Here is a 57671-nt window from a genome sequence, read left to right as displayed (position 1 = left end):
CAATCTCATCAAGTATAACGGTGACGATCGGTACGTTTTTCGCGACAAGACGGACACCATCGATGCCATCATTCCAAAAGCCGTTTTTGACGGGCGCGAAGTTCAACCCGATCAAATGATAAACATCAACGGCAGCCTCGACAAGAAAGCGTCCCCGCCGGTTGTCCGAATCGATCGCCTCCAAAAATAAACCTTTCGCTATGTCCTGGCGGGTTTGCCCAGTAGATCCAACAAACCTGCCACGGCATACCTGGTAGCCTGTGAAATCACTGTTTCACACTCTCCCTCAAAGTGAACACATTCACAGATGAGCGAGAACCCTGTCACCGCTGAGAACAAAATGGTCGCAGACGCTGGCCATGGGAGTGTGATAGTGGGCAAATCTCACGTCTTCTGTTTTTTGCAGTACACAATCGGCATGCTGCCACTATAAATAATATAATTATTATTAATGGGGTATATATAAAAGAAAGAAGACTGCTGCTCCTTTATAAATATGTCAGTTAAAAATTCACTTAACGCGGAGGAGTGCGTAAGCGTATTGGGTGTGATAGACACTTTGTCGGAATAAAAGTGGTAAGCAAGCAGGGTCCGTTCGAAACTGAAATTATTGCGCAATTTGAAAAAACCGGTTTTGCATCAGCGTGGGTGATTTTACCATCCATCATCCATGTGCCTTTATCCCCATGAATGATCAAACTGTTTTTCGAGGTCAAGACATTGCCCTCTCTCATCGCCGAATATGACGCAGTGCAGGAGAAGTGATCATAATTATAATTTTTGATGAAATGAATAACCATCCATGTCACCAGCGCAGAACAAAGGCAGGTAATAATCAACGGGATTTTAATATTAATGCTCACTTTTACCCCACAAATAAACGGTGCTGCATTCAGTCGGTTGCTTAGTTATTTCTTTATTGCATGACAGAATCGATGTCTTGGAAGAGTATGAAAACGTCGTTAAATAGTTATAAGGTTTATCCTGACAGGTCAGTAACGACAGGTCGAGATTGCTGATGGATGTTTTATTACTCTTCAGAGTGAGAAAAAATAAACATTCAGATTGACCCAGGTAAGATATTTTTTTGTAAGCCGCAAAGTCATCGCTTTTATTAAAGCGATTCGTAGTCACAAACGAAATACCGACAGCAATGGCCACGCCTGCCAATATCACGATGAGGTATGCGCTCAGATCCCGATTTTTTTTGCCAACCGTTTTAACGTCAGGATCAAAGGAGGGGTTGTGCTGTTTTTTCGGTATTAACGCCTCGGATTCCTGAGGTAGCGAGAACGCTCTCTCCTCAACAATTACGTCAAAATTTGGATTAACTCTGAAGCCTTTTCTTGTTTCGGTGAGAATGTAATTTTCACTACTGTTATCTAATTCTCTGAAAGCGCGGCGTAACACTGAAATGCTTTGATAGAGGGTATTAGGTGACGGTGTAAATCCGCTGCCTTCCCATCCGTACTCGAACAGCTCATGTTGCGTGACAAGATCTCTTCTTGAAACTAATAGCTCAAGGCACCGGGAGGCAGGTCCAGTCAACTGCACCGATTGAGGTCTGTTCGTATTGTGCGTCAGCAAATTTCTGTTGGGCCAGAATACAACTCTACCATTCAAAATGTATACTTTTTGAAACACAGAACAAACACCTCCGATATCAAAACGAAACAACCAATTAACAATTATGTTTCTTTTAAAACCTTAGCGACCGCAAAAAACCTTACCTAAGATTATATAAGACATATTAGGAATTTTCACAAAAACATTTAACTTTTTGATTTTAATCGATTTTTATGGCGATCGTTGCGTAATGTTGATCACTTTTGCATTACATGCATTTTTTTCCTTAACGATGAGAACGTTGAGTGAAAAAGATTAAAAAAAATAATCACGACCTTATACTTGTTTCCACACCACGAGATTTTATTTTAAAAAATGTGAGATTCAGAGTTGATTACTAAATATTAATGACACGTCAGAATTGAGCGTTTTAAAAGGGGTTAATTAGAGAGTAATAATGGTCTAACCGGCGATGTGCAGCATAAAAAGCTACTTGCGCGTTTACTTTTGGCGTTTTGTGGTCACATTTCCGTCTGATTGATCGTTGGATTTAAAAATATAGAATCCGTTCCACTGATGAGGTGAGTTAGCAGGAGGCTATTTTCAATGCCGAAGAATTTAAAAAACCTTAACCAAGTCCTCTATGGGTATTGTATCGGGAGTCATCTTGAGTTCAGGATTTCCCCGGCCTTATTAGTAAATACGTTGACGGGCGTCAGTTTTCGCCTGCGCCCCACGATGGCTCGTCTGTTGCAGTATATTCTGAGCCATTCAGGCGACAGAATTATTGAAGATAAAAATATAATGCGAGAGGTATTCGAAAACTTCGGGCTAAAGTGCAGTAAGCAGCGCCTGTGGCAGGCAGTGAACTCGTTAAAAACCACGTTGGCAAAATGTGGTTTTAGCCAGGTGGTTATTTATCGGGTGAACAATAGTGGCTTTGTAGTTTCTGACGTGCATGTAGGAATGCTGATTCTCTATCCCGTCAAAGATATAGGCGTTAATTTACCCTTGCAGGCGTCAAACAGGACGAAGGCATAATTATGTAGCAGATGTTATGCATTAAAAACGATAACGGATTGTAGATAGAAGGATCTTAAACCTCGCCAGAGGTTCGACTTTAAATGAATCGTAATAAATCATTTTCTCATCAGCATTCATGATGCTGAGGCAAATACTCTTTTGCCGAAATCATGACAATCAAAATGTAATCAATTAAGGACAATATTATGAAAAAGTCAGTTGTTAGCTCCTCTATTTTTGCCGTACTTGCTATTGCCTCTCTGTCTGCACAGGCAGCGTCTACCGGCACGATCACCTTTAACGGCGAACTCACCGACACCACTTGCGAAGTGGATATCAACGGTCAGGGTTCTGACGCAACCGTTGTTCTGCCAACGGTTGGGGTAAATGAACTGACGGCGAGCGGCGATACCACTGGTCGAACTACGTTCAACATGAACATCTCTGCCTGTGTCGTCGGCACCGAAGGTGGTCATTCCAAAGTGGCGACCTTCTTCCAGCCGGGTAACACCGTTGATCTGAGCACCGGTCGTCTTAAAAACATTGGCGGCAGCGCAACCAACGTCGATCTGCGCCTGCTCGATGCGTCCAATAGCTATGCCCCAATTAACGTGGGTAATACAGACCAGGTCAACAGCATGGCATACGTGGACATTAAGGCCGACGGCACCGCCTTCCTGCCATATGCAGTTGAATATTACGCTAACGCCCAGACCACCCCGGGCACGGTTACCAGCAGCGTCGTTTACAACCTGCAGTACAAGTAATCCGTTATTCCAGGGGGAGATTCTCCCCCTGTTACCAGGGAGATTTCCATGACACCTTCATCATTTATTCGCACACTTTCCCGTGTCGTCTGTCTGACCGCCGCACTCGCCTTGCCTTGTCAGGCCAGCGTGATTGTGAGCGGCACACGCGTCATTTATGACGCTCCGCAACGAGAAATTTCGGTCAGGCTTACCAACACCGGAACCCTGCCAGTGCTGGTTCAGAGCTGGATAGATGAGGGTGACCCGAATGCAAAACCCGACCGTATCCGCACGCCTTTTACCCTGACACCGCCTATTAACCGTATCAACGCGGGGAAAAGTCAGACCCTCAGAATCAGCTACACCGGTTCGCCTGTGCTGCCAGAAAACAAAGAATCCGTGTACTGGCTGAATGTGCTGGAGGTCCCTGCTGCGACGAAAAATGACAAAGATAACAAGCTGCAAGTCGCTTTCCGGACCCGTATCAAGCTCTTTTTCCGCCCGGCCAGTCTTGCAGACCGCGCTAAAGCGACAGAAGCGGCTGAAAAGCTCAAATGGACCGTCTCGGGGGGGAAGCTGATGGCGTCGAATAGCTCACCCTATTTTATTTCGCTGGTCTCAGTGTCGTTAAAAAATGCCGGAAAGAACGGCTCTGTCGAAGGGGAAATGGTGCCGCCGATGGGCAGCTACACCTTCAGATTGCCGAAAGCTGTACAGGCAGGTCCAGGCTCAACGCTGATTTACGAATACGTGAATGACTGGGGAGCGCTGAAAACCATTGAGTACATCCTGTAACCCGTAATGACACGTCTTACCGTATGAGCCATAAGGAAATAAAATCATGCGTTTTCAGCCTGAATATTCATTGATTGCCATTGCCGTCATGGCGGCTATTTTAATCCCGGGGAGGGTCGCAGGTGCATCGTTATCGTCTGCCGCTGACCATACTGACAACATCACCTTTGACCCTATTTTTCTGAATACCTCCGGAAGCGAACGGATAGACCTATCCCGGTTTGAAAACGGTGATGCCGTCATGCCGGGAACCTGGGCGACGGATATTTATGTTAATGGTGAAGCCGTTACCCATGAAAATATTGTGTTCGCCGAACAGGCGGACAAAAAGGTCCGCCCCTGTATCACGGTGGATCTGATTAAAAAACTCAATCTGAATTTCGATAAGGTCCCTGCCGCTTTTTCTGATGCTCTCAGGGAACAACGCCAGTGCTATAACCTGGAAGAGCTGTTGCCGGACGTCCGCGTGTTGATGGACTCCTCCACCCAGCGCCTGGAAATTGAGATCCCTCAGGCGCTGATGCGCAACACCGCGCGCGGCTACGTCAGCCCGGCGCTGTGGGACACCGGTATTCCGGCGGCGCTGCTGGGCTATAACGCCAGCACCTACACTACCCATTCACGAGGCCAGGACTCTACGTCGTCCTACATTGGCCTGAACGGGGGGATTAATATTGGCGGCTGGTATTTCCGCCATGACGGTAACTACACCCGGCAGCAGGGCACAGGTGGAAATTATCAGTCCATCAATAACTACGTGCAGCGAGATATCTCGCCGATCCTCGGCCGTGTCCTGCTCGGTGAAACCTCTACGGGCGGGCAGCTGTTCGACACTCTGCCCTTCAAGGGCATTGAGCTGGTCAGTGACGATCGGATGCTGCCGCAGTCCCGTCGCGGGTATGCGCCGGATATCCGCGGGATCGCGCGCACTAACGCCAGAGTCACCGTGCGTCAGAACGACCGCATAATCTACGAGACTACCGTGACGCCCGGCGCGTTCGTGATTGACGATCTTTATCCGACGGGCTACGGCGGCAACCTTGATGTGACGGTCACCGAAGCGGACGGCAGCGTGCAGACCTTCCAGGTGCCTTTCGCCTCGGTGACGCAGCTGCTGCGCCCGGGTGCACACCGCTACGATGTGGTGGCCGGGAGGCTGAACGACCCCAGTCTCTCCTTTAATCCGACGCTGTATCAATTGACTTACCAGCGAGGCCTGACCAATAACCTGACCGGCTACACCGGGCTACAGGGCAGCGCTGCGGCCTACTATGCACTGCAGCTGGGTATGGCCGTCAGTACGGAGATTGGCGCATTTTCTGCCGATGTCACGCAGGCCCGTGTGCATCTTAAAACGACCGAAGAGAAGGCTAATAGCGGGCAGAGCTATCAGATTAGCTACAGCAAATACTTACCGCAGACGAACAGTAATCTGACCATCGCGGCGTACCGGTTCTCTACGTCTGGCTATTACGATTATCAGACGGCGATGCGCGCCATCGATGAGGAAAAACGCGAGGGGCTGGCGTCAGGCATTTGGCGGGCAAAAAACCGTCTCAATGTCACCATGAATCAGGGGCTGGGTGCTGGCTGGGGCCAGCTCTACGTTACCGGGTATACCCAGGACTACTGGAACAACAGCCATTCCGATATTCAGTACCAGTTGGGTTACAACAACAATATTGGCCGGATTAACTATAACCTCAGTGCCGGGCGCGTCAGAAACTATAACGGCAGGATGGAAAATAACCTCCTGCTGAATTTCTCTGCCCCGCTCGGCGGGTATGACCAAAAACACGTTCCTATGCTGACGGCAAGCCTCAACAAGAGCAGCAATGGTCGGATGGGGGAACAGATTGGCTTGTCTGGCACCCAGGGCGAAGACAACCAGTATAACTACGGCGTGACCGCAGCCAACTACAACCAGGGCACCGGCAGCAGCATGACCGCGAGCGGTGGATGGCGCACTCCGTACACGCATCTGACGGGCAGCTACGGCACCGGGAAGCACTATCAGAACACCAGCCTTTCCGCCAGCGGCACGGTTATCGCCTGGCAAAACGGCATCGTTGCGACCCCTTACACGGGAGACACGTTCGCGGTGGTGGAAGCCAAAGATGCGAAAGGTGCCAAAGTGAGTGGTTATCCAGGGCTTAAGATTGACGGTTTCGGTCATGCGGCGATCCCGTATCTGAGCCCGTATGAAATCAATGAAATCAGCATCGATCCGAAGGGGCTGTCTCAGGATATTGAGCTTAGCAACACCACTGAAAAAGTCGCACCGCATTGGGGCGCGGTGAGTAAGGTGACGTTTGCGACGCGCAAAGGGTTCCCGCTGCTGATCGCTGCCACCAACGCCAGGGGCGAGGTCCTGCCATTCGGGGCTGACGTGTTTGACGCCTCAGGGGTGAATGTCGGCAACGTCGGACAGATGGGACAGATTTATGCCCTGACAGAGTCGGCGTCCGGGGTACTGACCGTGAAGTGGGGAAGTCAGGCGAGTGAGCAGTGCAAAATAACCTATAGCGTGCGGGAAGAAAAGGACACAGGATTCAGAAAACTTTCTGGAATATGTCGGTGATTGTCTCCCCTGCTATTTGGCTGTCACCTCCACTGGAGAGTTAGGGAATTGCAAAGGAATGAAATATGGAAACAGAGAGCCTCATCAATCACAAAGCACAACCGGGTGTCGTTATTGATATTGTGACGGCGAATCATTATCTGGAAAAAGCGCTGTCTCTTTTAGCCAGTGAGCATACCGGAGCGGTGGTGACCTTTATTGCAAAAGAGGGAGGGAATGTCACCCGCAACAATCAAGCTGCCGTCCGGTTATGCCTGATGGATATCGACTGCATTTGTGCGCAAAGAGGCCGCTGGGATCATCTCTCTGAAAGAATAACGCTGGCGGATTCAGTTACGTTTCTCTCTTTTTCGAAACTGTTTTTATACAGTGTTCCTTATCTTTGTGTATCGGGGCCGCTGGAAAGGATACGAGAGGCATTCGGCTATTTGATTAACAACATAAAGAAAAATACCGCAACCCTGAGTTACGGGAGGCTGGTTTCATCACTGAATGCATTTGAACAGGATGTCTTTCTATTCTTAATGAGTTGCAAGGAAAATCAGGAAATCAGCCTGGCGCTTAGAGTGAGTGATAAATCAGTTTACAGAATCAAGTCGCAGGTGATGAAAAAATTCGAGGCAAAAGATCGCAGAGACCTGCATAAACTATTAAATCTGGGTGAGTTTATGCGATCTCATCGCCCTATTCAGTTGCCTGATGAAACCAGTCATAACCGGTTCGATAACCTTCGCCTGTTATCCGGAGCGGAAGTGGATGATTTATCTGTTCATTAAAATGCACTGCACAAGAATTTATTAATGAGGTTTAAAATGAACTCACAATTCTCTACACGCTCCGCAATGAGATCGTCAGGAAGGGTGTTGAACATATTGCTATTACTGCTATTGGTATTGCCGTTTACAAAGGCAATGGCCGTAGAATGTGGTTTCACGGATGTTTTTACAGAAAACATCTCACTTCCGGTAATAGGCTCAGGGTTATCAACGGTTGGTGAAGATGTGCCTGTCGGGAAGGTGATATACAAGAGTATTCATAAGTACGATATTCGGGCGACGGGTTATTTCTGCACGGTGACTGTCGAAGATCTTCAAGCCGGTGTTACGCCTATCAATATGAATACCTATACCATCATTGAAGCTGCCAGTACGCCATCAGGACCTGCTACAAATTCTGGAGGCATAGATATTTTCCCAACAAATATCCCAGGCGTTGGCGTAAAATTTAATTTTGATCCCCCCTGGTCTGCAACGACTTTTCCAAATGTGGTATGGGAAAGGGAAATGAGCCTGGGTTATGGAACTCTGACCCAAGGTTTAGGTCAATTCGCACATGTTACCGTTGAATTAGTGAAGACTGGACCGATACAGCAAGGGAATCAACAGATACTGGGTTCATCTTTTCCGACATTTAGGATTACATCCGGTTCTAAATCGCCATTTCCTGAACAACATGTGTTTGCTAACGTGAGTTTTTCCGGAGCAACCGTGATGCACACCAAAACCTGTCAGCTTGCGGCGCCAAATATTAATGTCGATCTCGGAAGACATGATGTGAATCAATTCACTGGCCCAGGTGTTGCAACAGATTGGGTGAACTTCGACATTGCACTGAAGGACTGCCCGCCATTCTATGGATATGGTGACTACGCCTTTACCGAAAGAACAGGCGCGATTACAGGTTCAAATAACGATAATGCGGTTACCATCGGATTCAGAAGCGTTAATGGCGTTGTCGAAAGCAATCCTTTGTTGGCGAAAATTGAAAGTGGGCCGAATGCAGCCACCGGCGTAGGCATTGAACTGTCTCAGCAAAATATATCGGGAAGCATACCGCTTGATGGCTCAGGCGGGTTTGATCTCCTGAATTTGCCTAAACAGGATAATGCTTCTTATCTTATTCCGCTGAAAGCGCGTTATGTTCAGACGGATAATACCGTCACCGCAGGGCCAGCAAACGGGGCTGTGGTCTTTACTATCACGTATCAGTAAACGAACGAAACAAAGGGTTTGAATTGACACCTCAAACCCTTCACTCACAACGTCTATTTGCAGAACAACCTAAGAGATACTGTATGCCGCAACGCTTTTTTTATCGCCATATTATCGCCCTCGCACTATTTGTACTGGCGATCGTTCCCGCCCAGGCAAGTATTGTCATCACTGGTACGCGCGTTATCTATCCTGCGGGGGACAAGGAGGTCACCGTTAAGATTGATAACCTGGGTGATAAGCCGGTATTGGTCCAAAGCTGGATTGACCATGGTAATCCTGGCGCCACGCCGGAAACTGCCAAAGCGCCTTTCACCGTTACCCCTCCGGTAAACCGAATCAACGGCGGAAAGGGCCAGATGTTACGCCTGATGTATACGGGTGAACCTCTTCCCGCCAATAAAGAATCCGTATTCTGGCTCAATGTCCTCGAGATCCCATCGGTTGCTAAAGATAAGCAAAATCAGCTTCAGCTGGCGTTTCGCTCACGTATAAAAATATTCTTCCGCCCGAAGGGGCTGGCGGGAGAAGCGAACAAAGCCGGAGAGTCGGTGGTGTGGAAAAAAGTCACAGGGGGGATAGAAGGTTTTAACCCGACACCTTACTTTGTGTCACTGGCTAAAATCACCGAAGACAGCGAGGGTAACAAAAATATTGCGGAAGGCACCATGATCGCCCCGGGCAGCGCGACCTTTATTCCCGTGAAGAAAAACCTCACGACAATTTATCCTGCCTACATAAATGATTATGGCGGAATGACGTCTGTGGCCCAGCATATCAGGCCATGAGATGAGATGTGGAAATTACATGCGGGAAACAGGGGAGTATATTTTCACACACAGGCTGATATTGTTGAATGTGAATGACATTTCACAGCCAGATAAAATTGCGTTAGCAAAGGCGTACTGCAATCATTCTTGCGGTTCAATATTGTTCCCCAACGATTAAGACTCATCAATGTTAATCACGCAGTTGCAGATGTTAGAACCGTTGCCAACGCCCTCTTCTCGCTCATAGCGGTTCAACCCGCTCTTTAACCAGACCGCGTCATACCAGAAGCAAGCCTTGCCAACATCATGATATGCTCCATTCTGGACAGAAGAATTCCCCGTTATTCCCAATGCATTGCGAATCAAAGACCGTAAAAATAAGGTCATCACGCATGGAGAACCTTGTCATGGATTTCACTATCCGTCACGCACACCCTGAAGACTTTGACAGGCTACGCGCTATTGAATTGGCGGCTTTTGAAACCTTGCGTAATGCGGGTGCGGTAACAGACGAGGCGGGCGCATGTAGTCTGGAAGAATTGAGCGATTTCTGGCGTAACGGTCTGCTGCTTACGGCCTGTACGTCTGATTCTGTTCCAGTAGGGTTTGTCGCAGCTAAAGTTGAAGAGACCTGGCTGCACGTTGCTGAAATGGATGTACATCCGGCCTGGCAACGCCACGGTATCGGCAGACGGCTTATGCAGGCTATCCTCAATATTGGTCAGCAGCGTGGTCTGACGGGAGCCACGCTGACAACAGACAAAATGGCCGCTTTTAATGCCCGATTTTACGCCACATTAGGTTTTGAAATTGTAGAAGGTCTCGCACGCCCGCCGCATCTGGTAAGCCGGATTGCTGAAGAACTCGCGACAGGTTTCAACCCGGCGCGGCGTGCAGCGATGTGTATGACTTTCAGCGACGCACACAATCCGCCTCAAATGACCTCAACAACCTCGAACTCCTCTGCGATCAGCTCCATCTCTTCAGAGAAGTCCCCTTCGCGGGCGAAAAAGCGCTGATGTTCTTTCCGCCAGTACTCAAGGCTCAAATCGCCCTCACCCTCTTTTCTGGCAAACTCATCGGTCACATCGCAAAAACGCACCAGGCGCATTGAAATCAATCTGATCACGCACACTGGCGCATTCTGACCATCAAGAACGATGTTATAGCTGCCGATTCGGGGCGCAGTTTCCTCCTGTTGATACGATGAAAAAGAGCCACATGAGGCCGTTTTAATCCCTTTTTTAATCAGGTCAGCAAGCTCGTTCGCCAGCTCCGGGCTGTCACCCATTTGCCAGGCATTTGCTCCCGGATACTTCACCTGCAGTTCATCCAGCGTCGTCATGATTATTTCCCTGTCATTTAGTGAGTTAGCGGCTGCCAGACCGGACGAGCCGAAGCCCTCTTGAGACAATTTTTTGGAACTCTTCGCACTCGGTATGCTCTGGCTGTGTACAGCGTGCGGCATGCTTCAGCCCGCGGCTTAATAGCTGCAATCTGCGAATGGTGTTGTCAATCTTCAGTGATTGCTGATGAAGCTGCTCGCGGTCAATTGCGATCGTCCCTTTCGCACCAAACATCGCTGCAATGTCATCCAGAGAAAATCCTGCTGCCTGTCCCAACGTGATCAGCTGCAGCTTATTAAGCACATTCTCATGATACTGCCTTCTCAGACCGTTGCGACCAACCGGCTTGATCAATCCTCTCTTCTCGTAATAGCGCAGCGCCGAGGGGCTAATGCCCGAAAGGTCGGCGATTTCTCTGATATCCAGTTCTTTCATCGTTGACTTAAACCTGACTTTAACTTGCACACTGTCTGCCAGCTTAGCATTTCATCAGCAAGGAGAAGACTATGGATATGATGTTGGTGTTTAAAACAGTCATAACGGGGATGGGCGCAACAGGGGTGATGGATCTATGGTCCTGCTTTCAGAAACGCACTCTTAAGGTTCCGCCACTGAACTATGCCCTGGTGGGCCGCTGGATTTTGGGTTTGCCGGGCGGGACGTTCTGCCATCACACGATCGTCTCAGCGCCGCCACTACGCGGGGAGCTGTTGACGGGCTGGGTGTTTCACTATCTCACCGGGATACTTTTTGCTGTTGTGCCGCTGACGCTGTACGGAGCAGAATGGTTCACTCACCCCTCCCTCTCGACAGGACTGCTCGCCGGTCTGTTAACGTTATTTGCCCCTTTTCTGATTCTGCAGCCTGCGCTGGGTTTTGGCATTGCTGCGTCACGCACGCCTCGACCGTGGCTGGCGCGGCTGTTCAGTGTGCTCACACATCTGGCTTACGGCGTCGGGCTTTATATCGCGGCCAGCATGATGAGCGTTTAAGGGATGGGCTTATCGTTACGCCTGACCTCCATACGTCAGCCAAAACGTCGTAAGTCGGCATCATTTTTTCCTGTTAGACGCGATGGGCCTGCGGAGTATTATGATAAATCAGGTCTGCTTGCCCCATTCAGGAGGACAAAGAATGTCTGAACATCCCTCAGTAGCGCTTATCGGCCCAGGTGCTATCGGTACCACCATTGCTGCGGCACTGCATGAAGTGGGCCGAACGCCCCTTCTTTGCGGACGCACCCCTCATCCACAGTTAGTATTGCGCCACGATGATGGTGAAATCATCGTACCCGGTCCGGTCATCACCGATCCTTCGCGCGTCAGCCGCCCGGTCGCGCTAGTGTTTGTGGCCGTGAAAACCACCCAGGTCGCTGACAGCGCCGGGTGGCTGGCTGCGCTGTGCGATGAAAACACCGTCGTCTGTGCGTTGCAGAATGGCGTTGAGCAAAAACCGCAGCTCGAACCTTACGTTAACGGTGCCGTGGTCGTCCCGTCGGTGGTCTGGTTCCCGGCTCAGCGCGAGCCGGACGCCTCCGTGTGGCTACGTGCCAAACCGCGCCTGACCCTCCCCGCGATCCCACAGGCAACACGGATCAGCGATGCGCTGAGCGAGACGCGCTGCGCGGTAGAATTGTCAGCGGATTTTGTCTCCATCGCCTGGCGCAAGCTGTTACAGAATGCGGTCGCGGGCCTGATGGTACTGGCGAACCGCCGTGCAGGGATGTTCTCGCGGCAAGATATCATGGAGCTGGCACTGGCGTACCTGCGCGAATGTCTGGCCGTGGCGCGGGCAGAAGGCGCATCGCTCGGCGATAACGTTCCGCACGAGATCGTTGAGGGTTTTCATCGTGCCCCGGCGGATTTAGGCACGTCAATTCTCGCCGACCGTCAGGCCAATCGTCCGCTGGAGTGGGATATTCGCAACGGCGTGATCCAGCGTTATGGCGAAAAGCATGGTATTCCTGTCCCCATCAGCCGCGTTGTGGTTCCGCTGCTGGCGGCGGGAAGTGAGGGGCCGGGTTGACGTTAACGCTCGGGGCGGGCTTTTACTGCCGCCCCACGTCCACTACCACCAGTACCCCAAAACTCCCTTCCGGCACGGAATGCTTCGCCCCCTTTGGCACAAAAAAGAACTCCCCGGCTTTCAGCGTAAAGTGCCGTTCGTCCACCACCAGCGGCAGCTCACCGTCCAGCACCAGCAGCAGTTCGTCGAAATCATCATGCGCCTCGGTTGGAAGTCCCTCCCCGCCCATCTTTAGCACTTTTATATTGGCGTTCCCGACGGTGCCAAGCACGCGCGAACGCCAGACATCCGGCAGGTCTGCCACCACGCTCGCAATTGAGGTTTTCATTGAACACTCTCTGTTTAGTCTGATCGGCGCTACCACCTTTAGCATGCCGCAGGTGAATTACCGTTATAAATTCATCAGGTTAAGGTTGCTGGATTTTAACTAAGCAAAGATAACGGACTAAATTTGAAGAACATTTTCACAAGCGAAGCCATTGAGCCAGCCGCAGAATTCCGGCACGCAGTGACATTCTCAACTAGACTTGGATGTTGTTATTTGCCACCTGTTTGCACATCAACCTGAACTATCCATCTCCTTTCACTCCACCCGAGAGGTTCAATCATGTCATTTGTCACCACCAAAGATAACGTTGAGATCTTCTATAAAGACTGGGGACCAAAAGAGGCGCAGCCTGTCTTCTTCCACCACGGCTGGCCGCTTAGCGCTGACGACTGGGATAACCAGCTGTTGTTCTTTTTGGCGCAAGGCTATCGCGTGCTGGCGTCCGACCGCCGGGGCCACGGGCGTTCAAGCCAGGTCAGCGACGGGCACGATATGGATCACTACGCCGCCGATGTCTCCGCCGTTGTGGAACATCTGGATCTGAAAAATGTGGTGCATATCGGGCACTCGACGGGCGGCGGCCAGGTTGCGCGCTATGTCGCAAAATATGGTCAGCCGCAGGGGCGCGTGGCAAAAGCGGTGTTGATCAGCGCCGTACCGCCGTTAATGGTCAAAACGCCGGAGAACCCAGGCGGCACGCCGATTGAGGTTTTTGACGGGTTCCGCCAGGCGCTGGCCGCCAACCGCGCACAATTTTATCTCGATGTCGCGACAGGCCCGTTCTACGGCTTTAACCGGGAGGGCGCGGAGATCTCACAGGGCACCATCCAGAACTGGTGGCGACAGGGAATGATCGGCAGCGCGAAGGCGCACTACGAAGGTATCAAGGCGTTTTCAGAAACCGACCAGACCGACGATCTGAAGGCTATCACCGTCCCTACCCTGATTTTGCAGGGCGATGACGACCAGGTCGTGCCGTATAAAAATGCGAGCCTGCTTCAGGACGAGCTTCTCAGCAATAGCACCCTCAAGGTCTATCCGGGCCTGCCACATGGGATGCACACCACCCATGCTGACCTGATTAACCAGGATCTTCTGGCGTTTATTCGCAGCTAACCCACCCTCGGTATAGCCGCCCAGGCTATACCGACCCTTTCACCCGCACGCCTTCAATCATCATAAAAATGATGATTATTTGTTGTTATTTCGTTAACTCCGACGGTGTAGAATTGATCCATCGATCGACATAGTCGGAGCTTACATGAATAACAAACGCCGCTCGGTTCCAGGAATCCGGCACTATGATGGTCCCGCCGGGGGATGGGGGGCGCTGAAAGCCACCGCCATCGCCGTTCGCACGCAGATGGACACCCTCGATGCCCCCGCGACCCTGCTTCGCACCAACCAGCCTGACGGATTTGATTGCCCCGGCTGCGCATGGCCCGACAAAGAGCATAAATCCACCTTCCAGTTCTGCGAAAACGGCGCCAAAGCCGTGACCTGGGAAGCCACCAGCAAACGCGTCACCCCGGCATTTTTCGCCGAAAACACAGTGACTTCCCTGCTGGCAAAAAGCGATTTCGAACTTGAAGGCTATGGCCGTCTGACGCACCCGATGGAGTATCACCGGGAGAGCGACACCTTCCGCCCGGTCGAATGGGAACAGGCGTTTGCACGCATTGGCGAAATACTGCGCGAACTCCCGCCGGATGCGGTCGAGTTTTACACCTCCGGACGCGCCTCCAACGAAGCGGCGTTCCTGTTTCAGCTGTTTGCCCGCGAACTGGGCACCAATAATTTTCCTGATTGTTCCAATATGTGCCACGAAGCCACCAGCGTCGGTCTGCCGCGCTCCATTGGGATTGGCAAAGGAACCGTGTCGCTTGACGATTTTGATAACACTGAACTGGTGATTTCAATCGGCCATAACCCCGGCACTAACCACCCGCGAATGATGGGGACGCTGCACGAGCTGGCCCGCCGCAAGGTGCCGATTATCGTGCTCAACCCGATGCGTGAGCGCGCGCTGGAGCGGTTTGCCGATCCGCAAAGCGTGATGGAGATGGCGACCTACAGCTCCACCGATATCGCCTCGACCTATTTCCAGGTGAAAGCGGGCGGTGATGCTGCCGCGCTGAAAGGCATCGCTAAACATCTTCTGGCGTTTGAAAACGCGCTGGATAGCGATTTTATCGCCACACACACCCAGGGCTTCGATGATTTTGCGGCGGATATCCAGGCGACAAGCTGGGCGTCGATTGAGCGCAAATCGGGCCTGTCGCGCCAGGACCTCCACCAGGTCGCAGAGGCCTATGCCAAATCCAACGCCACTATCATCACCTACGGCATGGGCATCACCCAGCACAACAAAGGCACCTCCAACGTGCGTCTGATTGCCGACCTGCTGCTGATGCGCGGCAATATCGGCAAACCCGGCGCGGGGATTTGCCCCCTGCGCGGCCACTCGAACGTTCAAGGAAACCGCACCGTTGGGATTTCGGAAAAACCGACGGCGGCGTTTCTCGGCAAAATTAACGAGGTGTTTGGCTTCACGCCGCCTGCGGCGCACGGCCACGACGCGGTGCAGGCCACCGAAGCAATGATCAACGGCAGCGCCAGGGCGATGATCTGTCTCGGCGGGAATTTTGCCGTCGCCATGCCCGATCACGCGCGCGCCTTCCCGGCGATGCGCAGTCTCGATCTGAGCGTCCACGTCGGCACCAAGCTTAACCGCACACATCTCCTGACGGCGAAACAGACCTGGCTGTTCCCCTGCCTTGGGCGCACGGAGCTGGATATGCAGCAAACGGGCCGCCAGTCCATCACGGTGGAAGATTCGATGTCGATGGTTCATGCCTCGTCCGGCAAGCTCAAACCTGCTTCGCCTGAGCTGCGCTCGGAGCCGTCGATTGTCGCCGGGCTGGCAAAAGCGACGCTGCCTCACACCCGCATCGACTGGACCACCCTGGTGTCGGATTACGATCTGATCCGCGATCTGATCGAAAAAACCATCCCCGGTTTTGACCAGTACAACCAGCGCATTCGTATTCCCGGCGGTTTTCGCATGCCGCTTCCGCCAACCGAACGCGTCTGGCCCACGTCCACGGGCAAAGCGATGTTCTCAGTATTTGAAGGTGTCGATGAGAACCAGCCGGGCGTCGGTGACAACGTGCTGCGGCTGGTAACGCTGCGCAGCCACGACCAGTACAACACCACCATCTACGCGCTCGATGACCGGTATCGCGGCGTGTTTGGCCGCCGCGATATTCTGTTTATGAACGAGGGCGATATGGCGCAGTTGGGTCTGGAGCACGGCGATCGTGTGGACATTTCCACCGCGTTGCAGGGCAGCGTTCAGCAACTGGAAGACATCACCGTGGTCGCTTACAGCATTGCCTCTGGTACGGTCGGTGCTTATTATCCAGAGGCTAACGTACTGGTTCCACTCGATTATCTTGACAAAGACAGCGGAACACCGTCCTATAAATCCGTGCCCGTCCGGGTAACGCTGCGATCAAAAGAGATCCGCGCACTATAAACGAGACCTATTGATGTTGATAAAAACCAAAACGTTGCCAGGGAATGAGGCCAACGCCGAGTTTCGCGCGGGTATTACCGCCTGTCTGCCCACCATTCCGGGCTACTGGAGCATCGGTTTTGCTGCGGGAGCCATCGGCACGCTCTCCGGCTTTACCACCCTGCAAACCGCCCTGCTGGCGAGCGCGCTCTACGCGGGTTCCGCCCAGTTCCTCTTTTATTCCTTGTGGGCCACGGGCGCGGAAATCGCCTCGGTGGTGCTGAGTGTGTTCCTGGTGAATCTGCGCTATCTGCTGATGAGTTCTGCCATGAGCGTGTTCTTTCGCGACTACACCACCCTGCAAAAAGTGGTCAGCGGCCTGCTGCTGACGGACGAAACCTTTGGCGTCGCGGTTCAACAGGGCAGCCATCAGAGCAAAGTGCCGTTTGCGTGGATGCTGGGGCTGAACATGGCCGCGTGGCTGAACTGGATCCTCGCCTGCGTGGTAGGTGCCTGGCTCGCCTCCGCCCTGCCGCCGTCCCTGATGGAAGGGCTAAGTTTCAGCCTGGTGTCGATGTTTATCGGGCTGGTGCTGATGATCTGGTTTGCCAGCCGCCGTAAAGCGCTGGAATCCTTCAGCATCGCGGCGGCGGTGGTGATCACGCTGCTGACCGCCAGCCACACGGACATGAGTGTGGTGGTCATCGTCGCCGCATCGGTCTCTGCGACGCTTGCAACCCTCGGGCTGCGCCTCTTCTATAAAGGTGGTCACTAATGGAGCGCAATATTTTACTGGCGATCCTCGCCTGCGCGGTCGTGACGGCCCTGATGCGCACCGTGCCGATTCTGCTGCTCTCACGCTTTCGTCTGGCGCCGATCCTGCAACAGTGGCTGAGCTTTATCCCCTCGGCGATCATGGCCGCGATCATCACCGCCGAGCTGCTAGGCAAACCGGCGCTGACCTCGTCGGGGATCAGCATTTCTTTGCTGGCGGCAGCCGTTGCCGCGGTCGCGGGGATTTTCACCCGCAGCCTGTTCGCCACGGTCATCGCCGGGATGGTGGCGTTTTCCGGGCTGAGTTATCTGTTAGCCTGATTCCCTCTCAGAGCTGCGTCACCCCTGATTTCTCCGCCGCGTCGCGCCAGTCCAGCAACAGTGAATAGGGCTGGCGCGATACCTCACTGAATCCGCCGATCAGTACCGCCTCGCACACCTCGCGATAGTCGGGCGCCGTCACCAGGGTTTTCAGCGCATCGCGCAGAAGGGAAAGCGTTTCTGCTGACGTGCTGCCCGCAGTAATCAGCGGCAGCCCCGGCGCAGCTGGCGTTTCACCCACCACCCTGAGTCCTTCCAGTAATTCGGGTTCATGACGCTGCAACAGCGCCCAGGTCACGCAGTCGATGGCGGCGATATCTGCCCGCCCTTCTGCCAGGGTAATCAGCGATTGCCGGTGACTGCCGCTCAGAATCGTTGCAGAGAAAAACCGTCCGTCGACCGCTAACGGCGCGATCAGGTTGCGCAGGGCGTTATAGCCCGACTGAGAGTCAACCGAATTGCACACCGCGCGCAGGCCGCGAAAATCGACCAGCCTTTTGTCTCTGTTTGTGTCGTGTGCAACAAGAAAACTGCGGTAGAAAATTCCGTCGCAGCCGGGCGCGGTGTAGTGAAAACAGCCCACCGTCTGCACCTCAGGGAGCTGGGTCATCAGTGGAAATCCGCAGGTCTGGCTGAGCAGCAGTTCGGGGCTACGCCAGTGTGCGAGCAACGCCTCTCCGGCCCCGTCGCGGACAGACAGACCGCGCGCCTGCAAAAGTCCCTCCACCGCCTGCCACAGCCGCGCATTGTCTCTGGGGTTCACGGCATACATCGGAAACGCGAGAGTGTTAGTCATCATTTTTCACGCCAGGATGGACGGTAACATCGACAGCTTTCGCCCAGAACCAGCGCAGCCATTCCCCGTAGCCGCGCACCACAAAATGCAGGTTGCGCTGCTGATACTGCGCTTTATCACGCAGATAGATCGCCCGCAGGCCGTACCAGGGCACGCCGGGCAGATCGTGATGCACTGCATGATAGTTCAGATTGAGAAACAGCACCCGCCACACCAGTGCCGCTTCATTGATAACAGACCTTGCCAGCGGGTCGTCCGCCGCCTGATGTTCCAGGAACGAACGCACTTTGGTCAGCGCCAGAGCAGGATAACTCACGCCGATCACAAACCAGAGCGCAGAGAAGCCGAGCTGTTCCATCACGATAAACAGGGGCACCAGCAGCGCGCCATGGACAAGCCACATCGCCATATTCCTGAGTTCCAGATGGCGAAAGGCGCGACAGGCGCTGGCGAGCGTCTGGGCAATATCCAGAAGCGGGGCTAACAGCAGGCGACCGGGAAACGTATTGCGCGCGTGAATCAGTTTGCGGCGCCACGGGGAGAATTTCGCCCAGCTTTCGTCGGTGAAATAGTAGGATTCAGGATCGTCCACCGGCACGGTCAGATGATCATGATTATGGTGGGCCAGATGCGAATCGCGGTACAGCCCATACGGGTACCACACGGCCAGCGGCAGCGTGCCAAGCAGTTGATTAAACCACGCGCAGCGCGTCGGGTGACCGTGGATCAGCTCATGCTGCAGGGACATATACCAGGCGGTAAACCAGATCAGCAGCAGCGTAGCAGGAAGGCGCCCCAGCGTTTGCCAGTAAAACAGCGTGGCAAACCAGCCGCCGTAAACTACAACTACCAAACTCCAGGTGGGAAATTCGCTGCGCCAGAGCCAGCTCCGGGAGAGGTGGCGAATCGTCTCGCGTTGTTGAGGATGTAAATATAAAGGCGACCGTTTAGCCATCTGTTTCGATGCCATTTCCGTAATAGGACGTTATCCCACGAAGATGTGAGATAACGTCGGAAATAACAAAGAATTTAAATGGCTATGCTTTGCCAGAAATAGATAACAATGCGCCGTGTATTATTCTTTCACGCGGGCGCGTTTACCGCGTTCTTCTTGCTGGCTGTCGTCACTTGCCACCAGCGCGAAATTAAAGCTCACTTCCGTATGGGGGCCGTTAATATCACGCGCTTGCGACAGTTTGCTGTCGGTAATTTTAACCGGGTCGGCAATCAGCTCTTCGCGGGTGGCGAAGGCAAAATCGTCCCACAAATATTGATCGCCATTGAGGTTAATCTGGGTCGTCAGATGTTTAAAGCCGGGTGCAGAGACAAAGAAATGGATGTGAGCCGGACGATTACCGTGACGCCCCAGTCCGTTCAGCAGTTTTTGCGTTGGGCCATCCGGCGGGCAACCGTAGCCGCAAGGGACGATACTGCGCACCGCATAGCGGCCATCCGGTCCGGTCTGCACGCGGCGGCGCAGGTTGTATTCGCTCTGGGAAGCATCAAAGAATGAGTAGCCGCCGAGGGTGTTGGCGTGCCAGATATCGACGATGGCATCGGCCACCGGTTTCCCCTCCAGATCGGTGATGGTGCCGTGCAGCCACAGGGTTTCCGCGTCCTCACTGCCGTCATCCATGCGGGCATAGCCCTCGCTGAGCGGCGCGTTCGCCACATACAGCGGCCCTTCGATGGTGCGCGGGGTGCCAACGTCATTCCCCGCCGCCGCCTCTTTTTCGTCGGCGCGCATATCGAGGTAGTGCTCCAGCCCTAACCCTGCCGCCAGCAGCGCCGCCTCTTTCCGCTCGCCCAGCTCATTTAAATAGTTCACCGCCAGCCAGAATTCTTCGTCGGTAATATCAAACTTTTTAATGGTCAGACACAGATCGCCGAGCAGCTGATGCATAATCGCTTTAAAACGCGGGTTGCCCTGCGTGGCATTTAATCCGCTGCTGATCGCGAGTAACGTTTCCAGTTCTGTTTGTTTTGCCGGATTCACTGACATTGCGTATTCCTCTTGTAGGGTAAGGTTTTTATTCGCTGTTACGACTTTTCAAAATAAATAGACGACGGATGAGCGCACAACGCCTGCACGGTAATCTCCATATAAGGAAAAAGCGGCAGGCCGGTTAATATGTCGTGCAGCTCCTGATTATCTTTCACCTCAAACAGACTGACGTTGGCGTATTGCCCGACCACCCGCCAGATATGCAGCCATTTGCCTTCGCGCTGTAATTGCTGCGAATAGGCTTTTTCTTGCGCCTTTATTTCCTCCACCTGTGCGACAGGCAGCGAGGAGGGAATATTCACCGTCATTTCCACTTTAAATAGCATGAGAGGCTCCTTTATTTTCTGGCGTAATAACGCAGTTTGTCTTCGTCAATCTCAACGCCCAGTCCCGGCCCTTGCGGTAAGGTCACCTGGCCGTCGCTGAAATCGAGGGGGGATACGACGATGTCATCTTTCAGCAGCAGCGGGCCGAACATTTCGGTGCCCCACTGCATTTTCACCGTCGACCAGGCGTGCAGTGACGCCACCGTGCCGAGCGTACCTTCCAGCATCGTGCCGCCGTACAGCGCAACGCCTGCGGCCTGCGCCACGTGCGCCAGCCTCAGGGCCTGTGCCGGGCCGCCCGCTTTGGCAATTTTGAGCGCATACGCGCCGGTAAACCCGCCGCTCGCCAGGGCATATCCGTCATGAGCGGTGGCCACCGCCTCGTCCGCCAGAATCGGCAGGGTAAAGCGCTGGCTCAGGGCGATCAGGGCGCGAGTGTCCCACAGCGGAATTGGCTGCTCGACCAGGTCGATGCCGCCCGCCTGTAACCGCGCCATCCCCTTGATCGCGCTCGTTAGATCCCACGCCTGATTCACATCCACCCGAATGCTGACCTCTTCGCCCAGCGCCGACTTAATCGCCAGCGCGTGGCGAATATCGTTGTTCAGCTCGCCCGCGCCGATTTTCAGTTTGAAGGTGTTGTGCCGCCCTTGCGCCAGCAGGCGTTTGCCTTCCTCGATATCCCTGGCGGTATCGCCGCTCGCCAGCGTCCAGAGCACCGGCAGACGGGAAGTGAGTGCGCCGCCGAGCAGGCTGCTGACGGGCACATTCAGCTGTTTTCCTTGCGCATCGAGAAACGCGGTTTCCAGCGCCGATTTGGCAAAGGTGTTGCCTTTCACGCTGGCATCCATCTTCTCCGCAAGGGCAGCCACGCCGCGGAATGGCTGGCCGCACAGCAGCGGCGCGAGATAGGTCTCAATCGCCGAGCGGATCCCTTCCGGGCTTTCCGCACCGTAGCTCAGCCCGCCGATAGTGGTGGCCTCGCCCCAGCCAACCACGCCCTCGGCGCAGGTCATGCGCACGATGGTCAGGGTCTGGCAGCCCATGGTCGCCATCGACAGTTTGTGAGGGCGAATAGTCGGAATATCCACTAGCCAGCAGGTGATGGATTCAATGGTTAAGCTCATGCGCGGCTCCTGCGGTGAGAAAAGTGGTCACATGCTGGTTAAACGCCGCCGCGCAGGCCACGTTCGAGAGGTGCGACGCCGGTAAAATGAGAACGTGCGCGTGTGGTGCATCCACCACGATGGCCTCGGCGTCACGGGGCGTAGTGACCGGGTCGTGCTCTCCGGCAATCACCAGCATCGGACGGGTCATGTGCGTAAGGTCATCGTGCAGATCGGCGACGGCCAGCGCGTCGCAGCAGGCGGCGTAGCCCTCGGCTGGGGTCGCGGCGAGCTGTTCGATCAGCGGATAAACCACCTTCGGATTGATGTGGCGAAACGCAGGTGTAAACCAGCGGTCGGCTGCGCTCTCGGCGACGGGGGCCATCCCCTGCTCGCGCACCCGTGCCGCGCGCTGCCGCCAGCCCTCCTCCTGCCCAATGCGCGCGGCGGTATTGGCGACGACAATCCGATGAAAACGCTCTGGCGCGTGGCGGTTGAGCCACATCCCGGTCAGGCCGCCGAGGGAAATCCCACAAAAACAGGCCCGCTCCACGTCGAGGTGATCCAGCAGCGCAATCACATCCTGCCCAAGTCGCTCAAGGGTGACGGGCTGTTGCCCGACGGCGGAGCGCCCGTGTCCGCGCGTGTTGTAGCGCAGCACGCGGAAATACTGCGTCAGCGCCGGGAGTTGTGCCTGCCACATCGCCCAGGTGGTGCCGAGAGAGTTCGACAGCACCAGCAGCGGCGCGCCCTCAGGGCCATCAAGGCGGAATTCGATTTCCATATGTTCTCCTTTACGCCGTGGCGTCGTCGGTCAGCAGCGCAAAGGACAGCGCTACCGGCGTCACGGACTGCAAATAGTCAGCGGTCACATCGCCAAACAGTTCGCGCACCACCACACCTTCGGGAGTGATATCCATCACCGCCATATCGGTGTAAATGCGATCGATGCAGGCCATCCCGGTCAGGGGATAGCTACACTGTTCGACGATTTTGCACTCGCCTTTTTTGGTCAGATGTTCGGTCATCACGAATACCTGCTTCGCGCCAATCGCCAGATCCATCGCCCCGCCGACGGCGGGAATGGAGGACGGCGCGCCGGTGCTCCAGTTGGCGAGATCCCCGCGCGCCGACACCTGATAAGCCCCGAGCACGCAGATATCCAGGTGCCCGCCGCGCATCATGGTGAAGGAGTCGCCGTGGTGGAAATAGCAGCCGCCCGCCAGCAGCGTCACCGGCTGTTTTCCGGCGTTGATAAGCTCCGGGTCCTCCTCTCCCGGCGCAGGCGCCGGCCCCATGCCGAGAATGCCATTTTCGCTGTGCAGGAAAATCTCGCGATCCGCCGGAAGGTAGTTAGCAATCTGCGTCGGCATGCCGATGCCGAGATTTACGTAAGCCCCCTCGGGAATATCCCGGGCGATGCGCTCGGCAAGCTGTTGGTGAGTCAATGTGTTCACGCTGTCTCCTTGAGTGACGTGGCGGACGCGTTAATCAGGCGCTGCACAAAAATCCCCGGCGTCACCACCGCTTCCGGGTCCAGTTCGCCGAGGGCCACAAACTCGCTCACCTGCGCGATGGTGCAGCGGGCGGCGGCGGCCATAATGGGACCGAAATTGCGGCCAGTTTTGTCGTACACCAGGTTGCCCCAGCGGTCGGCTTTCAGGGCTTTGATCAGCGCAAAATCGGCTTTGAGCGGCAGTTCAAACACGTAATCTCTGCCGTCGATGCGACGCGTCTCTTTGCCTTCGGCAAGCACGGTGCCAAAGCCAGTGGGCGTAAAAATACCGCCTAACCCTGAGCCGCCCGCCTGAATGCGCGCCGCGAGATTGCCCTGTGGCACCAGCTCCAGCTCAACCTCGCCGCGACGATACAAATCGTCAAACACCCATGAATCCACCTGGCGCGGGAAGGAGCAGATCACCTTCTTCACGCATCTGGCTTTCAGCAGCGCCGCCAGGCCGTAGTCGCCGTTACCGGCGTTATTGCTGATGAGGGTCAGTCCGCGCGGGCGACGGCGGATTAACGCATCCAACAGTTCCGATGGCTGCCCCGCCGGGCCAAAACCGCCGACCATGACCGTCGCGCCGTCAAAAATATCCGCCACTGCGTCATCCAGCGTGGCAATCCGTTTATCAATCATTCCTGAGCCTCTTTGTTGTTACCGGGCAGGCTGCGCAGGGCAATCCACGCCAGTAGCGCGTAAACCACCAGCAGCAGGGAGACGGGCCACGAGGCGTTGAACTCCATCAGCAACGCCACCGCCAGCATCGGTCCCAGACCGCCGGAAAATATCGATCCCACTTCGTGCCCCAGCGCCAGGCCGGAGTAGCGCACCCGCACCGGGAAGAGATCGCTCATGATGCAGGGCTGAGTGCCGATCATCGCCCCGTGGCAGAACGGCAGTCCGAGCAGCATCGCCAGCATGATCCAGCCGTACGTGCCGGTGGAGAGCAGCCAGAAGAACGGGAACGCCATCACCAGCAGGCCAATCACACCGATGTAGTAGACCGGCTTGAGACCGATGCGGTCCGACAGCGCGCCCCAGAACAGAATCGAGAAGAACTCCACCAGCATCGCCAGTGTTACGGCGCTGATGATCTCCCCGGTGCTGATACCGATATGGCGGGCGTAGACCACCGAGAAGGTAAAGAAGATATAGGACGCGCCGTTCTCCGGCAGGCGCAGAGCAATCGCCTGCAGCAGCGCTTTCGGGTGGTCGCGAATCAGTACCAGCAGCGGGATTTTTTCGTGCTGCGCTTCCGGTTTCGCCTGGGTAAACGCCTTGCTCTCGCGGATGTTTTTGCGGATGTAAACGCCGACTAAAAAGATGACGATGCTCAACAGGAATGGCACGCGCCAGCCCCAGCGCATAAAGTCCGATTCAGGCAGTTGCTGCACCAGGTAAAAGGCGAACGCCGAGAGGACGAACCCACCGGAGACGCCCATCTGGCTCCAGGCGGTGTAGTACCCGCGACGCGAGGCGGGCGCGTTTTCGCTTAGCATCAGCACACCGCCGCCCCACTCCCCGCCCGACGCCACGCCCTGCAGGAAGCGCAGGGTGATGAGCGACAGCGGTGCCCAGAGACCAATCTGCGCGTAGACCGGCAGCAGACCGATCACAAAGGTGGTGGCGCCCATTAACGTCAGGGTCATGATCAGCGTCATTTTGCGGCTGTAGCGATCGCCGATATGCCCGAAGACTATCCCGCCCAGCGGCCGCGCCAGAAAACCCACCGCGAAACCTGAAAAAGCCAGTAGCGTGCCCTGAAGCGGATCGCCGCCGACCGGGAAGAACAGCGGGCCAAACACCAGCGCCGCCGCCGTGCCATACAGAAAAAAGTCATACCACTCGAGCGCATTCCCCAGCACCGAGGCCACAACCAGTTTGCGCATCTGCTGCGCGTCCTGGCTGCCGGTGGCGGTGGTAGCGGTACTTTCAGTGACGACATTACTCATGACGCGCGTCCCCTCTTATTGTGGTGGGCTTACGCCTGCACATCGCCACCGACGGTGTGATAGCGGCGGTTAAAGTAGACCAGCCCGCGCGGCTGCTCGCTGATGCGAATCGCCTGCACCTGGCAGTAGAAAACGCTGTGGCTACCCACTTCATGACAGGTGTCGATGGTGCAGTCGAAGCTGGCGACGGACGAGCTGAGCACCGGCGCGCCGCTGCTCATCACCTGCCAGCTGTCGTGCAGAAAGCGCTCCTCCGATCGCAGACTGGCGTTGGCGAAAACGCCGGACAGCCCCTGGTGATCGCCGGAAAGCACGTTGACGCACAGGGTGCCGTTCTGTTTGAAATGCTGATGGGCGTAAGAGTTGCGGTTCATACACACCAGAAGCGTCGGCGGCTGATCCGTCACGCTACAGACCGCCGACGCGGTAAAGCCAAATTTCCCCGCCGGGCCGTCGGTGGTGATCACCGAGACTGCGCTGCCGAGCTGCGCCATCGCGTTACGAAATTCTGTTTGCAGTGTCATAAGTGATTCCTTACAAATCGATAACTAAACGGGGGCATTTCGCCCTGGAACAGCACAGCAGGATCTGATCGCCCTCGGCTTTCTCTTCGTCGGTCAGGTAGTGGTCGCGGTGATCCGGCTCGCCTTCCAGCACGTCCGTCAGGCAACTGCCGCAAATCCCCTGCTTGCACGACACATTTACCTTCAGCCCGGCCCCGGCCAGCGCCTCGACGATGGTCTGGTTTTCCAGCACTTTTACAGTGATCCCGCTGCTTGCCGCCACCACCTCAAACGCGCTGCCGCCGGTCTGGACCTCGGCGCTGAAACACTCCTGATGAATTTGCTCAGCGCGGTACCCCTGTGCGTTAGCCTGATCGGTCACCGCATCCATCAGCCGCGTCGGGCCGCAGGTGTAAACGTGAGTGTTGTCAGGGACGTCGCACAGCACCGCCGCCAGATCCAGGCGCTGCTCATCGCTAAAGTGCAGATGCACTCGCCCGGCGAACGGTGCATTTTCCAGCTGCGGAATAAACGCCGCCTGTGAACGCGAACGGGCGCAGTAGTGCAGCGAGAACGCGCGTCCGGCGGCGTGCAGCTCTGCGGCCATCGCCAGCATGGGCGTGATACCAATTCCGCCGCCGATCAGCAGGCTGTATGCCGCGCTGTCGTTCAGTACAAAAAGGTTGCGCGGCTCGCTGACCTGAATTTCATCGCCTTCGCACAGGGCATGTACCGCCCGCGATCCGCCCTGCGAGTTCATCTCTTTCAGCACGCCGAGCTGGTAGTGCTGGCTGTTTTGCGGGTCGCTGCACAGGGAGTACGGGCGAATCAGATCGGCGCTCAGGTGCAGGTCGATATGGGCGCCTGCGCGAAACGCCGGAAGCGGGCTTCCATCCCTGCGCGCCAGGGTCAGCAGAACTACCTCGCCCTGCAGTTCACGTTGGATGACCTGTAATGTCAGCATGAGAACTCCTTAGCGCATAAACAGGCCGCCGTTGATGTCCCAGGTGGCCCCGGTGACAAACGACGCCTGGGGTGAGGCGAGCAACGCCACGGCTTCGGCAACAAACTCCGCCTCGCCGAGTTTCCCGACCGGGATCATCTGCAGCAGCCCGGCCATTTTTTCTTCCGGCACCAGGGCGTGTACCGTCGGCAGATCCATCGGACCGGGCGCAATAGCATTGACCGTCACGCCCGAGCGACTCAGCTCGCGGGCGAAGACTTTCGTGAGGGTCAAAATGCCGCCCTTTGACGCCGCGTAATGGGCGCCGGACGCGGTACCGCCGTTCTGTCCGGCGAGGGAGGCCAGGTTGATAATGCGACCGTAGCCCTGGGCGGCGAAGTAGCGTCCCATCGTCTGGCAGCCGACAAAGGTGCCGCGCAGGTTAGTGCTGAGCACCCGGTCGAACTCGTCGACGCCGATCTCCATCACCGGCGTGGCGAGGGTCAGCGCGGCGTTGTTCACCAGCACCTGTAAGCTGCCAAAACGGGCGAGCGTGGCATCGAGGGCACGGGTGAAGTCGCCCGGCTGGCGGATATCCAGCCCCAGCGCCAGTACCTTGTCGTGGTCAAGAGCGTCCGCCGCCTGTTGCGCACGCGCGGCGTCGACGTCCGTTAGCACCACCTGGAACCCCTGCGCCAGCAGGTGTTCCGCGATAACATTTCCCAGACCGGCTGCCGCGCCGGTCACTAATACGGTTTGCGTCATGAGCGATGCCTCAGAGGATGTAGCCGATGCTGTGCAGCACATCGTCGCTGTTGACCAGACGGATCACCTTTTGCTGGATGCGCAGGCGGTCGCCTTCGCGCTGCAGCTGCCAGGTGATATCCGCCGCGTAATGGCGGCTGTGACCTTTGCGGTGTTCCCACAGGGACTGCGCCCCGCGCACCACAATCAGGCCGTCGCGTGATTCCAGCAGACGAAAACGCGACAACGTGCGCAGAGTACGTGCGCGCGGCGTAGTCGAAATCGACTCCCCGCTGTAGAGGCGGTGAACGCGTTTTTCGCGCATGTGGTGATCGTCACAGGCGTAGTTCAGGGTGTTTTTGAAATCGGTCTCGTTCGGATCGATCGGGACGACGTACAGACCGTCGTGCTGCCACAGATCAAGCCAGGCGCTGAATTCGCCCTGATCGAGCAAGTCACCCTCAAGGTTAATCAGCGTCACGGCGGCAAAGAGTTCAGATTCTGGGGTCATCATTGTTCGCTCTCCGTCATCAGTTTTTTCCACTGCTGGTAGGCGGCGCGCATCCCGGTTTCGGCGCTGACGTCGCTGCGCAGGCCGTCGTCGGTGCGGTACTCTCCCGCCAGCCCGCGATTGAGCATGATCCAGAGATCATCCCCCGCCGTTGCCCCGCGCTGTACGCGCTCCCAGGCCTCCGAGTCGTCCGGCGTGCCGAAGCCCATCGGCCCTTGGAAGTGTTCGTGCAGACGCAGACGCGCCTGGTTGGCAATTTCCGGCCCGCCGTCCATGGTGATCACCGCGTGATGGATTTCCGTTTCATTCACGGAAATCGGCTGGAGTACGCGGAAAAACGCCATCGAACAGGCGATATTGGGGAAGATATTCAGGTTAAAGCCGGAGCCGCCGACGGCGCGCACGATACGGCGCACCTGCTGTTCGTCGTGGTCGGCACGCAGGGCCTCTGCCAGCGCCTCAAAGCGCTCCGGGATCGGCGCGTCGAGGTTGGCGTCGAGATCTACCAGTTCCGGGATCATCACCATTACGCTGTGGCCGTTGCCCAGGTCTTCGACGTAGCCGCTGCCGTCAACGAAATTCAGCATCTCTTCCGTCTGCTTATCGACGGAGCTGAGGAACGAGCGGTGAACCACGGGGAAGTGGTAGCCGTCGGTGGTGTTTTCCAGCTGGATTTTCCAGTTGCCGGGGAAGCGGAAACGGTGGGCTGGCCCGGTATTAATTGGGTAGCCCGCCCCCTGCTTCATAAACAGATCCATCCATTTTTTCGCCGCGCCGAGGAACTCTTCCAGCGGTTCGATCTGATCGTTAAAGGTGGCGAAAATCATCCCCGCATACTGTTCCGTGCGCAGGGAAATCAGCCCCAGCTCGCCTTTTTCCAGCTGGTCGGCGTAGCTTTCCGGATGCGGCACGCCGCGCAGGCTGCCGTCCAGCGCGTAGCCCCAGCCGTGGTACGGGCAGACGAAACTGTTGGTTTTGCCGCTGCGGTGTTCGCACACGGTCGCCGCGCGGTGGCGGCAGCGGTTAAGCAGCGTGTGGACGTTACCTTTGCGGTCGCGCACCACGATCACCGGCTGGGTGCCGAGCTCAGTGGTTTTAAAGCTCCCGGTCTCCGGGATTTCACTGGCGTGCGCCACCCAGACCCAGGTCTTGCTGAAGATGCGATCCAGTTCGAGCTGGAACAGATCGTCCGAAGTGTAGAGCGACGTGTGTACGCGGTCGGACTGCACCAGCGCCGCTATCTCTGCCGCGTCCGGTATCGCCTGCGGCGAAGTGTCGATATTTTTGATGGTTATCAGGTGATCACATTGCATGTCTATTTCTCCTGCACGTCGTTATTTTTCTCAGGGACAGGTAACGCATCCGCCGCATGCCAGTGGTCCACCGGTCGGCTGAACAGGTTGCGGGTGGTGAAGTGGCGCATCGCCATGCCGTTCGCGTCGCGCGCAAAAGTGACGCAGATTTCCGCCGCGTTCAGGTGCGCGCCACCGGCGGTAAAGGCCGAGGTTTGCAGCATCAACCAGCGTCCGCGCAGTTCGCCGTCCGGCGTGTGGCTCAGCGCCTCCGAGCAGAGAAAGTGCGCGTTCATGGCGAAGTGTGCGGGTTGTCGCACGTAGCTCGCCATCAGGGTGATAATCGCTTCGCGGCCCTGATGTTTACCGAGCCGCGAAGCGTAGGGTTCGCCCAGCCCTTCCCAGCAGGCGTCGGCGGTAAAGAGCGCGCCAATCGCCTGCACGGTTTCAGGGCTGTCAAGCTGGTCGCACAGGCGCATGTAATCGCTGATACACACGCGGGCCGCCTGGCTGTCTTCGAGCTGCTGTAAGCGCAGCGCATCCTGTGCGTTCATGGTCTTAGCCCTGAATAATCAGTTCACGGCCCACGCGGGCTTCGATTTTGCAGTACTTCCACAGCTTGCTGCCGCTCTCACCCACCGGCGTGGTGCGGAACAGGTTGCAGACCGCCGCCACATTTTCCAGTTTCTCCGCGTCTGCCAGCACATAGGTGGTCCAGGGGGCGATAGTGGACGGGCCGACCATCAGCTGGTCGTCATCCATGTTGCCGATGACGCGGATGCCCTGGGTCTCTTCGATCCCTTTCATCATCACGCCGAATGCGCCCCACACCTGTTTGGCTTCCGCCGGACTAGCGTCGAAAAAGTTCTGGTTTACGCCGATGCAAAACAGCACGCGTAAGGTTGTTGACTGGCTCATCTGTTGCTCCTTTCGTTAAAAATCACAAATAACCGGGCAGCGGTTTTCCGCCGAAAAAGACCGTACCGGCGTTCAGGTACGAGAGATCGCCCATAAAGGCGTGCTGGGTGATCACCATGGTGTCGCGCACAAAACGTTGCAGCGGGCTGGTCATGGTGACGCCGCCCATGCCGTTCAGCGCCAGCGCCTGACGCGCCACGTCGGCAGCCACGCGAGTGACGTGAGTGGAAGAGAGTCGCAGGGCGTTGATCTGCGTGCAGCTCGCCTCGTTTCCGGCCAGCAGGCACTGCCAGACGTCGTCGATGGCCTCATAGAACCAGGCGCGGGCGGAGCGCAGTTCGGCTTCGCAGCGGGCAATTTGCATCTGCGCCTGCTGGCGATCGGCCAGACGCGGTGCGCCGGTGACAGACTGTTGACGATGGGCGATCGCGTAGATTTCGTTGAGCGCCGCGCGGGCCACGCCGAGTGCCACCACGGAGAGCACTTGGGTCGCCAGTGACAGCACCGGGTAACGGTACAGCGGCCCGTCGAAATTCAGCGCGCCGCCGCGAATGAAGGTCCACTCCTGCGGGACAAAGGCATCGTTAACCACCAGATCGTGGCTGCCGGTTCCGGCAAGGCCGACGGTGTCCCAGACGGGATCGATCTGCACGCTCGCCCGTGGCAGAACCGCCATGCGCGGCAGGGCCTGATCGCCCTCGGGCAAGATCCCGACGCCGAGTACCGAGGCTCCCATGCTGCCGCTGGCAAAACTCCAGCGTCCGCTAACGCGGTAGCCGCCGTCGGCCTGCCGTGCTTTTTGCGTCGGGAAAATCCCGCCCGCAAAGACCACATCCGGCCCGTCGCGATAGAGTTCCTTTAGGGTTTCCGGCGGCAGTGCGCCGAGATAAAACGGGCTCATGCCGAAACTGGCTACCCAGCCTGCCGAGCCGTCGGCGGTGGAGATCTGCTCAATCAGCTCGCAAAACTGCGCCGGGGAGCATTCGTCTCCGCCGTACTGTTTTGGCACCAGGGCGCGGTAGACGCCCACCTGTTTGAAGCGGGTAATGATGTCGTCAGAGATATGACGTTGATGCTCAAAATCGCCGCTGCGAGTCGCAACATCACTCAATAGCGGAACAAGCTCCTCACGAACATGGATGGCAGACATAGCGTCCTCCGAAAAGGGTTGTGCGGTGTGCGCGAGGCGAGCGCGTCCGCAATGAGTCGAACTCACTGAGTCATCAGGCAAAGAAAAACGGAATGTTTAGGGTTGTCGTCGTCCGGTGAGCCACTCGGCGGCCTGCACCAGCAGCCCGTCGTGGCCTTTGGCAGCTACCAGCTGGAGCGATACCGGGCGGCCATGCAGTTCATCTACCGCAAGGGTAATGGCCGGATGGCCGCTGAGGTTAAACGGGCGGACCAGGCGTGTGAGATTGACCACGCTCAGGGGATCGGCGGCCTCCTCAAGGGTAGGAGGCAGTTCAGGCAGTGTCGCCAGCGCCAGCAGCGGTGTTTTTGCCAGCAGTGCGTCGACCTGAGCGGTGAATTCACTGCGCACCTGTTCAGCTGATGCCAGCGCGTCGGCGCTGATATCTGCCCCGGCGCGAATACGGGCGGCCACATCCGCAGAGACGGCGTTGCTCGCCAGCAGCGGGCTGAAGGCCTGCCAGTTTTCATGGCTGATGAGGGTTAAACCTGCGCGATGCGCATCGTTCAGGGCGGGCAACCCGGCCTGCTCAGGGCGTACGCCGCATGCGGCAAGTACCTTGAGAATGCGGTCATCGATTTCCGGTAACGCGGCAGAGATGAAGGCCATCGGCGGCAGTTCGCTGAGCGGTTCCCCCACGGCGACGGAAAGCCGGGTCATCGCCTGGCGCAGCACTGTGGCATTGCGGGCAAAGACGCCCACACAGTCGAGCGAGCTTTGGGCAGGCATAACCCCGTGACGGCTGAGCACGCCGTAGCCCGGTTTGAAGCCCAGCACGCCGCAGCAGGCGGCAGGCATTCTGACGGAGCCGCCGGTGTCGGTGCCGAGGGAGAAATCGACCTCACCGGAGGCGACAACGGCGGCAGATCCGCTGGATGAACCGCCCGGAATCAGCGCCGGATAGCGCGGGTTCATGGGCGTGCCGCTCCAGGGGTTGATCCCGGTGACACCAAACGCCAGCTCATGCAGCGTGGTTTTGCCCGTCAGCTGGCAGTGGTTTTCCAGTAGCGTCGCAACCACGCTGGCGTGCTGGCGGGCCAGCGGTGCGTTTTCCAGCGCCGGACAGCCTGCACGGGTCGGGTGCCCGGCAATATCCAGGGTGTCTTTGACCGCAAATCGCAGGTCGCCCTCACCGAGGGTAAATTGCTCAACGTAACCATTGCTCTCATAAACTGGCTTCATGATTGATACCTTAACCAGAAAAAATGAATCATATTCAGGCGGGCAGTCAGTGCTGCCTTTTTGTCCTGACTAACGTTAGGTCAATCATGGAAGAATTAGATGAAAATTCAAGTAATCTTTCACGTTAATTTCACGCTTACGCAACATTTAATTGACCTTCAATTCAATAAGGTTACTGATTCAGGGTGATGAAAAATAAGACAAAATGGCGGGAATCGCAAAATGATACCGCCCTGAGCATTCAGCGCGGCATAAGAAAATTAATGATGAAATTACAGAGAGTTAGAAAGAAAGACTACGGAGTTCACAAATTTGTCATCGGATATTTTGACCTCACAGTTCGTTGAGGTTATCCAGTACCTTTGCCAGGGAGAGATTCATTTTTTCGACCTGACTGGCCGTCATGCCCTTGAAGCCTTTTTCGAACACTTTGCTGGTGTATGCATAGGCTTCTTCCACTTTTTTGCGACCGGCCTCCGTGAGCATCACTTCCGTGACGCGCGCGTCCTGTTCGCTGCTCGCGGTGGTGACCAGGCCGTCATCGCGCAGCCGTCCGACGATTTTGGTGACCGTGGGCATTTTCGCCATCGCGTACTCGGAAATCTGCGAAATACTTGCCTTACCGTACTGGTGAGTCACCATCAGCACCCGGAAGCGAGAGACATCCAGCTGGGCTTTTTTCAGTGTAATTTCCATGATTTGCGTGTAGCGCGCATACACATTCACGATCCAGTAGAACGGAAACTCTTCGCGATGAAAGGCGGGATCGTCAGGTGCGCCGTCCGGGGTATTTTTTATTGTTGTCATGCGTTTCCTTACCAAAAAAAAGCGTCAGAGTGAACGATTATACCCTGCGAATCTGCGGCGACTAAGCCTATCTGAACGGGTGCTGAAACGTATAAGAGATCCCGATCGCATTATGATTCAAAAATGCTAACTGATTAACAATTACGTATCATTTTTTACACATTGCATTGACGGTTGCGGTGGCTGTTTTCTATACGTTTAGCCGACCTGTACGCTAATTCTAATAATCGCAATGTGGAGCTATTCATGAACGAACGTTCTTCTGTGGAGCAGACGCGCCCGCCGTCGTCTGCGCCCGACGCTCTGGACCCTCGCCAGCAGGCCGTGATCAAAAAGCTGTTCCGTCGGCTGATTGTGTTTTTATTTATTTTGTTTGTTTTTTCCTACCTCGACCGCATCAACATTGGCTTTGCCGGCCTGACAATGGGCAAAGATCTGGGTCTGACCAGCACCATGTTTGGCCTCGCGACCACCCTGTTCTACGTGATGTATGTCATTTGCGGTATTCCCAGCAATATCATGCTGAGTATCGTCGGCGCGCGACGCTGGATCGCGGTGCTGATGGTGGTGTGGGGGATCGCGTCCACCGCCACCATGTTCGCCACCGGACCGAACAGCCTGTACGTGCTGCGTATGCTGGTCGGGATTGCGGAAGCGGGCTTTTTGCCGGGCCTGTTGCTCTATTTAACCTACTGGTTCCCGGCCCATTATCGTGCGCGCGCTAACGCGCTGTTTATGATTGCGATGCCGGTCACCATGGCGCTCGGTTCGCTGGCCTCCGGGTATATCCTGAACATGGACGGCCTGCTGAATCTGAAAGGCTGGCAGTGGCTGTTCCTGCTGGAGGGTTTCCCGTCCGTGCTGTTGGGTCTGGTGGTCTGGTTCTGGCTGGATGACAGCCCGTCGAAGGCCAAATGGCTAACGGAAGATGACAAAGCCTGCCTCGCGGAGATGCTGGAAGCGGATAAGATCGCTGCCCGCAAAACGCAGCTGGACGCGAGCACGTCGCTGTTGCCGCAGCGCAGCGTGGCGCGCGAACTGTTTACCCCCATCATTATTCTCTACACGGTGGCCTATTTCTGTCTCACCAATACCCTCAGCGCCCTGAGCGTCTGGACGCCGCTGATTCTGCGCAGCTTCAACGAAACCAGCAGCAATGTCACCATCGGGTTGCTGAGTGCCATTCCGCAGGTGTGTACCATTGTGGCGATGGTCTGGTGGAGTAAGCGTTCCGATCGCCTGAACGAGCGTAAAATCCACACCCTGCTGCCCTATCTGTTTGCCGCGGCGGGATGGATGTTAACTGCCTCCAGCACGCAGGCGGTGCTGCAGTTCACCGGGATTGTGATGGCGTCGGCAGGCGCGTTCGCGGCGATGGTGATCTTCTGGACCACGCCGGATCGCTATATCTCCCTGCGCGCTCGCGCCGTCGGGATTGCGGTGATTAACGCCACAGGGATGACCGGTGCGGCACTCGGGCCGCTGCTGATGGGCTGGATGAAAGACGTCACCGGAAACTTCAACGCCGGGATCTTCATGGTGGCCGGTTTTCTGGTGCTGGGCGCGCTGATCATTGCGCTTATCCCGATGAGCAAAACCCAGCCGCAGAACGCTGCCGCCCCACTCTCGACTTGACTTATTGTGTAATAAAGATACTTTTCAGGACATGAAGAAAATCCTGATTATCGTCCCTGACGGCGGCATGTTGTTCGAAGCCGCCGGTATCGCAGACATTCTGATGCAGGCCAACCAGCTCCATCCGGAAGGCCTCGCCCAGCCTCGCTATCGCATTATTATCGCCACCACCCAGCCACACCAGGTGATCCACGGTCAGTCCGGGTTAAACCTGCTGGCGGACTATCGTCTGCCGGAGCTGGATCCGCGTGAGCCGCTCGACACCATTATCATCACCGGACGTGGGATGAACGAGCTGGAGAGCACCGCCGTGGTGGACTGGCTGCATCTGGCCGCGCCCCATGCCCGGCGCATCGCCTCGATTTGTGGCGGGGCGATGCTGCTGGCACAAAGCGGCCTGCTGGACGGACGTCGCGCGACCACCCACTGGCGGCTGCTGGAGACGATGCAAAAAAGCTGGCCTGCCATCAACGTCGTAGGCGGCCCGCTCTATATTCAGGATGGTCCCATCTGGACATCCGGCGGGGTGAGTTCCGGGTTTGATCTCACGCTGGCGCTGGTTGAAGAGGACTACGGTTTTACCCTGGCGCGAGACGTGGCCCAGGATCTGGTGATGTATTTGCGCCGTCCCGGCGGGCAGCTGCAGTTCAGCCGCTACAACCTGAATTCATCCGCCAGTGCCGGGCCGGTCAGCGAATTGCAAACCTGGATTCTTAACAATCTCACGGCCGATCTGTGCGTCGAAAAACTGGCGGAGCAAGCGGCCATGAGCCCGCGCAATTTCACCCGGGTCTTTACCCGTGAAACGGGCGCCTCTCCGGCACGCTACGTGATGGAAGCCCGTCTCGCCGCCGCCCGTCAGCTGCTGGAGCAGACAAGCGAGCCGCTGGACCGCATCGCCGAGCAGAGCGGATTTGGCAGCAGCATCAACCTGCGCCGGGTGTTTGAGAAACAGCTCCACCTTACCCCCAGCGAGTATCGTCAACGATTCCACTGCCGCAAAATGGCGTAATCTGATCCTTTTTTGTCATTTACGCCATTTCACCTGAAGCCTACAGTGACTCCAGACACCACAGTTAAGGAGTGCATCATGGTTAAGGTCGGTATTAATGGTTTCGGCAGAATCGGTCGCAATTTCTTACGCGCCGCCCTCGGTAACCCGGAGATTCAGATCGTGGCGATTAACGATCTGACGGACAGTAAGACCCTCGCCCATCTGCTGAAATACGATTCCCTGTTAGGGACGCTACCGGTATCCGTTGAGGCTGCCGATAATCATCTGCAGGTGGATGGCAAACTGATTAGGGTCTTCAGCGAGCGCGACCCGGCCGCTATTCCGTGGCGTAACGTTGAAGTGGACGTGGTGATTGAAGCGACCGGCTTCTTCACTGACCGCGAGAAAGCGGCGGTGCATATTGAGAGCGGCGGCGCAAAACGCGTCATCATCTCCGCCCCGGGTAAAAACGACGATTTGACCGTGGTGATGGGCGTGAACGATCGGCTGTACGATCCGGCTCAGCACTTTGTGGTGAGCAACGGCAGCTGCACCACGAACGGTCTGGCACCCGCCGCGCAGGTGCTGCATCAACACTTCGGCATCGAACATGGCCTGATGAACACCACTCACGCCTACACCAACAGCCAGGCACTGCACGACCAGCCGGAGAAAGATCTGCGCGGCGCGCGGGCGGCGGCCCTGTCGATTGTCCCCTACTCCAGCGGCGCGGCGAAGGCGCTGGGGAAAGTGATTCCTGAGCTGGACGGACGTCTGACCGGGTATTCCCTGCGCGTTCCGGTGCCGGTGGTGTCGATTGTCGACTTGACGGTTACCCTGAGCCGGGAGGTAACGGTGGATGAGGTCAACGCCGCGTTTCGTGAAGCGGCCTCTGCCGGGCCATTGCAGGGCATTCTGGGCTACAGCGACGAGCCGTTAGTATCAAGTGATTATCAGGGCGATCCGCGCTCATCGATTATCGACGGGCTTTCTACGCTGGTCATTGGCGGCAATATGGTGAAGATCCTCGCCTGGTATGACAACGAGTGGGGCTTCTCGAACCGCCTGGTCGATCTGGCGCTGCTGATGGATCGCAAAGGGGTGTAAAAACCGCGTCGGGTGGCGACATCGCCGCCACCCGGCTTTTAACCGTTATTCCGCTTTGACACGAACGCCCATCAAGACAATTACCATTGCGCTCACCAGCAGCAAGCCGCTTCCGGCGAATACCCCGCTGGCACCGTTGAGATCAAACACCGCCCCGCCGCCTGCCGCACCGGCACCAATCGCAAACTGAATCGACGCCACCAGCAAGCCACCCGCACTTTCGGCTTCGTCCGGCACCGTGGTCGCAAGCCAGGTCGACCAGCCCACCGGCACCAGGCCAAAGGCAAAGCCCCACAGCGCCACCAGCAGCCCGTCGAGTATCGCCAGATGGCCGTATGCCACCATGATCAGCGCCAGAACGCCCATTGCAAACGGCACCAGCGCCAGCGTCAGACGTAAATTGCGCGCCAGCAGATGCCCGGCAATCGAGGTGCCGACGAAATTGGCGAGGCCAAAGCCCAGCAGGATCAGCGAAATGCTCTCGACGCTCGCCTGCCCGACGGTTTCAAGGAACGGGCGCAGGTAGGTAAAGAAGGCAAAGTGACCGCTAAAAATCAGCACCGTGGCTAATAGCCCGCCGATCATGCCAGGGCGGCGCAGCACGCGCAGCAAGGTCCCGAGACTGCCGCTGCTCTCCGGTTTCATTGACGGGAGCACCCACAGTTGCCAGAGCAGCGCCAGCATGCTCGGCAGAATGCAGAGGATAAAGACGTTACGCCAGCCGATCAGGCTGCCCAGATAGCTGCCGAGCGGCGCGGCGACCACGGTTGCGATCGACACGCTGGAGAAGATCACCGCCAGCGCTTTCGGCACTTTATCGGCCGGAACCAGCCGCATCGCCGTGGCCGTGGACATTGCCCAGAAGCCGCCGATAGCGATGCCTAACAGCAGGCGTCCCATCAGCAGTACCTGCAAATTGGGCGCAAAGGCCACCAGCAGGCTGGAGATAATTTGCAGCACAGAGAAAAACATCAGCACCCAGCGGCGGTCGATACTTTTGGTGGCGGGCGTAATCAGCAGCCCAGTCACCAGTGCGACCAGCGCCGTTGCGGTCACCGCTTGCCCGGCCATCCCTTCACTGACACCGAGACTGGCAGCCATCGGCGTTAACAAACTGGCCGGTAAAAACTCCGCCGTAATCAGGCCAAACACCCCCAGTCCCAGTGAATAGACCGCTCGCCAGGCGGGTTTTGCGGGCGCTATGGCCTCGCTCGCCGCAATAGTTGAATTCATCTGTTGCTCTCCCGTTAGAAAAATGTGACAACCGTCGCAAAAGCATAGAGCGTTCCCCCTGGACGATCTATGACATATAATCTTCACTTATTGATAATTCGTCCGGAGTTGTGCCCATGACCGTTCAGTCGCCCGATTTAATCAGTGAGCTTTTACGTGGAATGCGTCTCTCCGGCGTGAAGTACCGCCGGATCGAGGCCAGCGCCCCTTTTGGCGTGGCGTTCACCCAGGCCCCCGGCAAGGCGCAGTTTCATTTCGTCAGCCACGGTTCAGCGGTGCTGCGCATGGAGAGCGGCGCGGTGTTTACCCTGAGCAGCGGCGATGCGCTGTTTATTCCCAACGGCAATGCCCACGCCCTGCTGTCGGATGAAAATGCCACCGTCACCCCGGTGTCGGCGTTTCCCAGCGAGCCGATTTGCAACTCCGTGTGCGCCATCACCTGCGAGGCGTGCCCGGAAAGCGAAAACGTGGTGATATTCAGCGGATGTATGGATTTTGAGCTGGGCGGGATGCAGCCCCTGATCAAAGCGATGCCGGAAGTGATGATGGTGAGCCGTCTGATGTCGACCTGGCCGGAGATCCACCCGCTGCTGGCGGCGATGGAGCGGGAATCCATGACCCGGCAGGTCGGTTTCGCCGGGATTCTGGCGCGTCTCGCCGATGTGGTGGCCGCCCTCATCGTGCGCGGCTGGGTGGAAGCGGGCTGCGGAAAAGCCACGGGCTGGGTGCAGGTACTCCGCGACCCACGTCTGAGCCGTGCGATTTATGCCATGCACCAGCAGCCGGGCGTCAACTGGAGCGTGGCGGAGTTGGCAAAAGAGGCTGGTACTTCACGTTCGGTCTTTGCCGAGCGGTTTTTATCCGCCACCGGCACTACGCCTGCCAAATATTTGAGTGAACTCAGGATGCGCCTCGCCATTCAGTACATTCGGCATGAACATCAGGCGATTGAAACCGTGGCGTTGCGGCTGGGATATGGATCGCTGGCGGCCTTTAGCCGGGCGTTTAAACGCATCGTCGGCCATGCGCCGGGAACCCTGCGGGAAACCAGCCAGACCCCCGAAGAGGTCTGACTGGCTAGGCGTCAGAAGTAGTACTTAAAGCGAACACGGCCGCCGTAGCGATCGTCGTTGTTATCAGCGCCCTTATTCGGATGCGCCTCCACCCAGGAGGCGTACGCCCCGAGATAGATATTAAAGTTCTTCATATTCATCACGTTCGGGATGAGATACGACGCGTGAAGGGTATGAATATCGTAATCGCCTGGATCGGTTATCCAGCAGTCGTTATCGCAGTTATCGTACACATTCGCGGAGTTGAATTTATCCACCTCGTTGTGGGCGTAAATGTAGCCCAGCTCGATGTTGTGCCACAGGGCGTTAGTCCCCGCGGTAAAATCGGTTTCATCCGTGGCATCCATGTAAGCGGTATTCAGGTTCACCACAACGCCGTCTTGCGGATCGGTTTGCTGCCCATTCCAGGTCATCGTGAAACCGTAACCGGTGCGATCGGACTGATCGACCCACTGCCCTGACGCGTCACGATAGCCGTAGGCGTTGTTGACGAGGTTACTCTCCATCGCCACCGCCGTTGAGAAGCGTCCGCTCTGCCAGGCGATGACCGGGCGGATATAGGCCACGTTTTTGTCGTTATCGAGATTGATGCCGTGATACTGCTTGTCGACAAAGAGCGTGCTGCCGTCTTCCAGCAGCGTGTTGACCTCGAAATACCAGTTATCCAGGGTTTTGCTCATCAGGAAGTTGCCACCGCTGTCGCTACGTCCCCGGCCCTCTTTCATCATGTAGATATAGCCGTAGCCGTCGCTGTAGAGATCGTTGGCCGTATTCCCGGAATATTCGATAAAGGTATCCTGATTGAGCGGGAACATATCGTAGGCTTCAAAACGCCCGACTTTGATCTTCCAGTTATTCTCATTGCCGAAGAAGAATACGGCATCATCGAGATTCATTTTGCCGGTGAGATCTGCCAGCGGCTGCACCGAGAATCCGGCAAAATTACCGTCATCCATTCGACGATAACCGTCAAAGCCTAACAGCAGACGCCCGTTAATATCCCAGCGTTCATTATTTCCCGATGCCCAGTCTTTATTCGCACTGGTTTTTATCGACGTCAATGCACCGCTCCTGCTGGCCGCATCCATGTTAAATTCGACGTCGCCGTAAAATTTAATATCGCCGTAGCCAGAAAGCGTCAGTTTCGGTAACGCCGACGCGGTGACCGGCTCGGCTGATTCCACCGCCACGGTCGGTTCTGTTTTGGCGACGACCGTCTGCTGTTGCTGTAATTGCTCAATTTGCGCTTCGGCCTTCTCCGCCCGGCTTTCAGCCTTTTCCAGGCGTGCTTCCAGCTGTGCAAGTTTCTCTTCCAGAGTGGGCGCGCGGTGCGCAGCATATCCTCCCGCCGAGCAAATTACGCTGACGGCTAACACAATCAACTTTATTCTCATGGATTCCTTCCTGATAAATTACTGCGGCCAATAAACAGCGATATTTCGCCTAATTGTGCCCGACGGTTCCATTACGTTTTTTCATCCGTTAATTATGTTTTTTAATTTATGTGATCGCTAAGAAGTGTTTCTTCATAAAAACGGCAATAAATAATGCACGCGATCACATTTGTAATTAGTGAGAGCCTTAATTCATTCAGGCTTATTCAATCACATTACCTATTAAGAAATTAAAAACAATAAACAGCAGATATATATTAACGCTTTATTACTGATTATTCCTGTGTGGGTAAAGAGTCTGGTTTTGCGAAAAATGGGATATTCGACACGCGAAAACGGCCATATTCGTCTAAGGTTTTCAGGTGATTGACGGCAGCGGCGACGCTGCTCGCGAGAATAAAAAGGAGAAAAACCGATGACGAGAACTGAAATGCGCCGTCCTGCACGCCTGCCGCTGGCGCTGCGTGTGGCACTGGGGGGCGCGATGCTGAGCGTCGCCGCACTGAGCTTCGCTGATGAGTTACCTTCCACACAAAAACAGTCGCCGGATATTCTGCTCGGTCCCCTGTTCAGTGATGTGCAAAGCGCTAAGCTGTTCCCCGATCAAAAAACCTTCGCCGACGCGGTGCCGAAAAGCGATCCCCTGATGATTCTGGCGGATTACCGTATGCAGCATCTGCAACGCGGATTTGACCTGCGCCATTTCGTCGAGATGAATTTTACCCTTCCTGCTGAAGGCGAAAAATACGTTCCGCCTGCCGGACAGAGCCTGCGCGAGCATATTGATGGCCTGTGGCCAGTGCTGACGCGCACCACCGATAAAGCCGATAAGTGGGATTCGCTGCTGCCGCTGCCGAAACCTTATGTGGTGCCGGGTGGCCGTTTCCGCGAAGTCTATTACTGGGACAGCTATTTCACCATGCTGGGGCTGGCCGAGAGCGATCACTGGGACAAAATCAGCGATATGGTGGCCAACTTCGGCTATGAGATCGACACCTGGGGCCATATTCCCAACGGCAACCGCAGCTACTATCTGAGCCGTTCGCAGCCGCCGTTTTTCTCCCTGATGGTCGAACTGCTCGCCACGCACGATAAAGAGGCGCTGAAAACCTATCTGCCGCAGATGGAAAAAGAGTACACCTACTGGATGGAGGGTGTGGAGACGCTGCAGCCGGGTCAGGCCAACAAACGGGTAGTGAAACTGGATGACGGCGCGATTCTGAACCGCTACTGGGACGATCGCGACACGCCGCGTCCGGAATCCTGGCTCGATGACGTGACCACCGCCAAAAACAACCCGAACCGTCCAGCGACGGAAATCTACCGTGACCTGCGCTCCGCTGCCGCCTCCGGCTGGGACTTTAGCTCCCGCTGGATGGACGATCCGCAAAAACTTGGCACCATTCGTACCACCAGCATTGTGCCGGTAGATTTGAACGCCCTGCTGTTCAAAATGGAAAAATTGCTCGCCAAAGCCAGCCAGGAATCAGGCGATACCGAGCGCGCAAACCGCTATGAAACTCTGGCCAACGCGCGACAAAAAGCGATCGAGAGCCATCTGTGGAATGACAAAGAGGGCTGGTACGCCGATTACGATCTGAAGAGCAAAAAGGTACGTAATCAGCTGACTGCCGCCGCCCTGTTCCCGCTGTACGTCAACGCCGCCTCCAAAGAGCGGGCCGATAAAGTGGCGAGTGCCACCGCGTCACGCCTGTTGAAACCGGGTGGCGTGACTACCACCACTATCAACAGCGGCCAGCAGTGGGACGCGCCAAACGGCTGGGCGCCCTTGCAGTGGGTGGCGGCCGAAGGGCTGCAAAACTACGGTCATAAGAAAGTGGCGATGGATGTCACCTGGCGCTTCCTGACGAACGTGCAGCATACCTACGACCGCGAGCAGAAGCTGGTGGAGAAATATGATGTGTCGACCACCGGCACCGGCGGAGGCGGCGGTGAGTATCCGTTGCAGGACGGTTTCGGCTGGACCAACGGCGTGACGCTGAAAATGCTTGATTTAGTCTGTCCGAAAGAGAAACCGTGCGACAGCCTGCCGGCGACTCAGCCTGCGGCGAACGATGATGTGGCGCCTGTGCAGAAGAGTGCCGCGCAGTAGGATTGTTCGGCTGGTACTCTCACCCTCTCACGCAAGAGAGGGTGAGACATCAGAGGAAAATCAGAAGCTGTAGCTCGCCCCCACCTGAACCGTGCGGTCGCGGCCAATCCAGCAGTTTGTCGCGTCGTAGCAGGTAAACGTCTCTTTGTTGGTGATGTTCTGCGCGCTGGCTTTCAGGGTTAGCCCGGCCAGCGACGGCAGAACTTCACCCATCTGATAAGAGGCGGCCAGATCGTACTGCGTCGTGCCGCCCAGTTTACCCTGATCGTTGGTCGGCGCGATCTCCATCGGCCCGGTGTAGCGTGCGCCTGCGCCGAGGTTCAGCCCTTTCAGCGGCGTGCTGTCGAAGGTGTAGTCCCCCCACAGGTTAAAGGCGTTTTCCGGCACCTGCGTCGGGCGTTTCCCCTGGTATTTATCATCTTCCGTGTTGATCGCGTGGGTGTAGGCGTAATTGGCGATCAGCGTCAGGTTATCCGTCGGACGGCTGACGGCAGACAATTCCGCCCCCTTCGATTCCACTTCACCGGTCTGACGATAGTTCAGGAAGCCCGGATCGGTCGTGACCACATTTTTCTGGCGAATGTTAAACACCGACGCGGTAAAGGTGGTCGCGTACTCTTCCAGCAGGTATTTCACCCCGCCTTCCACCTGTTTGCTGGTGGTTGGCTTGACGTTTTTAGCGGTCAGCGTGCCCTGCGGTGAAACGGGCGCAAAGCCTTCGGAGTAGCTGATAAACGGCGAGATACCGTTTTCAAAGGCGTACAACGCCCCCAGACGTTTAGTGACGCGATCCTGCGATACCCAGGCTTTGTCACCGTTTTGCAGATAGTCGGTGGTGACGGAGCGATAGTCGTCGTAGCGCAGGCTGCCGAGCAGATTCAGCCCGCCGAATTCGATCTGATCCTGCAGGTAGTACCCGTTTTGCTGATAGCTCAGGCGATTTTTCTGCGCGGTGTAGAGACCGAGCGAACCGTCGTTGACCTGCGTGTAGTCCGGGTTACGCATTTCGATACCCGGCGTATTCGCCGCATAGCGATAGTGGAAGTGGGAATTGAGCTTCTGGTAGTCGAAGCCTGCCAGCAAATGGTGCTTCCAGTCGCCCAGCTCCAGCGTTTTGGTGACCTGGTTATCCATGTTGAAACTCTGCAGGTCTTCATCGGTGGTGTAAGCAAAGCGGTTTAGCTCGTACACGTTTGCGCCTGGCCCTGTGGAGTAGATGCTGCGCTGGTGCGTATCCACGTCGAAATAGCGCGCTTTCTGACTGAAGCCCCAGCCGCTATCAAACTGGTGTTCAAAGCTGTAGCCCAGCATCCACTGGCGCTGTTTGAAACCGCTCCATTCGTCGCCTGCATAATCGCGGCGATCGGCATATTTGGAACGCAGATACGAAAGCGGAAGCGGGTTAGACGGCGTCAGGCTTGGGCTGTTTTGTGCGAGCGCATCAAGGGTCAGGCGCGTTTTGCTGTCTGGCTGCCAGGTCACGGACGGTGCCACCAGGTAGTTTTCCGTGCGCGTGGTGTGCGGCTGATCGTCGCCTTCCGTCGCTTTGCCCAGCAGACGATAGTCCCAGTCGCTGTCGGCAATCTGCCCGGTGGAATCGAGATAGCCCTCTTTCAGATTGCGCGTCCCGGTGTTAAAGCCCACTTCCGTTTGCGCGGTTTTTTGCGGCTTTTTGCCCTGAATATTGACCAGCCCGCCCGGCGAGCCGCCGCCGTACAGCACAGAGGCGGGGCCTTTGAGGATGTCCACGCTCTCGATCAGCTGCGGATCGATGCGCGCTTTGGTGTTCCCGGTGACATTGTAGGGCAGCTGCAGACCGTTGTAATACTCCTGCTCGACGGTGAATCCGCGGATCTTATATTCACTCATATAGGAGGTATTGCCGCGCACTTCCGTCGACACGCCCGGGGCATAGCGCAGGATTTCGTTGACCGAATTCGCGTGACGCTGTTCGATCTCCGTGGCGGAAATGGTGTTGATGACCTGCGGGGTTTTACTCTCGGCAACGGCTGATTTGGTGGCACTGTTTGTCCACTCAGGAAGCTGGCTGCCCTGTTCTGATCCGGTCACGAGAATGGTTGATTCTTCCGCAAACGCGCAAGTCTGCAACGCCAGTGTGACCGCGCCTGCCAACGCACATACTGCAAAACGCGAGGTGTTCATAGTGTCGTCTTATTATTAGATGATATAAAGAACGACAATTATTCTCATTTCGATTAACAAAGCAATATGCGGACAAAAAAAACGGCCCTCAGGGAGAGCCGTTTGCGTTTTTAGCGGTTTATGTGCGTCTGAGCAGTCTGAAAATCGCAAGGACGACGATGGCACCGACCACCGCCACCAGGAAGCTGTGCAGGTTAAATCCGCTGACGCTGCCGCCGACGCCAAACATGGTCGCCAGCCAGCCGCCGACAACCGCACCGATAACCCCCAGCACGCAGGTCAGAATGAAGCCGCCACCATCACGCCCCGGCATAATGAATTTTGCGATCACGCCGGCGATAAGACCAAAAACAATCCAGGCGATAATACCCATAGCGATGCCCTCTTGCAGATGAAATGCATGCGCTGAAAATGTTTCGCGCAAGTGACTTAAGTATAGGTCACTGCGCTAAAACCGTTTTTTCTCACCGACTTAATTCCCTCTCATTTTTGAAAAAAAATCACCGGTTTGTATTAAGTTCTGACGCCCATTGCCGATACTTCAGGGACAGTCCGTCAGACAACCGAGGAGCCATTCGGCGTGAGTAATTACAGTGAGCAGTTCCTGAAGCAAAATCCGCTGGCTGTATTAGGGGTATTACGCGACCTGCACAAGGGCGAAGTGCCGGTGCGCATCAGCTGGGCGTCGAACCAGTTTATCAGTAAGATTCTGGAAGCCACTCCGGAGCGTCTGGTCATCGACCTCGGTAGCCAGGAGTATGAAAACCGGGCGGTACTGCGCGCAAAAAATCTTTCTGTGATGGCGGAAACCAAAGGGGCAAAGGTTGAGTTTGTCCTGCCTCATGTGGAACAAGGTGATTATCTCAATCTGCCCGCTTTTATCACCCCGCTGCCGGAGAGCCTGTGGTTTGTCCAGCGTCGGGAATATTTTCGGATTAACGCCCCGCTGCACCCCTCCTATTTTTGTAAGGCCAGAATGCCGGACAAAAAAGAGATTCGCTTTCGCCTGTTCGACCTGTCGCTCGGCGGGATGGGCGCGCTGATGGACACACCACGACCGGACGGACTGGTGGAAGGGATGCGTTTTTCACAAATCGAACTGGATATGGGCGGCTGGGGACGTTTTTACTTTGATGCGCAGCTGATTGCCATTAGCGAACGCAAAGTGGTGGACAGCAAAAATGAGACCATCACCACACCACGACTCAGTTTTCGCTTTCTGAATGTCGGGCCTGGGGCCGAAAGGGAGCTTCAACGTATTATCTTCTCGTTAGAGCGAGAAGCGCGAGAACGTGCGAATAAGGTTCTCTGAAGGCGCCGGACAGCATCTCGCTGCCCGGCCAGGGCATTACATGGCGTCCATCGCTTTCTGAACTTTCCAGATGTAGCGTGGAGCCTGTGGTGCCGGATGGTTGTTCACCACATGCTCAAAGAATTCGTCTTTGTCCATGCCGTTAATTTCATTGATGGCCTTTTTGCGATCCGACGAGAAGGTTCGCAGCAGCGCCCCCGCCCCGTTCACATACGACACTACCAGCGCATACTGCATCACTTCGGGATCTTCGATGCCTTTCAGCACACCGTGTTCCAGAATGCTCAGATACGCGGTACCCATGGAGATATTACGCTCCGGGTTTTTCAGCTCGCTGGTGGACGGCTGCCCGCTCCAGCCCATGTAGCGGTAAACTTCACGCCCGGCGGTGGAGGCTTTCAATTGCATTAAGCCCACTGCATTTGATTTGCTGACCAGCGTCGGGTTGCCGCCGGATTCGACTGCAATAATGGCCGTCACCAGTCGCGGACTGACGCCCCACGCTTTCCCGGCCTTTTCGCTGATCGGCATCCACTGCATGGCACGTTTGACAGGGACTTCCGGGTTCCACGGCGGATTTTGATAATCCTGTTTTGAACTACAGCCCGCCAGCAATACAATCAAAAAAGCAAACCATCTCAATTTCACGTCATCTATCCTTATAGCCGATCATCGCGGTTACGCATCCGCCCCTTGAAGCAGACCGCATACAGGCGGCATGATATAGGCATTTAGTTTCTCATTCAGCAAGGATTTGCCATGTCTCAGTTTCATCTTGTTGCCCCGTCCGGCTACTGCATTAATCAGGACGCCGCCCGGCTTGGCGTAACGCGTTTAGAGGCATCCGGCCATCGGGTGGATAATCAGACGATCATCCCCCGCCGTCTGCAGCGTTTTGCCGGGACTGAGCAGCAAAGAGTGGCTGATATCAACGACCTGGTCACCCTCGAAGGCGAAAACCAGATTATTCTGGCGGTGCGCGGCGGGTATGGCGCGAGCCGTTTGCTGGAGACCATCGACTGGGCCGGGCTTGCCCGACGCCAGCAGCAGGACCCGCTGCTGATCTGCGGTCACAGCGATTTCACCGTGATACAGCTTGGTCTGCTGGCCCTGCATAACGTCATCACCTTTAGCGGGCCGATGCTGGCGGGGAACTTCGGCGCACCGGAGTTGAACCGTTTTACCGAGGAACATTTCTGGCGCGCCTTGAAAAATCCAACGTTTAGCGTGGAGTGGCAAGGCAACGGCCCGCAGTGTGAGTGCGAAGGCCAGCTGTGGGGCGGCAATCTGGCGATGCTGGTGTCGCTTATCGGCACGCCGTGGCTGCCGCAAATTGAGAACGGCATTCTGGTGCTGGAGGATATCAACGAGCATCCGTTCCGCGTCGAGCGCATGCTGTTGCAGCTGATGCACGCCGGTATTCTCGGGCGTCAGCGCGCGGTTGTGTTAGGCAGCTTCAGCGGCGCGACGCCGAACGATTACGATGCGGGTTATACGCTGGAAACCATGATCGATTACCTGCGCTCGCGCCTCGACATTCCGGTGATCGACGGGCTGGCGTTTGGCCATGAGCAGCAAACCGTCACCCTGCCGCTGGGCGCTCAGGCGACGCTTTGGCACTCGCAGGCGGACAGCCGGTTAACCCTGCATGGTCATCCTGTCTTAAAGGCATAAAAAAGCGGTTTAACCACCTCAATAAAACGCTGTTTTTGTCGTTAATATGATAGGGTTTTATTATCAGCAACAACATTGAGGTGGGAGTAAGACAACATTGGATGCCGCAGCGATAATCAGTCTTTTCATTCTGGGTTCCGTATTAGTAACCTGCAGTATTTTATTAAGTTCATTTTCATCGCGTCTCGGCATACCTATCCTTGTTATCTTCCTGGCCATCGGCATGCTCGCGGGCATCGATGGCGTCGGCGGGATTCCATTCGATAATTATCCCTTTGCCTACATGGTGAGTAACCTCGCGCTGGCGGTGATTTTGCTGGACGGCGGGATGCGCACCCAGGCCAGTTCGTTTCGCGTCGCCTTAGGCCCAGCCCTGTCGCTGGCAACCGTCGGCGTGCTGATCACCTCCGGCCTGACCGGTATGATGGCCGCCTGGCTGTTTCATCTGAATATCATGGAAGGATTGCTGATTGGCGCGATTGTCGGCTCGACGGATGCGGCGGCGGTGTTCTCCCTCCTCGGCGGCAAAGGGCTGAACGAGCGTGTCGGCTCGACGCTGGAGATTGAATCCGGCAGCAACGACCCGATGGCGGTGTTCCTGACCATCACCCTGATTGAGATGATCCAGCAGCACGAATCCGGCCTGAGCTGGATGTTTGCCTGGCATATTCTCCAGCAGTTTGGCCTCGGGATTATCATCGGCCTTTCCGGCGGCTATCTGTTGCAGCAGATGATTAACCGCATCTCCCTGCCCGCCGGGCTGTACCCTTTGCTGGCGCTTAGCGGCGGTATTCTGATTTTCGCCCTGACAACGGCGATGGACGGCAGCGGTATTCTCGCCGTTTATCTCTGTGGCTTTCTGCTGGGAAATCGCCCGATTCGCAACCGCCACGCCATTTTGCAGAACTTCGACGGCCTGGCCTGGCTGGCGCAAATCGGCATGTTCCTGGTGCTGGGGCTGCTGGTGACGCCGTCCGATCTGCTGCCGATTGCCATTCCGGCGCTGCTCCTCTCGGCGTGGATGATCTTCTTCGCCCGTCCGCTGTCGGTGTTTGCCGGGCTGCTGCCGTTCCGGGGGTTTAACCTGCGCGAGCGTATTTTTATCAGTTGGGTGGGCCTGCGCGGGGCGGTGCCGATCATTCTGGCGGTCTTCCCGATGATGGCGGGGCTGGATAATTCACGGCTGTTCTTCAATGTCGCGTTCTTCGTGGTACTGGTGTCGCTGCTGTTCCAGGGTACGTCCCTTGGCTGGGCGGCGAAAAAGGCCAAAGTGGTGGTGCCACCGGTTGGCCTGCCCGTTTCGCGCGTGGGGCTGGATATTCATCCGGAAAACCCGTGGGAGCAGTTTGTCTATCAGCTGAGCGCCGACAAATGGTGCGTGGGCGCGTCGCTGCGCGACCTGCATATGCCGACGGAAACGCGGATTGCCGCGCTGTTTCGCGATAACGCTCTGCTGCACCCGACGGGCAGCACTCGCCTGCGCGAGGGCGATATTTTGTGCGTCATTGGTCGTGAGACCGATTTGCCTGCCCTCGGGAAGCTGTTCAGCCAGTCACCGCCCGTGGCGCTGGATCAGCGGTTCTTCGGTGATTTTATTCTGGAAGCGAACGCCAAATTTGCCGACGTGGCGCTGATTTACGGCCTCGACGAGGGGCTGGAGTATCGCGATAAACAGCAGACGCTGGGTGAGATTGTGCAGCAGCTGCTGGGTGCCGCGCCGGTCGTGGGCGACCAGGTGGAGTTTGCCGGGATGATCTGGACGGTGGCCGAGAAAGAGGATAACGCGGTGCGCAAGGTGGGCGTGCGTCCGATGGAGGACGAGGGGTCAGAATGATGTTTTGCCGGGTGGCAACAACGCCACCCGGTATTTTAACGTTACACCGTCACTACTGGCACTCTCGGGGCCAGTGCCGTTAACATTTCATAGCCTACCGTTCCCGCTGCCGACGCCACGTCATCGACTTTCACCTCATTCCCCCACAGCTCTACCGGCGAACCGATGCCTGCCTGCGGGCATGGGGTTAAGTCCACCGCCATCATATCCATTGAAATGGTGCCAACGGTGCCGGTACGCACACCATCGACCCACACCGGCGTGCCGGTTGGCGCAAGACGTGGATAGCCGTCAGCATAACCGCCCGCCACGATACCAATACGCTGTTCGCCTGAGGCACGATAGCGGCTGCCGTAGCCCACCGTATCACCCGCTTTCAGCGTCTGAATGCCGATGATTTCACTGCGCAGGGACATAACCGGTTTCAGCCCGCTGTTGGCGATGTCCTGCCACTGGCCGGACGGCGACGCGCCGTAGAGAATAATGCCCGGACGTACCCAGTCGTAATGGGCTTCCGGGTGCCAGAGCGTGGCGGCGGAGTTTGACAGCGAACGGGCGCACTCCAGCCCTTCTGCCGCCTGATTGATGCGCACCATCGCCTCGGCAATGCCGTCCGGTTTTTCGGCATCGGCAAAGTGCGCCATCAGTGTCATCTCACCGACATTTTTCAGGGCGCGCAGCTGCTGCCACATCGTATGCACGCGCTCGGGCTGGAAGCCTAAGCGGTTCATGCCACTGTTGACCTTGAGATAGATATCCAGCGGTGCATGCAATTTTGCGTTTTGCAGCGCTTTGATTTGCCAGTTGCTGTGCACGCTGGTGGTGAGTCGGTACTTGTCCAAAAGCGGCAGTTCATCGGCGTGGAAGAAGCCTTCGAGCAGCAGAATCGGCCCTTTCCAGCCGCGTTCGCGCAGCAGGATCGCCTCTTCCAGATTCAACAGCGCAAAACCATCGGTGGCGCTCAGCGCGCTCCAGATGGACTCAATTCCGTGGCCGTAGCCGTTGGCTTTCACCACCGACCATACGCGAGAGCCCGGCGCAGCACGGCGGACAATCTGCAGGTTATTTTTTAACGCCTGCAGATCCAGCTGAGCCAGAATAGGACGGGACATGACAGCTCCTTGTTAATTATGCGCGCCATGCAGATGCTGCGGGCGAGATGGCGTAAATCCGGATTGATAGCGCGCGGCGCTTAAATCATCAAACGGAATTGCCGGGGTGCGGCCCGAGATCAAATCGCTCAGCAGTTGCCCTGAACCGCAGGCCATGGTCCAGCCCAGCGTGCCGTGGCCGGTGTTAGTCCATAAATTCTTAAACGGCGTACGGCCGACAATCGGCGTGCCGTCCGGCGTCATAGGACGTAATCCGGTCCAGAACGTGGCCTGTTCGACAAAGCCCCCGCGCGGGAACAGATCGCGAACCACCATCTCAAGCGTTTCGCGGCGCGGTTGCAGCAATTCCGTGTTAAAGCCGACAATTTCCGCCATTCCGCCGACGCGGATCCGGTTATCAAAGCGGGTGATGGCGATTTTGTAGGTTTCATCAAGAATAGTTGAAACAGGCGCGCCGTTGTCCTCTTTCACCGGAATGGTGAGGGAGTAGCCTTTCAGCGGATAGACCGGAATATCCAGCAGGCCCTTCAGCATCGCCGTGGAGTAGGAGCCAAACGCCATTACATAGGCGTCGGCTTTGATCACTTCGTCGCCGCACTTCACGCCGTAGATTTTTTCGCCTTCTGACAGCAGCTTATCGACCGAGGTGTTATAGCGGAATGTCACGCCCGCCTGTTCACACATCTTCGCCAGACGCTGAGTAAAGAGCTGGCAGTCGCCCGTTTCATCATTTGGCAGGCGCAGCCCGCCCGTCAGTTTGTGTGCCACTTCTGCCAGCGCCGGTTCAACCTGCGCCAGCTGGCTGGCTTCGAGCAGCTGATACGGCACGCCAGCATCTTCCAGCACGGCGATATCGCGAGTGGCGTTTTCATACTGCTGCGCGGTGCGGAACAGCTGCAATGTGCCGCCCTGCCGCCCTTCGTATTCGATGCCGGTGGTGTTGCGCAGTTCTTTCAGGCAGTCGCGGCTGTACTCTGCCAGGCGCACCATGCGGCCTTTATTTTCCATGTAGTGGCGAGTGTCACAGTTGCGCAGCATCTGCCACATCCACTTGAGCTGGAATTGCGTGCCGTCGAGGCTAATCGCCAGTGGCGCGTGACGCTGGAACATCCATTTGATGGCCTTCAGCGGCACGCCCGGTGCCGCCCACGGCGCCGCATAGCCTGGGGAGATCTGCCCGGCGTTGGCCGCGCTGGTCTCCAGTGCCGATCCCGGTTCGCGATCGATGACCGTCACCTCGTGTCCCGCCTGACTTAAATACCAGGCGCTGGTGACGCCGACAACCCCACTTCCCAGTATGACAACACGCATAGCCACTCCGTTATGTGCAAAAGAACAATCTTCTAATTACAGATTGATAACCTAGTTGAAAATATTATTCAACATACGACTTTTTTATGGTGACTTAACTCACATCTTCCCCAGCCAGCGGGGATGGCGCTTATTTAGGATCTTTTACTGCGCGCTCTTTTTAACCAGCAGAAAATTCTGCGAGATAGCCGTTTTCTCCGGGATCAAAAATCGGAAATCGCAAAGAAAAAATTTCTGCGTCAGCACGCTTTTCAACGCGTTGTTCTATGCTTGAAAAGAGGTTCTCCAGACTAGAGAGAGCTATCAACAACGAGGGCGCGCTAATGGCTACACTTGACTCAATGAACAAGGACAGCACTCGTCTCAGCGATGGACCCGACTGGACCTTCGAGCTGCTGGATGTCTATCTGGCCGAAATCGACCGGGTGGCGAAGCTGTATCGACTGGACACCTACCCGCACCAGATCGAAGTCATTACCTCCGAACAGATGATGGACGCCTACTCGAGCGTCGGGATGCCGATCAACTACCCGCACTGGTCGTTCGGTAAAAAATTCATTGAGACCGAGCGACTCTACAAGCACGGCCAGCAAGGGCTGGCGTATGAGATCGTCATTAACTCCAATCCCTGCATCGCCTATCTGATGGAGGAGAACACCATTACCATGCAGGCGCTGGTGATGGCGCACGCCTGTTACGGGCACAACTCGTTCTTCAAAAATAACTACCTGTTCCGCAGCTGGACCGATGCCAGTTCGATTGTCGATTACCTGATTTTCGCCCGTAAATACATCACCGAATGCGAAGAGCGCTACGGGGTGGACGAGGTGGAAAAACTGCTCGACTCCTGTCACGCGCTGATGAATTACGGCGTGGATCGCTACAAACGCCCGCAAAAAATCTCCCTCCAGGAGGAGAAAGCGCGGCAGAAAAGTCGCGAAGAGTATCTGCAAAGCCAGGTGAATATGCTGTGGCGCACCCTGCCGAAACGCGAAGAGGAGAAAACGATCGCCGAAGCGCGGCGTTATCCGTCTGAGCCGCAGGAGAACTTACTCTACTTTATGGAAAAAAATGCGCCGCTGCTGGAGCCGTGGCAGCGTGAAATCTTACGCATCGTGCGTAAGGTGAGTCAGTATTTTTATCCGCAAAAACAGACGCAGGTGATGAACGAAGGCTGGGCCACGTTCTGGCATTACACCATCCTGAACCACCTGTATGACGAAGGCAAAGTGACCGAGCGGTTTATGCTCGAGTTCCTGCACAGCCACACTAACGTGGTCTTCCAGCCGCCGTATAACAGCCCGTGGTATAGCGGGATTAACCCCTATGCCCTCGGCTTTGCGATGTTCCAGGATATTAAACGCATCTGTCAGTCACCGACGGAAGAGGATAAATACTGGTTCCCGGACATTGCCGGTTCCGACTGGCTGGAGACGCTGCATTTCGCGATGCGCGACTTTAAAGACGAGAGCTTTATCAGCCAGTTCATGTCACCGAAAATCATGCGTGATTTCCGCTTCTTTACCGTTCTGGATGACGATCGTAATAATTATCTGGAGATATCGGCGATTCACAACGAGGAAGGCTACCGTGAGATCCGCTCGCGCCTCTCCTCTCAGTACAACCTGAGCAATCTGGAACCGAATATCCAGGTGTGGAACGTGGATTTACGCGGCGATCGCTCTCTGACGCTGCGCTATATTCCGCACAACCGTGCGCCGCTGGATAAAGGCCGCAAAGAGGTGCTCAAGCATGTGCATCGCCTGTGGGGCTTTGACGTGTTGATGGAGCAGCAAAACGAGGACGGGAGCGTGGAACTGCTGGAGCGCTGCCCGGCGCGGGGAAACACGCTGTAATCGCATTGCCGGGTGGCGACGCATCTTCCCCGGCTTTCGTATGACTCATCTTCAGGCCCTTTAAGCGGGCAAAAAAAAGCCTCTCAATCGAGAGGCTTTTTCTGTTAATGACCGTGAATCGCTAAATCGCCCGGCAGATTTTTCTGCATCCGGTGCCAGATCTCGCCGCTGTCATGGCCGTAACGACGCACCGTTTCATAGACCTGATCGTGCTGGCCTTCGGTGCAAAGCTGGCTTAACTTGTGGTAGAAACCGAGCGCCAGACTGCGCGCTTCCGGATTGGCGAAATAGTGGCGACCAATGCGGGTGTACAGCCCTTTCATGCCGTTAAGGATCAATCCATAAATCGGATTTCCCGACGCAAACGCCAGGCCACGGAAGATGTTGTAATCGAGGGTCGCAAACGCATCCGCGTGATCGTCAACCGCCGTCGCCGTCGCCAGCACTTCCAGCGCCTTTTCAGGATGCTGACGGAAGGCAGTACGGATAAAGATGGTAGAAATGTTGGTGCGCACCGACAGCAAATTATCGATCAGCTGTGGAACGCTCTCGTGATCGAGACGGGCGAGCGTTTCAAGAATGTTCAGACCCGACGTTTCCCAGAAGTTATTCACTTTGGTCGGTTTGCCGTGCTGAATCGTCAACCAGCCATCACGCGCCAGACGCTGAAGAACTTCGCGTAAAGTGGTACGTGTTACGCCAATCAGTTCAGACAATTCACGTTCAGCGGGAAGAATCGTTCCAGGAGCGAAACGGTTATTCCAGATGCTTTCAATGATGTACTCTTCAGCGAAACCCGCCGGGCTTTGCGCCTTTATGACCATAGTGAGATTTCCATTACACAGCTTTAACTAATTCACTCATCATACCAGAGGCTGACAGTGGCAGATAGCGCAGCGACGCGGGAAAAAAGGGATCACCGTTTCATTTTTATCAAATACAGCATCCTGGTCGACAGCCGTTATTCATGCAAATTGTGCGTATAATAATGTTTTGCTTAACTTTGGCGAGGAAGGAACTCTCTGGTGGAAATGTCTTACGGACGCGCCCTGTGGCGCAATTTTTTAGGTCAGTCACCCGACTGGTACAAGCTGACGCTGCTCATTTTTCTGATCGCTAACCCTGTGGTGTTTATCTTCTCGCCGTTTGTGGCCGGCTGGCTGCTGGTGGCCGAGTTTATCTTTGCCCTGGCAATGGCGCTGAAATGCTATCCCCTGCTTCCCGGCGGGCTGCTGGCGATTGAAGCGGTGTTTATCGGCATGACCAGCGCAGAGCGCGTGAAAGACGAGCTGGCCACTAACCTGGAAGTGCTCCTGCTGCTGATGTTTATGGTGGCCGGGATCTACTTCATGAAGCAACTGCTGCTGTTTATCTTCACGCGGCTGCTGCTGAGTATTAGTTCCAAAACGGTGCTTTCCCTCTCCTTCTGTCTGGCTGCCGCGTTTCTCTCCGCATTCCTCGATGCGCTGACGGTCGTTGCGGTGGTGATAAGCGTCGCCGTCGGTTTTTACGGCATTTATCATCGCGTGGCCTCAACGAAAACCGAGAGTGATTTGCAGGATGACAGCCAGATTGACGTGCCGAAGCGCGATGTTCTGGAACAGTTTCGTGCGTTCCTGCGCAGCCTGATGATGCACGCGGGCGTCGGCACGGCGCTCGGCGGCGTAATGACGATGGTCGGCGAGCCGCAAAACCTCATTATTGCGAAAGCCGCAGGCTGGAACTTTACCGAGTTCTTCCTGCGCGTGGCGCCGGTGAGCGTCCCGGTCTTTGTCTGTGGGCTGCTGACCTGTGTGTTGCTCGAGAAAACCAAAAGCTTCGGCTATGGCGCCCAGTTGCCCGGCCCGGTTCGCGATGTGCTGCATGAATTTGATCTGAAAAGCCGCAGCCAGCGCACCCGTCAGGAAAAACTGGCGCTGATCGCCCAGGGTATCATCGGCGTGTGGCTTATCGTCGCGCTGGCATTCCACCTGGCGGAAGTGGGGCTTATTGGCCTGTCGGTGATTATTCTGGCGACGTCGTTTACCGGTGTGACCGACGAACATGCGATCGGCAAGGCATTTACCGAAGCGCTGCCGTTTACTGCCCTGCTGGCGGTGTTTTTTGCCATTGTGGCGGTGATTATCGATCAGCAACTGTTCTCGCCGATTATCGACTTTGTCCTGCAGGCGTCACCCGACTCGCAGCTGTCGCTCTTTTATCTGTTTAACGGCCTGCTCTCTTCTATTTCCGATAACGTGTTTGTTGGATCGGTGTATATCAATGAGGCCAAAGCGGCGCTTGAACACGGGGCCATTAATATTAACCAGTTTGAGCTGCTGGCCGTGGCGATTAACACTGGCACCAATTTGCCGTCGGTGGCGACGCCAAACGGACAGGCGGCGTTTCTGTTCCTGCTGACCTCGGCGCTGGCTCCCCTGATTCGTTTGTCTTACGGTCGGATGGTGTGGATGGCGCTGCCGTATACGCTGGTATTAACCGTTGTCGGCTTGCTGTGCGTCAAATTTACCCTCATTCCTTATACGCAATGGTTGTTGCAAATAGGTATACTGGCCGCGCATTAAGTCCCTGAATTCGGGTGGTTCGCTGCCCGGTTTGACTTTCTGCATTATAAACATCCAATTACGTTTTATTTTGCCAGGAGCATCTGGCGCTAAAATCGTTTTGGTTTACACTGCGCTTTCTAAGCCTGTTCCAGGGAAATGATTATGTTGCGATTTTTGAACCAATGCTCTCGCGGTCGCGGAGCGTGGTTATTGATGGCCCTGACCGCCTTTGCGCTGGAAATGGTAGCGCTCTGGTTCCAGCATGTGATGTTGCTGAAACCCTGTGTGCTGTGTATTTACGAACGTTGTGCGCTGTTCGGTATTATGGGTGCAGGGCTGGTGGGTGCGATTGCGCCAAAATCCCCGCTGCGTTATGCCGGGATCGCCCTCTGGTTGTACAGTGCCTGGAAAGGCATTGAGCTGGCGTGGCAGCACACCATGATGCAGCTGCATCCTTCACCGTTCCAGACCTGTGATTTTGCCGCCCGCTTCCCAGGCTGGCTGCCGCTGGACAAGTGGCTGCCGCAGGTGTTTGTGGCTTCCGGTGATTGCTCTGTTCGTCAGTGGGAATTCCTGACGCTGGAGATGCCGCAGTGGCTGGTCGGTATTTTCGTCGCCTACTTCGTGGTGGCGCTGCTGGTACTGATTGCCCAGCCGTTCAAACCGAAAAAACGAGATTTGTTCGGCCGATAAGCACAAACAGCACCCAACAAAAAACCCGCCTCGGCGGGTTTTTTTATGCGTGTTTGG

57 protein-coding genes (1 of these 57 running past the window's edge) are annotated in these 57671 nt (G+C 56.1%); 26 read left to right on the top strand and 31 right to left on the bottom strand.

Annotation, left to right across the window (positions count from 1 at the left end; genetic code table 11):
- On the top strand, positions 1-190 hold the 3' portion of the coding sequence (locus ETG88_RS06245; protein WP_233446098.1) for a YdeI family stress tolerance OB fold protein. It extends 188 nt beyond the left edge of the window; 190 of the gene's 378 nt are visible here — the last part of the coding sequence; its start codon lies off the left edge, out of view; the stop codon is at positions 188-190.
- Positions 191-852: 662 nt separating this feature from the next.
- On the opposite strand, the gene ETG88_RS06240 is transcribed toward ETG88_RS06245, so the two are convergent.
- A complete protein-coding gene (locus ETG88_RS06240) occupies positions 853-1644 on the bottom strand; it encodes a winged helix-turn-helix domain-containing protein (protein WP_164971770.1) in 792 nt (263 codons plus the stop codon).
- Between the two features lie 528 nt (positions 1645-2172).
- Here ETG88_RS06240 and ETG88_RS06235 point away from each other — a divergent pair.
- The 8 genes from ETG88_RS06235 to ETG88_RS06200 all read left to right on the top strand — a co-directional run bounded on the left by ETG88_RS06235 (position 2173) and on the right by ETG88_RS06200 (position 10494).
- Positions 2173-2607, top strand: a complete 435-nt coding sequence (locus ETG88_RS06235) for a hypothetical protein (RefSeq protein WP_129034961.1) — start codon at positions 2173-2175, stop codon at positions 2605-2607.
- A 188-nt stretch (positions 2608-2795) separates the two neighbouring features.
- Positions 2796-3356, top strand: coding sequence for a fimbrial protein (locus tag ETG88_RS06230; protein WP_129034960.1), 561 nt, complete (start codon positions 2796-2798; stop codon positions 3354-3356).
- A gap of 48 nt (positions 3357-3404) precedes the next feature.
- Positions 3405-4133 (top strand): fimbrial biogenesis chaperone, encoded by a 729-nt coding sequence (locus ETG88_RS06225; protein ID WP_129034959.1) that lies wholly within the window; start codon positions 3405-3407, stop codon positions 4131-4133.
- 46 nt (positions 4134-4179) lie between these two features.
- Positions 4180-6714 (top strand): fimbria/pilus outer membrane usher protein, encoded by a 2535-nt coding sequence (locus ETG88_RS06220; RefSeq protein WP_129034958.1) that lies wholly within the window; start codon positions 4180-4182, stop codon positions 6712-6714.
- A 65-nt stretch (positions 6715-6779) separates the two neighbouring features.
- Positions 6780-7490, top strand: a complete 711-nt coding sequence (locus tag ETG88_RS06215) for a LuxR C-terminal-related transcriptional regulator (RefSeq protein WP_129034957.1) — start codon at positions 6780-6782, stop codon at positions 7488-7490.
- A gap of 87 nt (positions 7491-7577) precedes the next feature.
- Entirely contained in the window at positions 7578-8705 is a 1128-nt protein-coding gene (locus tag ETG88_RS06210) for a fimbrial protein (protein WP_157809237.1), read from the top strand.
- An 83-nt stretch (positions 8706-8788) separates the two neighbouring features.
- Entirely contained in the window at positions 8789-9493 is a 705-nt protein-coding gene (locus ETG88_RS06205; RefSeq protein ID WP_129034956.1) for a fimbrial biogenesis chaperone, read from the top strand.
- 374 nt (positions 9494-9867) lie between these two features.
- A complete protein-coding gene (locus tag ETG88_RS06200; protein WP_233446087.1) occupies positions 9868-10494 on the top strand; it encodes a GNAT family N-acetyltransferase in 627 nt (208 codons plus the stop codon).
- Here ETG88_RS06200 and ETG88_RS06195 read toward each other — a convergent pair.
- Together ETG88_RS06195 and ETG88_RS06190 are read right to left on the bottom strand one after the other, a co-directional pair.
- Positions 10410-10820: an ASCH domain-containing protein gene (locus ETG88_RS06195; protein WP_164971769.1), complete on the bottom strand. Its 411-nt coding sequence runs from the start codon at positions 10818-10820 to the stop codon at positions 10410-10412. The two genes, ETG88_RS06200 and ETG88_RS06195, sit on opposite strands and share 85 nt — an antisense overlap.
- Before the next feature lie 25 nt (positions 10821-10845).
- Positions 10846-11256 carry a helix-turn-helix domain-containing protein gene (locus ETG88_RS06190; RefSeq protein ID WP_129034955.1) on the bottom strand — a complete coding sequence of 137 codons (411 nt, stop codon included), beginning with the start codon at positions 11254-11256 and terminating at the stop codon, positions 10846-10848.
- Positions 11257-11327: 71 nt separating this feature from the next.
- Between ETG88_RS06190 and ETG88_RS06185 the strand changes: the two genes are divergently transcribed.
- Entirely contained in the window at positions 11328-11813 is a 486-nt protein-coding gene (locus ETG88_RS06185; protein ID WP_129034954.1) for a DUF2938 domain-containing protein, read from the top strand.
- A 142-nt stretch (positions 11814-11955) separates the two neighbouring features.
- Positions 11956-12846, top strand: a complete 891-nt coding sequence (locus tag ETG88_RS06180; protein ID WP_129034953.1) for an oxidoreductase — start codon at positions 11956-11958, stop codon at positions 12844-12846.
- A gap of 22 nt (positions 12847-12868) precedes the next feature.
- Here ETG88_RS06180 and ETG88_RS06175 read toward each other — a convergent pair whose 3' ends face one another.
- Positions 12869-13174 carry a cupin domain-containing protein gene (locus ETG88_RS06175; protein ID WP_123427668.1) on the bottom strand — a complete coding sequence of 102 codons (306 nt, stop codon included), beginning with the start codon at positions 13172-13174 and terminating at the stop codon, positions 12869-12871.
- Between the two features lie 279 nt (positions 13175-13453).
- Here ETG88_RS06175 and ETG88_RS06170 point away from each other — a divergent pair, with 279 nt between their 5' ends.
- From ETG88_RS06170 to ETG88_RS06155, 4 genes are all read left to right on the top strand, one after another.
- Positions 13454-14290 carry an alpha/beta fold hydrolase gene (locus tag ETG88_RS06170; protein WP_102103926.1) on the top strand — a complete coding sequence of 279 codons (837 nt, stop codon included), beginning with the start codon at positions 13454-13456 and terminating at the stop codon, positions 14288-14290.
- 145 nt (positions 14291-14435) lie between these two features.
- Positions 14436-16712, top strand: coding sequence for an FdhF/YdeP family oxidoreductase (locus ETG88_RS06165; protein WP_129034952.1), 2277 nt, complete (start codon positions 14436-14438; stop codon positions 16710-16712).
- Between the two features lie 13 nt (positions 16713-16725).
- The gene (locus tag ETG88_RS06160; RefSeq protein WP_102103928.1) at positions 16726-17466 is read left to right on the top strand and encodes an AzlC family ABC transporter permease; all 741 of its coding nucleotides are present in this window, start codon (positions 16726-16728) and stop codon (positions 17464-17466) included.
- The gene (locus ETG88_RS06155) at positions 17466-17786 is read left to right on the top strand and encodes an AzlD domain-containing protein (protein WP_129034951.1); all 321 of its coding nucleotides are present in this window, start codon (positions 17466-17468) and stop codon (positions 17784-17786) included. Before ETG88_RS06160 ends, ETG88_RS06155 begins: the two co-directional genes overlap by 1 nt.
- A 7-nt stretch (positions 17787-17793) precedes the next feature.
- Here ETG88_RS06155 and ETG88_RS06150 read toward each other — a convergent pair whose 3' ends face one another.
- From ETG88_RS06150 to ETG88_RS06060, 19 genes are all read right to left on the bottom strand, one after another.
- Positions 17794-18582, bottom strand: a complete 789-nt coding sequence (locus ETG88_RS06150; RefSeq protein WP_129034975.1) for a phosphate/phosphite/phosphonate ABC transporter substrate-binding protein — start codon at positions 18580-18582, stop codon at positions 17794-17796.
- Entirely contained in the window at positions 18575-19537 is a 963-nt protein-coding gene (locus ETG88_RS06145) for a fatty acid desaturase (RefSeq protein WP_129034974.1), read from the bottom strand. Before ETG88_RS06145 ends, ETG88_RS06150 begins: the two co-directional genes overlap by 8 nt.
- A gap of 120 nt (positions 19538-19657) precedes the next feature.
- Complete coding sequence (gene catA, locus ETG88_RS06140) at positions 19658-20584, bottom strand: catechol 1,2-dioxygenase (RefSeq protein WP_123427664.1); 927 nt, start codon at positions 20582-20584, stop codon at positions 19658-19660.
- 38 nt (positions 20585-20622) lie between these two features.
- Complete coding sequence (catC, locus tag ETG88_RS06135; RefSeq protein ID WP_123427662.1) at positions 20623-20913, bottom strand: muconolactone Delta-isomerase; 291 nt, start codon at positions 20911-20913, stop codon at positions 20623-20625.
- 11 nt (positions 20914-20924) lie between these two features.
- Complete coding sequence (locus tag ETG88_RS06130) at positions 20925-22040, bottom strand: muconate cycloisomerase family protein (protein ID WP_129034950.1); 1116 nt, start codon at positions 22038-22040, stop codon at positions 20925-20927.
- Positions 22024-22803, bottom strand: a complete 780-nt coding sequence (gene pcaD / locus ETG88_RS06125; protein ID WP_129034949.1) for a 3-oxoadipate enol-lactonase — start codon at positions 22801-22803, stop codon at positions 22024-22026. The genes ETG88_RS06130 and pcaD overlap by 17 nt, the downstream gene beginning before the upstream one ends.
- 10 nt (positions 22804-22813) lie before the next feature.
- The gene (locus tag ETG88_RS06120; protein WP_129034948.1) at positions 22814-23476 is read right to left on the bottom strand and encodes a 3-oxoacid CoA-transferase subunit B; all 663 of its coding nucleotides are present in this window, start codon (positions 23474-23476) and stop codon (positions 22814-22816) included.
- Entirely contained in the window at positions 23473-24159 is a 687-nt protein-coding gene (locus tag ETG88_RS06115; protein WP_129034947.1) for a 3-oxoacid CoA-transferase subunit A, read from the bottom strand. The genes ETG88_RS06120 and ETG88_RS06115 overlap by 4 nt, the downstream gene beginning before the upstream one ends.
- Positions 24156-25412 carry an MFS transporter gene (locus ETG88_RS06110; RefSeq protein ID WP_164971771.1) on the bottom strand — a complete coding sequence of 419 codons (1257 nt, stop codon included), beginning with the start codon at positions 25410-25412 and terminating at the stop codon, positions 24156-24158. The genes ETG88_RS06115 and ETG88_RS06110 overlap by 4 nt, the downstream gene beginning before the upstream one ends.
- Positions 25413-25504: 92 nt before the next feature.
- On the bottom strand, positions 25505-25999 hold the full coding sequence (locus ETG88_RS06105) for a flavin reductase (protein ID WP_100779866.1): 495 nt from the start codon (positions 25997-25999) through the stop codon (positions 25505-25507).
- 10 nt (positions 26000-26009) lie between these two features.
- Positions 26010-26942: a PDR/VanB family oxidoreductase gene (locus ETG88_RS06100; RefSeq protein ID WP_129034945.1), complete on the bottom strand. Its 933-nt coding sequence runs from the start codon at positions 26940-26942 to the stop codon at positions 26010-26012.
- 9 nt (positions 26943-26951) lie between these two features.
- Positions 26952-27686, bottom strand: coding sequence for an SDR family NAD(P)-dependent oxidoreductase (locus ETG88_RS06095; protein WP_129034944.1), 735 nt, complete (start codon positions 27684-27686; stop codon positions 26952-26954).
- Between the two features lie 10 nt (positions 27687-27696).
- Entirely contained in the window at positions 27697-28176 is a 480-nt protein-coding gene (locus tag ETG88_RS06090) for an aromatic-ring-hydroxylating dioxygenase subunit beta (protein ID WP_129034973.1), read from the bottom strand.
- Positions 28176-29489 (bottom strand): aromatic ring-hydroxylating oxygenase subunit alpha, encoded by a 1314-nt coding sequence (locus ETG88_RS06085; protein ID WP_129034943.1) that lies wholly within the window; start codon positions 29487-29489, stop codon positions 28176-28178. The genes ETG88_RS06090 and ETG88_RS06085 overlap by 1 nt, the downstream gene beginning before the upstream one ends.
- Positions 29490-29491: 2 nt before the next feature.
- The gene (locus tag ETG88_RS06080; protein WP_100779862.1) at positions 29492-30022 is read right to left on the bottom strand and encodes a nuclear transport factor 2 family protein; all 531 of its coding nucleotides are present in this window, start codon (positions 30020-30022) and stop codon (positions 29492-29494) included.
- Positions 30023-30026: 4 nt separating this feature from the next.
- Entirely contained in the window at positions 30027-30386 is a 360-nt protein-coding gene (locus tag ETG88_RS06075) for an IacB protein (protein WP_129034942.1), read from the bottom strand.
- 22 nt (positions 30387-30408) lie between these two features.
- Positions 30409-31536, bottom strand: a complete 1128-nt coding sequence (locus ETG88_RS06070) for an acyl-CoA dehydrogenase family protein (RefSeq protein WP_129034941.1) — start codon at positions 31534-31536, stop codon at positions 30409-30411.
- Between the two features lie 96 nt (positions 31537-31632).
- The gene (locus ETG88_RS06065) at positions 31633-32757 is read right to left on the bottom strand and encodes an amidase (RefSeq protein ID WP_129034940.1); all 1125 of its coding nucleotides are present in this window, start codon (positions 32755-32757) and stop codon (positions 31633-31635) included.
- Positions 32758-33090: 333 nt separating this feature from the next.
- Entirely contained in the window at positions 33091-33564 is a 474-nt protein-coding gene (locus tag ETG88_RS06060; protein ID WP_100779858.1) for a MarR family winged helix-turn-helix transcriptional regulator, read from the bottom strand.
- Positions 33565-33810: 246 nt separating this feature from the next.
- On the opposite strand from ETG88_RS06060, the gene hpaX reads away from it, so the two are divergent.
- From hpaX to gap, 3 genes are all read left to right on the top strand, one after another.
- Entirely contained in the window at positions 33811-35199 is a 1389-nt protein-coding gene (gene hpaX, locus ETG88_RS06055) for a 4-hydroxyphenylacetate permease (RefSeq protein WP_123427640.1), read from the top strand.
- A gap of 31 nt (positions 35200-35230) precedes the next feature.
- Entirely contained in the window at positions 35231-36211 is a 981-nt protein-coding gene (locus ETG88_RS06050; protein WP_100779856.1) for a GlxA family transcriptional regulator, read from the top strand.
- 78 nt (positions 36212-36289) lie between these two features.
- Positions 36290-37300, top strand: a complete 1011-nt coding sequence (gene gap / locus ETG88_RS06045) for a type I glyceraldehyde-3-phosphate dehydrogenase (protein ID WP_129034939.1) — start codon at positions 36290-36292, stop codon at positions 37298-37300.
- 45 nt (positions 37301-37345) lie between these two features.
- Here the strand turns inward: gap and ETG88_RS06040 are convergent, their stop codons facing one another.
- On the bottom strand, positions 37346-38533 hold the full coding sequence (locus ETG88_RS06040) for an MFS transporter (RefSeq protein WP_129034938.1): 1188 nt from the start codon (positions 38531-38533) through the stop codon (positions 37346-37348).
- 116 nt (positions 38534-38649) lie between these two features.
- Here ETG88_RS06040 and ETG88_RS06035 point away from each other — a divergent pair, with 116 nt between their 5' ends.
- Positions 38650-39606, top strand: coding sequence for an AraC family transcriptional regulator (locus tag ETG88_RS06035; protein WP_129034937.1), 957 nt, complete (start codon positions 38650-38652; stop codon positions 39604-39606).
- Positions 39607-39617: 11 nt separating this feature from the next.
- Here the strand turns inward: ETG88_RS06035 and ETG88_RS06030 are convergent, their stop codons facing one another.
- Positions 39618-41000, bottom strand: a complete 1383-nt coding sequence (locus ETG88_RS06030; RefSeq protein ID WP_129034936.1) for a carbohydrate porin — start codon at positions 40998-41000, stop codon at positions 39618-39620.
- Positions 41001-41415: 415 nt separating this feature from the next.
- Between ETG88_RS06030 and ETG88_RS06025 the strand changes: the two genes are divergently transcribed.
- A complete protein-coding gene (locus ETG88_RS06025; protein WP_129034935.1) occupies positions 41416-43113 on the top strand; it encodes an alpha,alpha-trehalase in 1698 nt (565 codons plus the stop codon).
- Between the two features lie 60 nt (positions 43114-43173).
- Here the strand turns inward: ETG88_RS06025 and ETG88_RS06020 are convergent, their stop codons facing one another.
- The gene (locus tag ETG88_RS06020) at positions 43174-45276 is read right to left on the bottom strand and encodes a TonB-dependent siderophore receptor (RefSeq protein WP_129034934.1); all 2103 of its coding nucleotides are present in this window, start codon (positions 45274-45276) and stop codon (positions 43174-43176) included.
- Between the two features lie 118 nt (positions 45277-45394).
- Positions 45395-45649, bottom strand: coding sequence for a GlsB/YeaQ/YmgE family stress response membrane protein (locus tag ETG88_RS06015; protein ID WP_100779849.1), 255 nt, complete (start codon positions 45647-45649; stop codon positions 45395-45397).
- A 207-nt stretch (positions 45650-45856) separates the two neighbouring features.
- Here ETG88_RS06015 and ycgR point away from each other — a divergent pair, with 207 nt between their 5' ends.
- A complete protein-coding gene (gene ycgR, locus ETG88_RS06010; RefSeq protein ID WP_100779848.1) occupies positions 45857-46588 on the top strand; it encodes a flagellar brake protein YcgR in 732 nt (243 codons plus the stop codon).
- Between the two features lie 36 nt (positions 46589-46624).
- On the opposite strand, the gene emtA is transcribed toward ycgR, so the two are convergent.
- Positions 46625-47236, bottom strand: coding sequence for a membrane-bound lytic murein transglycosylase EmtA (gene emtA, locus ETG88_RS06005; protein ID WP_100779847.1), 612 nt, complete (start codon positions 47234-47236; stop codon positions 46625-46627).
- Positions 47237-47347: 111 nt separating this feature from the next.
- Here emtA and ldcA point away from each other — a divergent pair, with 111 nt between their 5' ends.
- Positions 47348-48262 carry a muramoyltetrapeptide carboxypeptidase gene (ldcA, locus tag ETG88_RS06000; RefSeq protein ID WP_129034933.1) on the top strand — a complete coding sequence of 305 codons (915 nt, stop codon included), beginning with the start codon at positions 47348-47350 and terminating at the stop codon, positions 48260-48262.
- Between the two features lie 97 nt (positions 48263-48359).
- On the top strand, positions 48360-50096 hold the full coding sequence (locus ETG88_RS05995; protein WP_100779845.1) for a potassium/proton antiporter: 1737 nt from the start codon (positions 48360-48362) through the stop codon (positions 50094-50096).
- A gap of 41 nt (positions 50097-50137) precedes the next feature.
- Here ETG88_RS05995 and dadX read toward each other — a convergent pair whose 3' ends face one another.
- Both dadX and ETG88_RS05985 read right to left on the bottom strand, forming a co-directional pair.
- Positions 50138-51208: a catabolic alanine racemase DadX gene (gene dadX / locus ETG88_RS05990; protein ID WP_102103948.1), complete on the bottom strand. Its 1071-nt coding sequence runs from the start codon at positions 51206-51208 to the stop codon at positions 50138-50140.
- 12 nt (positions 51209-51220) lie between these two features.
- On the bottom strand, positions 51221-52519 hold the full coding sequence (locus ETG88_RS05985) for a D-amino acid dehydrogenase (protein ID WP_102103949.1): 1299 nt from the start codon (positions 52517-52519) through the stop codon (positions 51221-51223).
- Between the two features lie 323 nt (positions 52520-52842).
- Between ETG88_RS05985 and ETG88_RS05980 the strand changes: the two genes are divergently transcribed.
- A complete protein-coding gene (locus tag ETG88_RS05980) occupies positions 52843-54375 on the top strand; it encodes a SpoVR family protein (RefSeq protein ID WP_100779842.1) in 1533 nt (510 codons plus the stop codon).
- A gap of 104 nt (positions 54376-54479) precedes the next feature.
- Here the strand turns inward: ETG88_RS05980 and fadR are convergent, their stop codons facing one another.
- Positions 54480-55199, bottom strand: a complete 720-nt coding sequence (gene fadR, locus ETG88_RS05975; RefSeq protein ID WP_100779841.1) for a fatty acid metabolism transcriptional regulator FadR — start codon at positions 55197-55199, stop codon at positions 54480-54482.
- 201 nt (positions 55200-55400) lie between these two features.
- Here fadR and nhaB point away from each other — a divergent pair, with 201 nt between their 5' ends.
- A complete protein-coding gene (nhaB, locus tag ETG88_RS05970; RefSeq protein WP_107703383.1) occupies positions 55401-56939 on the top strand; it encodes a Na(+)/H(+) antiporter NhaB in 1539 nt (512 codons plus the stop codon).
- 144 nt (positions 56940-57083) lie between these two features.
- Positions 57084-57614, top strand: coding sequence for a disulfide bond formation protein DsbB (dsbB, locus tag ETG88_RS05965; protein WP_100779839.1), 531 nt, complete (start codon positions 57084-57086; stop codon positions 57612-57614).
- The last annotated feature ends 57 nt before the right edge of the window (positions 57615-57671 follow it).

The organism is Lelliottia nimipressuralis (assembly GCF_004115925.1).
GTDB classification, from domain to species: domain Bacteria; phylum Pseudomonadota; class Gammaproteobacteria; order Enterobacterales; family Enterobacteriaceae; genus Enterobacter; species Enterobacter nimipressuralis.
The sequence above is the reverse complement of the archived record's forward strand: the minus strand, read 5'-3'. Positions and strand labels throughout refer to the sequence as shown.

Coding starts and splice junctions, on each gene's coding strand:
- ETG88_RS06080 (WP_100779862.1), bottom strand. CDS start 30,022: ATGAACGCACAGGATGCGCTGCGCTTACAGCAGCTCGAAGACAGCCAG.
- ETG88_RS06040 (WP_129034938.1), bottom strand. CDS start 38,533: ATGAATTCAACTATTGCGGCGAGCGAGGCCATAGCGCCCGCAAAACCC.
- ETG88_RS06175 (WP_123427668.1), bottom strand. CDS start 13,174: ATGAAAACCTCAATTGCGAGCGTGGTGGCAGACCTGCCGGATGTCTGG.
- ETG88_RS06220 (WP_129034958.1), top strand. CDS start 4,180: ATGCGTTTTCAGCCTGAATATTCATTGATTGCCATTGCCGTCATGGCG.
- ETG88_RS06200 (WP_233446087.1), top strand. CDS start 9,868: ATGGAGAACCTTGTCATGGATTTCACTATCCGTCACGCACACCCTGAA.
- ETG88_RS06165 (WP_129034952.1), top strand. CDS start 14,436: ATGAATAACAAACGCCGCTCGGTTCCAGGAATCCGGCACTATGATGGT.
- ETG88_RS06035 (WP_129034937.1), top strand. CDS start 38,650: ATGACCGTTCAGTCGCCCGATTTAATCAGTGAGCTTTTACGTGGAATG.
- ETG88_RS06060 (WP_100779858.1), bottom strand. CDS start 33,564: ATGACAACAATAAAAAATACCCCGGACGGCGCACCTGACGATCCCGCC.
- ETG88_RS06110 (WP_164971771.1), bottom strand. CDS start 25,412: ATGCGCAAACTGGTTGTGGCCTCGGTGCTGGGGAATGCGCTCGAGTGG.
- ETG88_RS06085 (WP_129034943.1), bottom strand. CDS start 29,489: ATGCAATGTGATCACCTGATAACCATCAAAAATATCGACACTTCGCCG.
- ETG88_RS05980 (WP_100779842.1), top strand. CDS start 52,843: ATGGCTACACTTGACTCAATGAACAAGGACAGCACTCGTCTCAGCGAT.
- gap (WP_129034939.1), top strand. CDS start 36,290: ATGGTTAAGGTCGGTATTAATGGTTTCGGCAGAATCGGTCGCAATTTC.
- hpaX (WP_123427640.1), top strand. CDS start 33,811: ATGAACGAACGTTCTTCTGTGGAGCAGACGCGCCCGCCGTCGTCTGCG.
- ETG88_RS06030 (WP_129034936.1), bottom strand. CDS start 41,000: ATGAGAATAAAGTTGATTGTGTTAGCCGTCAGCGTAATTTGCTCGGCG.
- ETG88_RS06180 (WP_129034953.1), top strand. CDS start 11,956: ATGTCTGAACATCCCTCAGTAGCGCTTATCGGCCCAGGTGCTATCGGT.
- ETG88_RS06160 (WP_102103928.1), top strand. CDS start 16,726: ATGTTGATAAAAACCAAAACGTTGCCAGGGAATGAGGCCAACGCCGAG.
- ETG88_RS06185 (WP_129034954.1), top strand. CDS start 11,328: ATGGATATGATGTTGGTGTTTAAAACAGTCATAACGGGGATGGGCGCA.
- catA (WP_123427664.1), bottom strand. CDS start 20,584: ATGTCAGTGAATCCGGCAAAACAAACAGAACTGGAAACGTTACTCGCG.
- ETG88_RS06105 (WP_100779866.1), bottom strand. CDS start 25,999: ATGACACTGCAAACAGAATTTCGTAACGCGATGGCGCAGCTCGGCAGC.
- ETG88_RS06205 (WP_129034956.1), top strand. CDS start 8,789: ATGCCGCAACGCTTTTTTTATCGCCATATTATCGCCCTCGCACTATTT.
- ETG88_RS06235 (WP_129034961.1), top strand. CDS start 2,173: ATGCCGAAGAATTTAAAAAACCTTAACCAAGTCCTCTATGGGTATTGT.
- ETG88_RS06020 (WP_129034934.1), bottom strand. CDS start 45,276: ATGAACACCTCGCGTTTTGCAGTATGTGCGTTGGCAGGCGCGGTCACA.
- ETG88_RS06215 (WP_129034957.1), top strand. CDS start 6,780: ATGGAAACAGAGAGCCTCATCAATCACAAAGCACAACCGGGTGTCGTT.
- ETG88_RS06155 (WP_129034951.1), top strand. CDS start 17,466: ATGGAGCGCAATATTTTACTGGCGATCCTCGCCTGCGCGGTCGTGACG.
- fadR (WP_100779841.1), bottom strand. CDS start 55,199: ATGGTCATAAAGGCGCAAAGCCCGGCGGGTTTCGCTGAAGAGTACATC.
- ETG88_RS06095 (WP_129034944.1), bottom strand. CDS start 27,686: ATGACGCAAACCGTATTAGTGACCGGCGCGGCAGCCGGTCTGGGAAAT.
- ETG88_RS06075 (WP_129034942.1), bottom strand. CDS start 30,386: ATGAGCCAGTCAACAACCTTACGCGTGCTGTTTTGCATCGGCGTAAAC.
- ETG88_RS06115 (WP_129034947.1), bottom strand. CDS start 24,159: ATGATTGATAAACGGATTGCCACGCTGGATGACGCAGTGGCGGATATT.
- ETG88_RS06230 (WP_129034960.1), top strand. CDS start 2,796: ATGAAAAAGTCAGTTGTTAGCTCCTCTATTTTTGCCGTACTTGCTATT.
- ETG88_RS06195 (WP_164971769.1), bottom strand. CDS start 10,820: ATGACGACGCTGGATGAACTGCAGGTGAAGTATCCGGGAGCAAATGCC.
- ETG88_RS06070 (WP_129034941.1), bottom strand. CDS start 31,536: ATGTCTGCCATCCATGTTCGTGAGGAGCTTGTTCCGCTATTGAGTGAT.
- ldcA (WP_129034933.1), top strand. CDS start 47,348: ATGTCTCAGTTTCATCTTGTTGCCCCGTCCGGCTACTGCATTAATCAG.
- ETG88_RS06100 (WP_129034945.1), bottom strand. CDS start 26,942: ATGCTGACATTACAGGTCATCCAACGTGAACTGCAGGGCGAGGTAGTT.
- ETG88_RS06025 (WP_129034935.1), top strand. CDS start 41,416: ATGACGAGAACTGAAATGCGCCGTCCTGCACGCCTGCCGCTGGCGCTG.
- ETG88_RS06090 (WP_129034973.1), bottom strand. CDS start 28,176: ATGACCCCAGAATCTGAACTCTTTGCCGCCGTGACGCTGATTAACCTT.
- ETG88_RS06050 (WP_100779856.1), top strand. CDS start 35,231: ATGAAGAAAATCCTGATTATCGTCCCTGACGGCGGCATGTTGTTCGAA.
- ETG88_RS06150 (WP_129034975.1), bottom strand. CDS start 18,582: ATGACTAACACTCTCGCGTTTCCGATGTATGCCGTGAACCCCAGAGAC.
- ETG88_RS06015 (WP_100779849.1), bottom strand. CDS start 45,649: ATGGGTATTATCGCCTGGATTGTTTTTGGTCTTATCGCCGGCGTGATC.
- dadX (WP_102103948.1), bottom strand. CDS start 51,208: ATGTCCCGTCCTATTCTGGCTCAGCTGGATCTGCAGGCGTTAAAAAAT.
- ETG88_RS06170 (WP_102103926.1), top strand. CDS start 13,454: ATGTCATTTGTCACCACCAAAGATAACGTTGAGATCTTCTATAAAGAC.
- dsbB (WP_100779839.1), top strand. CDS start 57,084: ATGTTGCGATTTTTGAACCAATGCTCTCGCGGTCGCGGAGCGTGGTTA.
- ETG88_RS06145 (WP_129034974.1), bottom strand. CDS start 19,537: ATGGCTAAACGGTCGCCTTTATATTTACATCCTCAACAACGCGAGACG.
- ETG88_RS06225 (WP_129034959.1), top strand. CDS start 3,405: ATGACACCTTCATCATTTATTCGCACACTTTCCCGTGTCGTCTGTCTG.
- ETG88_RS06065 (WP_129034940.1), bottom strand. CDS start 32,757: ATGAAGCCAGTTTATGAGAGCAATGGTTACGTTGAGCAATTTACCCTC.
- ETG88_RS06190 (WP_129034955.1), bottom strand. CDS start 11,256: ATGAAAGAACTGGATATCAGAGAAATCGCCGACCTTTCGGGCATTAGC.
- pcaD (WP_129034949.1), bottom strand. CDS start 22,803: ATGGAAATCGAATTCCGCCTTGATGGCCCTGAGGGCGCGCCGCTGCTG.
- ETG88_RS06130 (WP_129034950.1), bottom strand. CDS start 22,040: ATGAGCTTAACCATTGAATCCATCACCTGCTGGCTAGTGGATATTCCG.
- catC (WP_123427662.1), bottom strand. CDS start 20,913: ATGCTATTTAAAGTGGAAATGACGGTGAATATTCCCTCCTCGCTGCCT.
- ETG88_RS05985 (WP_102103949.1), bottom strand. CDS start 52,519: ATGCGTGTTGTCATACTGGGAAGTGGGGTTGTCGGCGTCACCAGCGCC.